Origin of the sequence: Chitinophaga filiformis (assembly GCF_900102545.1) — a bacterium.
GTDB classification, from domain to species: domain Bacteria; phylum Bacteroidota; class Bacteroidia; order Chitinophagales; family Chitinophagaceae; genus Chitinophaga; species Chitinophaga filiformis.
Window position 1 is genome coordinate 1 of sequence record NZ_FNBN01000014.1, and the last position, 57,671, is coordinate 57,671.

Consider the following 57,671-nt stretch of genomic DNA (forward strand, 5'->3'; position numbering starts at 1 on the left):
ACTATATATGTAGATGGTGCTTCCGTAGGTACAACCACTGCTAACGCCAGTGGAAATTATACCTTCACCGTACCAACAGCCCTGACTGACGGTACACATGCCTTCACAGCTACCGCTACTGATGCCGTAGGTAATGTCAGCGCACCGAGTGCAACACTGAATATCACCATCGATACGCAGAAACCGACAGTACCGACTATCACTACAGCCCAAACACTGACTAGTGATAATACGCCAACTGTAACAGGTACAGCGGAAGCTAACAGCACTGTAACTATCTATGTACACGGCAATGCAGTAGGTACAACCACAGCTACCGCTACTGGTAACTATACCTTCACCGTGCCGACGCCACTGTCTGACGGCACACACGCCTTCACCGCTACCGCTACAGATGCTGTAGGCAATGTTAGCGCTCCAAGTGCTACCCTGAATATCACTATTGATACTCAGAAGCCCACTGTGCCAACCATCACTACCGCTCAAACACTGACTAGTGACAACACGCCAACAGTAACAGGTACCGCAGAAGCTAACAGCACCGTAACTATCTATGTAGACGGCAATGCAATAGGTACAACCACAGCTAACGCTACTGGTAACTACACCTTCACCGTTCCGACGCCACTGTCTGACGGCACACATGCCTTCACTGCTACAGCTACAGATGCTGTAGGCAATGTCAGCGCACCAAGTGCAACACTGAATATTACTATTGATACTCAGAAGCCAACAGTACCAACTATCACCACGGCTCAGACCCTGACTAGTGATAATACACCGACTGTAACCGGCACAGCAGAAGCTAACAGCACCGTAACTATCTATGTAGACGGCAATGCAGTAGGTACAACCACAGCTAACGCTACTGGTAACTATACCTTCACCGTGCCAACTCCACTTTCAGACGGCACACATGCATTCACCGCTACTGCTACAGACGTAGTAGGTAATGTCAGCGCACCAAGTGCTACCCTGAATATCACTATCGATACGCAGAAGCCAACTGTACCGACTATCACTACCGCTCAAACATTGACTAGTGACAACACACCAACTGTAACCGGTACTGCGGAAGCTAATAGTACTGTTACAATATATGTAGCCGGTAACGCAGTAGGGACAACTACCGCTAATGCCAGTGGCAACTATACATTCACGGTACCAGTACCGCTGTCCGATGGTACTTATGCCTTCACAGCTACAGCTACTGATGCAATAGGTAACGTTAGCGTACCAAGCGCCACCCTGAATATCACTATTGATACACAGGCCCCGGCGCCACCAACTATCACTACTGCACAGACATTAACCAATGATAACACGCCAACTGTAACCGGTACAGCAGAAGCCAACAGCACTGTCACAATCTATGTAGATGGCAATGCAGCAGGAACCACCACAGCTGATGCCAGTGGTAAATACACCTTCACAGTGCCAGCCTCACTGTCCGATGGTACCCACGCATTCACCGCTACTGCAAAAGACGCTGTAGGTAATGTGAGTGCTCCAAGCGCTACCCTGAATATCACTATCGATACGAAGGCGCCTCAGGCACCAACCATCACTACAGACAAAACACCTACCAGTGATAACACGCCAACCGTAACCGGTACTGCGGAAGCTAACAGTACGGTGACGATCTACCTGGGTGGTAACGTCGCTGGCACCACCAAGGCAGACGCAAGCGGCAACTATACATATACGTTCAATCCGTCCCTGGCTGACGGTAACTATACTATTACCGCAACGGCAACAGATGCCGCCGGTAATACCAGCGCACACAGCCCGGCCTTAAATATCACCATTGATGCAGCTGCTCCGGCAACGCCAGCTGCGCCTCAACTGATCGGTGGCACAAATGGCATCATTAATGATGCCACGCCATCTATCAAAGGTGACGCAGAAGCCAACAGTACCGTAACCGTGTACGTAGATGGCAAACCTGTCGGCACCACAAAAACTGACGCCAGCGGTCATTACACTTATACATTTGACCCTGCATTGGCAGACGGACCACACGATATCACCGTGACAGCGACAGATGCCACCGGTAATACCAGCGGACAAAGTCCGGCGCTGCCCATCGTGATCGATACACAGGCGCCAGCTGTGCCAACAGTTACGACCGATAAATCACCTACCAACGACAATACGCCGACTATCAACGGTAAAGCAGAACCGAATAGCACCGTAACAGTCTATGTAGATGGTAAACCTGCCGGTACAACAACCGCAGACAATAACGGTAACTATAGCTATACCTTTAATCCGGCATTGGCCGACGGTAACCACGACGTTACCACAACCGCTACAGATGCTGCAGGTAATACCAGTGCACAGACACCACCGCTGAGCCTCAGTGTGGATACCAAAGCACCTGCTGCTCCGACCATCGTACTGGAAACAACCAGCAACAATGGTGTGATCACTACCACTAAACCAACGATCTCAGGTGCGGCAGAACCTAACAGCACAGTAACAATCTATGTAGATGGGGTCGTAGCTGGTACTACAACAGCAGATGCCAGCGGGCATTATACCTATACTTTCAATCCTGGTTTATCTCAGGGCGCTCATGCAATCACGGCGACAGCTACCGATGCAGCGGGCAATACCAGCTTGCCAGGCGGCCCGCTTTCCTTCTCGATCGATGCAATGGCGCCGGGTATTCCTTCAGCACCGGTATTACCTGGTATAAATATCCCGGGTCTCGTAAATACCGGCACTCCAAGGATCACCGGTAGAGGAGAGCCAGGTACGATAATCACTGTGTATACCGATGACAAGCCGGTCGGTACGGCTGAGGTAAACGCTAATGGCGACTGGTCTTACACTTATGATCCTGCGCTGACGGAAGGTGCGCACAACATCACTGTCACCGCCTCCGATAAAGAAGGAAATGAAAGTGGGCATAGTAACCAGGTCGTAATGACCGTGGATCTCACCAGACCGGATGTATCCCTGTTGACACGGGCCAAAGAACCATTGAATGCTCCTGCAGTCTTTACGTTTACCTTCTCTGAAGATGTGATAGGCTTCGAAGCAACAGATATCAATGTTAACAATGGTACCGTGAAGGAAATCAAACAACTGTCGCCTAGCATTTATGATGTGGTTATTGTACCACTCGAAAACGGGATAATGACAGTGAACGTTCCGGCGGACAAGGCAACTGACATGGCTGGTAATGGTAATGCGGTTTCCAGTACCCTGGCTCTCCGTATAAAATTCGGAATGAGTATAGAGATCGTCTATCCAATGCCGGCATCTGATGTAGTGAACGTACGCTTCAACGGCTTTGATTTCGGAGAGGTTACTTATACGATGACAAGTATGGCAGGTCAGGTATTGCTGCAGCAGGATGGTATTGTGAAGAATGGCATACTGACCTTCAATACACAGCGTGTTCCTTCCGGTACTTACGTACTGTACATCAGGATGAAAGACCACAGCTTTAACACTACGGTCGTAATAGCAAGATAACAACTGATAATCCCGGCAACCAGCCTGTGTTGCCGGGACTACATAAATCAATTGAGATGATACGTTTCTGTTTCCGTTCTGCAGCACTGGTATTTCTGATAGGAACAGTTCTGCCCGTTATATCACATGCACAGGAGAAAACTATTAATGTGGCTACATCTGCCGCACCTTTCCTGAGGATATCTCCGGATGCCCGTGCCGGTGGAATGGGAGAAATAGGCATTGCCACAAAGGCGGATGCTAACGCGCCCTTCTATAATTTGTCTAAGATTGTCTTTGCAGAAGCGCCAAATGGTGTAGCTGTTTCCTATGTACCCTGGTTGAGAGCAATCAGTAACAAGATTTACCTGGCTACTGTCAGTGGTTATCACAAACTGGATGATAACCAGGCAATAACCGGGGCACTCCGGTATTTTAACCTGGGCAATATCCAGTTTGCAGATGCTTCCGGTAATCCGCTGGGTAGTTCCAGTCCCCGGGAGTTCTCACTAGAAGGAGGCTATGCCCGTAAGCTGGGAAGCCGCTTGAGTCTTGCATTGGCGGCACGTTACATCTACTCAAAACTGGCCAGCGGCAACGCCAACAATTCTGGAGTCAATTACAAAGCCGGTAATGCATTCGGAGTGGATATCTCCATGACTTACAACGCGGTGAACGAAGAAGGAAAGGGCCTGGTAACCGGCGCTACGCTTACCAACCTGGGCTCACGAGTGAATTACAGTAACAACAGCGCTGCCAAAGAATACCTGCCCTCCAATTTTGGAGCAGGGGTAGCTTATAATCTGCCGATGCAGGAAGGCCATAAATTCACTTTCGGCCTCGATCTCAATAAGATGCTGACACCTGTCATTCCAAATGATTCGGCAGGCATTGCCTCTTATTACGACTACAGTGTCGTGAAAAGCTGGTTTAAATCCTTTAGCAGTGCCAACGGCGGCTTGAAATCCTTCCAGATATCCCTGGGCTGCGAATACAGTTATAAGGATCAATTTTTCATGCGCACTGGCTATTTCTATGAAGATAAATACCATGGCGACCGTAATTATCTGACCGCTGGCGTTGGGTATAAATATGGTTCGGCTATGATCAATATCGCCTACATAGTACCATCCGGTAGTGGCGCCACCAGGAGCCCACTGTCCAATACATTGCGTTTTGGCGCTACCGTGGACCTTCCCTGGAAATAGATTGTCTTTATCCCTGTCCTATATATCCACTACCTATGATGGCTCGTCTTCCCGGCGGGCCATTTGTTTCTTATTTAAATTATTTATATTTGTTATACCTAATCGGCATTTTCCCTAAACCTAAACCCAAAACCTATGATTTTCATTTATGGACGCAACAGTTTCAAAGTAAAGGCTGTTCAGCTGTCGGAAATCGGTATACACACTGAAGTTCCAGGGGTGGTACAATTCGAATACAGGCAACAATATGCACATCTGTACTATATCCCAATGTTTCCCATTGGGTCACAGTGGTGTGTGCGTAAGACAGACAACAAGCTCTATGAGGTAAACCATGAATTGTTGCCAACATTGAATGCTTTGCCAAGGCCTAAAAGGGGATGGCTTGCTTTTGCCGGTCCTATTATTGCTGCGCTGGTATTCATTTATTTCCGGATTTTCGTTTAAGAATTATTACAGCATATGAAATACAAAAGGGGGTATCGGGAGATACGCCCTTTTTCGTTTTCCGGGAAAGGGAATTGCGCAAAAATTAACCGTTCCTCCTATACTTTTCTTGTGGTGATTGTTTTTTTGTATTTTCATTGTCATACCGTGCCACGTTAAACACAAAAAACATGAGTTCAAGAAGACAATTTATGCAACAGGCTGGCCTGATAGCCGCCGGTGTTATGATCAACCCATCTGGTATTTTCAGCAGAGCCCGCGAAAATACAGTTAACAAAATAGGCATCCAGTTATATACCCTGCGTGACCAGCTGGCAAAAGACGTGAAAACCACCATTGAGAAGGTAGCCCAAACCGGCTATAGCCATGTTGAGACATTCTACGGTTATAAAGCGCCTGATCAGAAGGAACAGTTCTGGGGATTGGATCCTAAAGGTTTGAAGGCCCTGTTGAAAGACAACAATCTCGCCACCCACAGTGGACACTATCAGCTGAACGATTACCTGACCCGCGGAAAGGGGAGTGATGAAGCACTGAAAGTACAACTCGGCATTGCAAATGAACTGGGACAGCAATATCTTGTTGTACCGGTACCTCCGGTGGGTTTGTGGGATAAGATGACTGCTGATGACTATAAGTTCATTGCAGAACAACTGAACAAAGCAGGGGAGCTGGCTAAGAAATCTGGCCTGAAAATCGGGTATCATAATCACTACTGGGAATTCAGACAGCTGCCCGATGTAAAAGCCTCCGGATATGAGCTCATGCTGAAAGGAACCGATCCTTCTCTGGTAACTTTTGAGCTGGATCTCTTCTGGGCCATTAAAGCCGATGTGGATCCTGTAGCGTTATTCAAAAAATATCCCGGCCGTTTCTCCATGTGGCATGTGAAAGACATTGATAAATCAGCTACAGAGAAAATTGCCGGCGGTGATGCAGATCATAAAACCGCCATGGAGATCCTGCCTCATGTGAAATTCGCAGAGGTAGGCACCGGCGCTGTTGATTTCAAAGACATCTTTGCCAATGCCAGCTTAGCAGGCGTGAAATATGCTTTCGTAGAACAGGACAAGATCACTATTGATCCGTTTGAAAGTATTAAGAAGAGTTACGGATATGTGAAAAGTAATTTGCTGAAAGCTTAAGAACATATAGCATTAAGGATAAACAGGGGTAGATATGATTATCTGCCCCTGTTTGTTTCAGGATATGGCAGTCTTCTCAGGCAGATTGCTGCCACTGCGGACATTCCATTCCTTCAGCACCCCTATAACCCGCAGGATTTACGTAGTTCCTGAAAGGCCCCCGAATACGTATTTCCCGCAATGGTGGCCGATTTGAGAGTTTATAACGCCTTTTATTTTATCAGGAGTACCATTTACCTGCCAATTCTTGCCAGATAGGAATTGCCATTTTTCTTTTCTTGTGCGATGCTCTTACTTTGCCTCCATAAAAATTTTCACCCCGAAAAAATTACTAATTATGAAAATCGCAATGACAGCAGCAGCCGTACTTTTATGTATACAGGCATTTGCGCAGGACCCTCAAAAAGAAGAAAGAGAAGCACCAGAACTACTCTACAAAAGTGTTAAAAAAGCAACCATGACAGCTCCGGATGGACCGGATGGCGACGAGATCAGTAACAAGCCTGTAAGCAGCAGATTAAGGACAGTGACCCCTTCAAGAAAAATCAGTGCTGCCAAACAAGTGATATTTACAGAAGCAGATGCTCCCGGCATCGTAATGATGCGTGCCGGAAGTAGTAGCTGTGCTGCTCCCATCGTGGAAGAAGGCATGGATCCGGTATATGATGGCGTAAAAGCGCATATGCCATTGTACCTGCCTTACAAAAGCAGCAGCGTAGGTATCTGGCAGGGCTTTTACTACAATTGGGATAAAAACAACGACGGTAATAAAGATATTCACCGTGCCACTGACTATGGCAAAACTTCGGTCGACGCTAACGAAGACCCCACTTTTGGTGTGTATGCCATCGCTCCAGGTAAGGTCATTGATGTATATTGGTCAAATGGTGGTGGTAACATTATCGTTATCGAACACACCGCACTTGACGGATTTAAATATCGTAGCCGCTATCTGCATCTTCGTAACGGATACGATAATGACAGAGCGCTGGCTAAAAACTCTCCAACCGCCAAGTATAAAGCATTTGCAAAGAATGGCACTACCAGTAATTTATGCTGGGGTACCAACAGCCAGACTATTAAGGTCAAAAAGGATGACTATGTACAGGCCGGACAGTTCCTCGCTTATTCAGGTAATACCGGTTCCGGTGGTATTGGTGTAATCCTTAATGACGACGGTACGCTGACAAATCCAAATACAAAATCATTCAACGTGCACCTGCACTTTGAAACAGCTGTACTGGACACCCGCAACGGTCACAGTGGCGAATGGGTGAATGTAGATCCATATGGTACCTATAATCACAGTGGCGTTAGCTGTTATGATCTCGAATCAGTAACACCTTATGCCCGCTTATTTGCGCCGTTTTACCCCAGCTTCCATAATGTACCACTGAATATTGTAAACAAATTCTGGTCTTACTACACCGGTATGGGCATGGCATTACAGACAGTAAGCGTTGACCGCAATGGTAGCGATCTGTATGCTGCCGGTTCCTTTCAGTGGGGATTATCAGGAGAGTGGTACACACATTTTTATATGACAGGCGCGGTTTACCAAACTTATTTTAACACCTACAACGCAAAAGGTATGCGTCCCCGTCAGATATCAGTAACGAAAGATGGTAGCGGCAACCCACGTTTTTCTGTGATCTGGGAAAAGAACCCTGCCGGCCAGTCAGCTTATTCTATCCACAATGCAGATGACGCCAGCTTTAATAATGCATGGAATACATATGTTACCAGCAAGAAATGGCATGTACAGGAACATGTGGACTATACAGTTGGTGGCAAAAGATTGCATGCTGCGGTTTTTGTAAATAAACCTAACGACAATGGCTTCTATCTGTACTACGGTATGAACTCAACGGACTTCAATAATAAGTTCAACGAATTATATCCTAACTGGGAGCTAAAGAGCATCTGTGTGAATGGCAGCCAGGTAGGAGGCGTATGGCGTCCTAAAAAGAATAATTACGCTGCTTATTACGGCATGACATCCGCAGACTATCAATCCAAATTTAACCAGTTTACGTCTCAGGGATTACGTTTGGTGAAGGTGCAGAATTACGACGACAATGAACGTTTCAGCGCCGTATGGAGTAAGTAAACTCATACCGGTATAAAAATGCCGTCCTGGAGAGCCAGGACGGCGTTTCCTATTTGTTCACGTTTATGTCGTGCTTTGACCACATTGTTATTATGTCAGTCGCGACCTTTCGGTGCCTGTCTTGGAATGTTCTTCCTGGCCCCAGGTGGTTCGACATTTTTGTCAATGAGTGATTCCAATGAATAGAACCGGCTGTCCATCTGGATCTCCATTGCAGTAAACCTTTGTTCAATGTCTATCTGCCTTGATTCTATCATCGCTACTTTTTTCTCCACGACGGTTACCCTTTCTCCCATTACCTTGAATTCCTCCCTGACTTCATTTCGGAAATCATTCAGGTTAGTTTCCAGTGCATCTACTCTTTCTGTAAGCATATCCACCTTCTTCTCCAGTGCTATCACTCTATCGGTAAGTTTATCAACTTTTACCGCCAGTACCTCCACTTTTAGTGTGAGAGCATCTACCTTTGCCTCTATATTGGTCAATCTGGCCTCCATATTAATCGTTCGTTCTCCCAAATTGTCCAATGTTGTCTGCATATTAGTCAATAGTGTTACTATATGCCGGACTGCGTCAGCTCCAAATGTAAGTTCCATAACAAAAAAGATGTTTGTATAAATGATAGGTTAAAAAATGGTAACCCACTAAGCCCGATACAGATCTAGCCCCCCTTACGAGTTTCCACGTGTGGTTCAGCACTAGCTTTTGCGCCCATCATTTCCATTGCGTCAAGAACAGCAGCCATCGTCATTTCTAACTTTATCAGCAGTGCCAGTATTCGCTGCATTGTATCAGCTCCAATTCTAAATTCCATAGTAAAAAATGTTTTTGTATAAATGATTGGTTAAAAAGTGGAGTCTCACTAAACCCGATACAGGATTAGTCTTCCGTTCCCGTGTGTGGTTCAATACTGGTTTTCTGTCCCGCATTTCCAGACCCTTCTGTCATCCTGGTTAGGATTGCTTGTATATTGATCATTACGGCCTCCATATTGGTCAATAGTGCTATTACATGCTGACCTATGTCAGTCCCCGGTGTTAATTCCATAACTAAACATGTTTTTGCAAAATGATTGATTAAAAGTGATCTCTATCCTGTTACGGATTAGTCTTCCGTTCCAGTTTCCTTAGTCGGTTGCGCATCAGTCTTCTCCTCCTCCTTCTTTGTTTCTCCTTTGAATGCATCTGCTCTTATAATGAATATCTCTTCCTCCGTAGGAGTTATAATGTTAATATTTACATTATTTACTACTACCTGAACTGGTTGTGCTGGATCAGCTTTAACTGTGAATTCCATGATCATAAAAGTTGTTTTTTTTAAATAAATGATTGGTTAGAAAATAATATATCGGACAATAGACCTCCCTTCCCGCTTACCCGCGGTAAACAGAACCTCCATGCTAACAAGTCTTTAAAATGCCGTCCTCCAGTGCCAGACAACGAGGGCAATAAATCCTCATCCGTCTTACCTCGCGGTAAAACAGGCACTGTGACAATTTCAATTATTAGGGTGTGATGATGCCAGCAAAAGATTGATTGCGGCAATGCGTAGTCGGGACGTCTACAAACAAATCAATAGGTCAACGATATTAAGCAGGCTTTGATACAACCTCATTGCGTGGGTATCGCTTTCTGCTCTTTCTCTTTTTAGGATGCTGCTGCTCGGTACCCGGAAATAATATCGGTAGTTGAGCAGGTATTTTCTGCATTATCATAAAAACAGTTTTCACATGAATAATGGTTGGCTTCAATCAGAAAAGTAATAACCTTTCAAATTTTATAACCCTTCGATCAGAAAGGTATGGAACTGTGTCTATCCTAAGATAACTGTACTTATCCTGAAGATAACTGTGTCTATCCGGAAGATAAACACAGTTATCCTATGGCGGATTGATAATTTCTATCATAAACAAACAATGGTTTTTTATTACCCCTCAAAAGTATTAAACACTTTTCGGTTTTCCCTTGTTCATTTTGTTCATTCCCACATTCATCACCACACTTCCGGCCAGCAGCAATAACATTGCTATATAACTTGATACTGATAGTTTAATGCCGGTATAATAAGATGACGGCTCAAATCGGAATGTGATCGTATGTTTCCCCGCTGGTACCTGCATCCCACGCAATGCATAATCTACGCGGCAATAAGGCGCTGGCTGCTCATCAATGAACGCATGCCAGCCCTGCTCATAATACACCTCAGAAAACACTGCAAATTGCGGAGTACTTGCCATACTGTTATAACTAATCTCATTCAGATTGTTTGCAATAAGACTGATAGTCGCAGTAGAATCAAAAGACGGATTGTCTTTAATCAACGCCTTATATCGCTGGTCTATCACCACGGAATCCTTTGTATCCAGATGATCAAGCGCTTTCATCTCTGCGTCCGCATCCTTCGCCCACAGGATGTGCTTTACAAACCAGGCATTACCCAATGCATCAGGGTTTCTCTGCGCAACAGGATGCCCGTCATTTCCAGGTACGATCACATATTTTGTATTGAGCATGTTAAGCACGCTGATATTATTACGACTGATCTGCCGCTCAATCAGATCAGCATACAATTGTAGTTTAGCCGCATGATAACCGCCTATACTCTTATGAAAATAAGACGTCATTGCATCCTCAAATGGGGAAGCCGTGAGATTCAACACTCTGTAGTAAGGGTCTTTATCCTGCAATATCTGCTGATCTGCTTCTGACGCCTGGAACGGTTGACTGTAGCTGTTTTCGTCTATAAAGCTCTCTGCATTCAGATAGCGGTTGTCGACCTGCAGAAGATCAACCACAATTAACAGCGAAATGCCTGCCAGCAACCAGGTGGCATTAAAACGGTTCTTAAGGAATAACCATAACAGCAGAAAAGCGAGGCCTGTGAAAATTACAGTCCGCAATACATCATTATGATACAGGTCTTGTCTATCCACATACAGGGCTGTCATCAGCTCATCTGCTGCCTGCGTGTTACCCGCAAACATTTGCGTCAACCTTGAACGGAATACATCATCTCCACCGGGATTCCCAGCATCGTTGGTGGCATTTGTAAACCTGGCCCCAAAGGATGCTGCATAGATCACCAACAGCATGCCTGCAATGATCATTCCTGTCCATTTCAACTTCCGCTGCAGCTCTTCACGCGACAACTTTCCACTGATCAGCTCCTGCAATGTGAGCGCCGCCAATGCGGCAAATGAAAGCTGGGTAATGATCAATGCCTGTGATGGTGCACGGAACTTGTTATACATCGGGAAATGATCGAACATAAAATAGTTGAACACTGAAAAATTGCTGCCCCAGGCCAGTAAAATACCCAAAACACTGATGGCAATCAGCCACCATTTATGCCATGACCGGATAACAAAAAGCCCCAGTAATGCCAGCAGGCAAATAACGGCGCCCATATATACAGGTCCGGAAGTACCCAGAACAGATTGATCGCCCCAATAAAGATTCCAGTGTTTGGTCGCCTCCTGCGCACTGGGTTCCGGTACGCCCATCGATACCAGTTTCTTATATGTCTCTGAGCTGTTACTCAATGCTCCGGAAGAGCTGCCGCCATATATATCTGGCACCAGCATAGTAAAGGTTTCAAATTTGCCATAACTCCAGCGGAAAGCGTACTCCCTGTCTAATCCCCCCTTGCTTTTATCTGCTGATGTTCCCGGTAGCGGCGTCAGTTCCGAGGTGCCGCCACGGGTACTCTCTTTGGAATATTCATAGGTCGTCCATAAGGTGAGTGCATTGGATCCCAGTGCAAGCACCAGTGCTAGTATGGTCAGCAGTCCGCTGATAATAAGATGTTTATATTGTTTTTGAACAATGCAGTATACTGTATAAACGATAGCAACCACTGCCAGCACCAGGAAGAAATAATAGGTGATCTGCAGGTGATTGGCGCCTACCAGGTAAGTAAGGAACAGCGCCATAATACCCGTTCCCAATAGATATTTTTTACGTACGATCAGCACAAAGCCTGCTATTACCCCCGGCAGATAGGCCAGTGCCAGCATCTTGGTTTCATGCCCCGTCACGATAATAATAGGCGAATAACTGGCATAGGTATACGCTACCGCTCCCACAAACCCTACCCAGGAATTAGTGCCCAGCACAATACATAACAGGTAAAAGCATAGCGCAGAGAGGAACAAGACATCTATCGGTTTGGGTAATCCGAAGGTCAGGATTGCCGGAATGTAACCGGTAAAAGTATACGGCGTTTCCATCGCTATCTGGTAGGTAGGCATCCCGCCGAATGCACTGGTCGTCCACAATGGGGTTACACCATGCGTCTGCTTAAATTGCATGGCTTCCCTGGACATTGCCTGCCATTGCGCATTGTCACTCTGGCTGAGTATTTTGCCATTCAGGGCCGGCTTACAATAGATAACAGAAAGCACCAACAGCCCTAGTATAGCAAGTGCATGTGGCAACAAAGTATTCAAACGGGTGATCATAACGATGTGATGTAAATGAATAGTGAATATAGAAATAGTTTAAATAAAAAAGGAGCCCTGTTTATTACAGCGCTCCTTTTTACTATCTGCTACAGGAAAGAGTTATTTCTCTTCTTCCTTTTCCTTATCTTTTTCTTTCTGCACATTACAGATGTGCACCTTTGCAATACGGTGCTGGTCCATTTTAATCACTTCCAGCTTCAGGTTCCTCCAGCTGATACTATCACCGGTAGTTGGAATTTTACCCATCCTGTCTAATATAAATCCGCCCAGCGTTACGAAATTGGCAATATTTACTTTCTGCGGATCAGCGTCTATACCCATCAACTCCAGGAACTCTACGAATGGCAACTGACCATCTACCAGCAGACTGCCATCTTCATTGCGGATCACCTCATACTCAAATTCATTTGTTTCAGAGATATCTCCTACAAGCGCATCCACGATATCGTTGATGGTAACCAGACCTTTGATAGACCCGAATTCATCCACTACCATTGCCTGGTAGATACGTTCTCTTTTGAACAGCTCCAGCAGCTGATAAGCCCTGTTATGAACAGTCACTACCAGCAGTTTCCGGCTGATACTGTCCAGGTTATTGATCACCTCATTGAAATTCTCACTGAGAAGGTCCTTGGAATACACAAAACCTGTCGTATGATCCAAGTCCTCTTTTGCAAGAGGATAAACCGTATGTTTCTGTGAAAGGATCTTGGCTTTATTTACTTCAGGATCGTCCGTAATGTCCAGCCATACCACCTCATTACGGGGTGTCATCAGGGCAGATACCTGGCGGTCGCCCAGGTTGAACACGTTCTGTATCAGTGCTTTCTCGGTTTCTTCAATCACGCCTCCCTGGTGACTTTCAGCGATAATCACGCGGAGCTCTTCTTCCGTGTGGATGTCTTCATGCTCATGCACCGGGCGGATACCCACCATGCGCAGTATCACGTTGGCAAGACCGTTGAGTATCCAGATGAAAGGTCTGAACACCACGTAGAACAATTTCAGCGGCAGCGCAACGGTAAAGGTCGTAGGCACCGGTTTGCGTATGGCCAGTGATTTAGGCGCCAGTTCCCCGAATACGATATGCAGTATGGTAATGCTCAGGAAGGCAAAGGGAATGGCTATTTTATGCGCGGTTGCTTCTTCCAGGTTGAGATGTAATGCCTGAAAAAGTTGGATGATCAGTGTTGTAGTCACTTTTTCGCCTACCCAGCCCAATCCAAGTGAGGCAAGGGTGATTCCCAGCTGGGTGGCTGCAAGATAACCGTCCAGGTTATTAACAATACTTTTGGCCATCTGCGAAACCGTCTTACTACGGCCGGAATTGACTTCTATCTGCGAGGACCGGACTTTCACAATCGCAAATTCTGCTGCCACAAAAAATCCGTTCAGCAGTACCAGGAAGATGGTGAAAAATATGTCTAATGTCATGTATGATGTGTCTTAATTTATACTAAGGATTCTTAAGATAGTACTAATTTGCCTGTTTAGGTCTATGCAGGTCACCCCAATCAGAAATGATCTGCAACATATGTCTCATAGACTGACCGTCGCTTGTAAGCTCATATTCCACTCTTGGCGGCACTTCCGCATATACCAGCCGTTTAATCAGCCCGTCCTTTTCCAGCTCCCGTAACTGCAATACAAGAATGCGCTCGGATACATCAGGAATGTTCTTTTTTAGTTCGCTATACCGTAATTTACCTCCCAGGAGCGCCCAGAGTATCGTTGGCTTCCACCTTCCTCCAATCAGATCGAGCGTATAAGCCATCCCGCAATTTACGTGTATCTTATTCCTGTTCAATGTATTAGTTGAGCTTTCCTTTCTCATTACTTACATTTTTGTCAGTACTTAATAATCTTGTCAGTACCTGTAAAATTAACGCTACCGCTTTACTTTTACAAACAATTAAGAAAAATAGTTATTATGAAACATCTTGAAAACAAGGTCGCATTAGTGACTGGTGGCAGCCGTGGCATGGGCGCCGCCATCGTAAAACAACTGGCTGAAGAAGGCGCAAATGTAGCATTTACCTATGTCCGTTCTGCTGAAAAGGCCCGGCAGCTGGCTGCTGAGGTTTCGAAATCAACTGGTCAAATGGTACTTGCCCTGGCGGCAGACAATGCCTCCGATACCGCGGTAACAGCTGCTGTGGAAGAAGTAGCCAGTAAACTCGGAGGAATAGACATCCTGGTGAACAATGCCGGTATCTACGAAAAGAAACCACTGGAAGAGCAAACGGCGGCGGATTATGATGAAATGATGGATATCAATGTGAAGGCTGTATATATGGCTTCGATTACCGCCATGAAACACATGAAAGCAGGAGGGAGGATTATCAGTATCGGCAGCAATATGGCCGACCGTGTAGCTGGTCCCGGCGCCACGCTTTATGCAACAAGCAAGGCTGCACTGAAAGGCTTTACAAAAGGACTGGCCAGGGAACTCGGTCCCAAAGGCATTACGGTGAACCTCGTGCAGCCCGGTCCGATAGATACTGATATGAACCCGGCTAACAGCGCGCATGCCGACATGGTCCGCTCTATGATGGCATTGCAACACTATGGCCATGTATCAGACATCGCCGGCATCGTAAGCTTCCTGGCAAGCCCGAAAAGCGGATTTATCACGGGCGCCTTCCTGACAATAGACGGTGGCTTTAGCATCTGATAAAAGGATACGGCCTTCAATGTGGTATTAACCCAATGATACAGAATAGAGTGACGTCCCTATTCTGTTCATTACAGACGGTCTCTGACATTCATTCCTGAAAATTGTAATCTTTCAAAAAAAAATTATAGCTTATGAGCCAATATTAACCATTCAACGTTATGATCAAACAGATCGCGATCGCTTTTGTCGCCACACTGGCCCTGCAACCCGCCAGTGCCCAGATGAAGAAAATCTCCTTAACTACAGACCATACCGAGCTAGTCTTCTCTGTTGACCCGAAAGGAAAGTTATTCCAGAGTTACCTGGGAAGCAGGTTGACAGGAAATAATGACCTGCCACAAGGGAATCATGAAGCCTATATTCCTGCCGGTATCAACAACCTGTTCGAACCTGCTGTCAGCGTGACCCATGCTGACGGAAATCCCTCACTGGAACTCTTATATTCCTCTTTATCAGTAGATTCAGCTGTTTCAGGTGTAACTGCGTATACGATTACGCTGAAAGATCCGCAGTACCCTTTTGAGGTATTGCTGCATGTTGACTGTTACAGGAAAGATGATATTTTCAGGAGCTGGACCGAGATCCGCCATAAGGAGAAAGGTCCCGTTACACTGAATAATTTTGCCTCTTCCATGCTGCACTTCGATGCACGCAGATACTGGCTGACCAACTTCCACGGCGACTGGGCGGAAGAAGCTAAAATGAAGGATAATGAACTGACCAGCGGTACAAAGATCCTTGATACCAAACTGGGTACCAGGGCCGATATGTACCAGTCTCCATTCTTTTTCATGTCCCTGAATGAGCCTTCCACAGAAACACATGGTGAACTGATTGCGGGTACCCTCGCATGGACAGGCAATTTCCGCTTCGCCTTTGAAGTAGATGAACATAACTCCCTACGCATGGTGACAGGCATGAACACCTACGCATCGCAGTATAAACTACAGCCTGATCAATCATTTATAACACCAGGTTTTCTCTTTACCTATTCTAATACCGGAAGAGGAACTGCCAGCCGTAATTTCCATCACTGGGCCAATAAATGGGGTGTATTAAACGGGGATGTTCCCAGAACGATACTATTGAACAACTGGGAAGCAACAGGTTTCGATTTTAATGAAGAGAAACTGACAAACCTGCTTGATGATACAAAGAAACTAGGGGCAGATCTTTTCCTCCTGGATGATGGATGGTTTGCCAATAAATATCCCCGTAATGACGATAAAACTTCCTTAGGTGACTGGGAGGAAAACAGGACAAAACTGCCTCATGGCCTTGGCTACCTGGTGAAAACAGCTGCTGCCAAAGGTGTGAAATTCGGTATCTGGGTAGAGCCTGAAATGGTCAACCCTAAAAGCGAACTGTATGAAAAACATCCTGACTGGATACTGAAACTGCCTAACCGTGAGGAAGATTATTTCCGTAATCAGCTGGTGCTGGACCTGTTGAACCCTAAAGTGCAGGATTTTGTATTTGGAGTACTGGACAATATGCTGACGGCTAACCCCGGCATTGCTTATATCAAATGGGATTGTAACCGTATGATCACCAATGCGTGGTCGCCTTACCTGAAAGATAATCAGTCAGCCCTGTACATTGACTATGTACGCAGTCTGTATAAAGTACTGGGCCGCCTGAGAGCTAAATATAAAGATATTCCCATCATGCTTTGCTCCGGTGGCGGCGGCCGTGTGGATTATGGCGCATTGCCCTATTTCACCGAATTCTGGCCCAGCGATAATACTGACGCATTTGAAAGGGTATTCATTCAATGGGGTTACTCTTATTTCTTTCCGTCTTTTACGATTGCCTGTCACGTGACTTCCTGGGGGAAACAGTCCCTGAAGTACCGTACCGATGTAGCTATGATGGGCCGCCTGGGATATGATATCAACGTCGATAAATTCACACCGGAGGAACTGGCTTTCAGTCAGCAGGCGGTGAACAATTACAGGCGTTTATACCCTGTTATCAGTCATGGAGACCTATACCGCCTCATATCACCATATGAGGAAAACAGGGCCGTGCTGATGTATGTAAATGATGTAAAGGATAAAGCTGTGGTATTCTCCTACAACCTGCACACCCGTTATGGAGAGAGCTTCCCGAACGTACGGTTTGAAGGCCTGAATGCCACAAAACAGTACAAGGTAGAAGAGATTAATACCGCTGATGGAAAAGCCAGCAACTGGAAAGAGAACGGAAAAGTGTTTACGGGAGATTATCTGATGAAGGTGGGCTTACCGGTATCCGGAAGAAGAGAATTATCCAGTATGGTGCTTGAACTGACTGGCATATAACATTTACAGCCAGATATTTAAGAGCGCCCTTTATGTAGCGGGCGCTCTCAATATTTATCATACCTGTTATTCACTGCTGTAAGGTATCATATCAGCGCATGAAACCCATAGCACTGCTCGTTTTCGTAAATGAAGCAGAATATTCTCAGAGGAACAGCATCAGGGCGAGGGTAATAAGCGCCGGCAATGCCTGTACGAAGAAGATACGCTTGCCTGCGGTCAATGCACCATAAATGCCTGCTATCGCTATACAGATCAGGAAGAAAGCGGCGACCTTCAATGACCATTCTGCATCTTCTATAAAGAATGACCAGATCAGTCCTGCGGCAAGGAAGCCGTTATAAAGTCCCTGATTACCGGCCAGTGTTTTAGTGGGTTCAAAGAGGTGTGCCGGCAGCTGTTTAAAGACCTTTGGTGCACGTGTGGTCCAGGCAAACATCTCCAGCCATAGGATATAGAGGTGCTCCAGGGCGCAAAAGCCAATGAGAAATTTAATTAAGAGCAACATAAGTAGTAATTTAGTGTAGGTTTTCGATGGACTAAGATATAACTAATTCCACGTGCATGCTGGCCTATGTTAGAAAAAGTATCGGAATGATACTCATTTGCTGGTGCTGTACAACACGCACGATGGCCCAGAACCTGGTGCTGAATGCCTCTTTCGAAGATGTAAATATCTGTACGGAATATACAGCGCCCTGTGCCCCATCTGCCTGGCTCTCTGTGGCCCCGGAGGTTGCCAGAATGAAATATCTGTGTAACGGCTCCGCCCTTCAGGGGCAGCACCATGTTTCTTTATTGCAGGAAGGTCGTGATAACCCCGATACCAGGGTATATATCCAGACACGCCTGTTATGTCCCCTGGAAAAAGGCCGGGCATATAGGATACGCCTGTATATGAACACCGACAACTACCCCTTACGCGCCGGCATCCGCTTTGATACCGCCTTCATTTTTACCGAAAATGCCATCTGCCTGACTGCTCCGGCCAGCACAGAACTGACTGAAAATGACGTAGAGAAGAAGCTGTTCCGCCTCAATCATCCCTGGTATATACTGGAAAAGACCTACGTGGCAACAAGCGCATCCACGCATTTGATTATAGGCAACTTCAGACCTCCCGAGAAGAAAGGTGGTTATAAAAACGCACAACTATTTATCGATAGTGTCAGTATTACACCTGTAGATGGCCAGGTAGCCTGCTCCGGACAGGACAATATCTTCGTGGATCTCTATTCTGAACGTCACCGGCATACTATTCCCGAAAAATTCATCGCAGCCGGTAGCCTTATTCGTCGCCTGGATAGCCCCACAGGTTGTGATACCATTATCCTGAAGGATGATTTGTTTACCGCAGATAGAAGTAGCCTGAATATCCGTTACAAAGAACAGATAGATGAAGCATTGAAAAATTACCGGACTGGCGGTCGTACCCATATACTGCTGATCGGTCATGCATGGCAGACTGCTTCAGATGAATTCAATAAGATCATTTCTGCGGATAAAGCCAAAGCCGTTGCCAATTACCTTGTCTATAACGAAGGATATAGCTTTGAGGACTTCGAAGTGCAGGGTGTCGGCAAGCAACATCCCCGTTATGATACAACAGGCAACGCTGCAGGCGACAATAACCGTGTGGAGATGATTATTTGTCGTCCGCCTGTCGCAAAAGATACCAGCCGTCCCCATAAGGTGGCCCAACGCCCTGATACCCTTATCATTCCTGATATCCTCTTCAAATTCAACAGCAGCGAGCTGAATACGGAGTTCTACAGCTCACTGGACAGCCTCATGAAAAAGATACCCCGTGATGGTAGTATACAGTTGCAGGTAAGCGGTCATACGGATAATGCGGGCACTACCGCATATAACAACACGCTCTCCGTCAAACGTGCAAATGCAGTAGCCCACTACATGCAGGAACATGGTCTTGGAAATGATATCAGACAGATCAATGGCGCAGGTGAAAGTCAACCGGTTGCTACCAATCAGTCTGCTGAAGGAAGAAGAAGGAATCGCAGGGTAGAGATCATCATTTTTTATAGTCCTGATTAATCTTTTCCTTTGAATGCCCGGTTGATGTGTTGACCCACGCTTTCCGCTTCAGTACTCACATTTGCCGACAATCAGATTATAATTAAAATGATATATGAAATTCTTGTAAAAGAATGATTGTTTTTATATTTTGTCCAATATAGGAATATAACACTGCTTGTTTTAACCAAAATCTGATAAGGAAGAATTGCTTATGTCGATGAGACTCTATGGTTCGTAACCTGTTAACGGATGTAACTTATTGCACTATCGGACAAAACCATGCTGTTCCAACAAGGACAGCCTGAATTTTCATGCTTTTTTCACATCACTTATTCTAAACTTACAGCTTATGAAATTTTTTACAGGGCTGACGCTGGTCATGCTATTAGCTGTCTGTTCTACCGCATTTGCCCAGAAAGGGAGGGTAGTGCGTGGACAGGTAGTTGCCGGAGAAAACAGGCAGCCACTTGAAAGAGTGGCCGTACTGGAAAAAGGCACACAAAACCATGTATTTACTGGAGCAGCCGGCGACTATGCAATAACCCTCACCGGCGACAATGCTACATTGGTATTCTCTTACGTGGGCTATGGCACACAACAACTGCCTGTTGGAAATGGTGAAACGCTCAACGTCACCATGCAGTCTTCCCAGAAAGATCTGAGCGAAGTAGTCGTGACTGCCTTTGGCGTAAAGAAAGAAAAACGCGCACTGGGCTACACGATTCAACAGGTAGAAAGCAAAGATCTCAACGTGAATCATCAATCTAACGTGGTGAACGCACTACAGGGAAAGGTGGCCGGGGTACAGATCTCCAGCGCCGGAGGTGGCCCGGGTCAGGGCTCCCGCATCATTATCAGGGGGATTAATTCCATTGCGAGCGACAGAAGCAGTCAGCCGCTGTTTATTGTAGATGGCGTGGAAATAGATAACAGCACTTACACTACCGGTGATGCTGAAACCAGGGGGATGAGTAACCGTGCCAGTGATATCAATCCGGACGACATTGAAAGTGTATCCGTTCTCAGAGGCGGAGCGGCAACAGCGTTGTACGGTATCCGCGCCGCGAATGGAGCAATTCTGATTACTACCAAATCCGGTAAAGCCGGCAAGCTGCAGGTGAGCTACAGCGGTATGTACGGCCTGGACAAAGTAAATAAAACACCGGATGTGCAATCAAGATTTTCGCAGGGCTACCTTGGTGTATATGACCCTGCCAGCTTCTGGCCTACCTTTGGTCCTACTGTAGATGAGGCGAGAAAGCTGGATAATACTCATCCGGCACAACTGTATAACAATTACAAGCAGGCCTTCGAAACCGGTACACAAACGCGTCACACGGTGAACCTGACCGGTGGTTCTGAAAGAGCACAGTTAATGGGATCTATGTCCTATTTCAACCAGGATGGTGTAATCCCTTTCAGTGATTACAAAAGCTATAATGCACGCCTGAATACACAGTTTAAGATCAGCGATAAGATCAGTGCAGGGGCCTCGCTCAACTATATCAACTCAGGTGGTAACAGGATAAATTCCGATCGTTATGGTGAGCAGATCATTTACTGGTCGCCCCGCTGGAACATGAAAGACTATGTGAAACCCGATGGTACACAACAGACTTACAGCACTGGTACGAACAATCCTATCTATACCTTATCAACCAACAAGTTCAGGGATAATGTGAACCGTACTATCACCAGTGCGTTCATTAGCTATAAGCCTGTACAATGGCTTAATTTTTCTTATCGCATCGGGAACGATTTCTATACGGATGGCAGAACACATCAGGCGCCCGGTCCAATGGGACTGGTGGGAGAAGCGCCGAACCTTGATGACAATGAATACGGCTTCATTTATGAGTATAACCTGCGTAGCCGTAACCTGACATCTACTTTATTGGCCAACATCACGCATACCTTCAATAAAAAGTATTCCATCGACCTGAAACTGGGCCATGACCTGCGGGATCAGCGGGTAAGAAGGAACAGCGTTATGGGAGATACACTGGTCGTACCTGATCTCTTCCTCTTAGGTAATGCCAAACGTGTCACTGCTGATTCCTACATCATGGACTACAGGAACTATGGTTACTTTGCCGACCTGACCCTGGGACTGAACAACTACCTGTTCCTGGAAGTGACCGGCAGAAATGATCTGACTTCCACTTTATCACTGAGCAACCGTAGCTACTTTTATCCTTCTGTGAGCCTGGCTTATATCTTCAGCGATCAGTTTAAACTGCCCGGCTGGTGGAGCTATGGTAAGGCAAAGGTGTCTTATGCGAAGATCGGTAAAGACGGAGATGCCTACGCGATCACGAACGGATTCGAAACAGGACTTTCCCTGGGTTCAACCATTCCGTTCTACCAGAGCAGGACTTTAGGCAACCCTAATCTTCGCCCTGAATTTACCCAGACGCTGGAAGCAGGTACTGAGCTGAGATTCCTGGAAAACAGGCTGGGCATGGAAGTGACCGTTTATCAGCAGAAGAGTAAAGACCTGCTGGTACCTGTAGACGTTTCTCCTACCACAGGTTTTGACAAGGCTTATGTCAATGCCGGTGAGATCAATAACAAAGGACTGGAAGTGACATTGTCTGCTATGCCGGTACACACAAAAGATTTCAGCTGGGATTTCAGGGTGAACTTTTCAACCAACAGGAACAGGGTAGAAAAGCTGAATGATAACCTGGGACAGATCGTTATCTCTACACAATTTGGTTACCTCAGTTCCAGTGTGACGACCAAGCTGGTTCCGGGGCAGTCTTACGGGGCACTGTACGGCAGGACTTACAAACGCTATTATGGTAACGAAGTGGATGATAAGATCACGCTTCGTAAAGATCTTCCAATGCTGATCGGAGCCAATGGTTTCCCTGTGTTGGATGATGCATCCAATCAGCGCTACCTGGGTAATAGCTTGCCTAAGTGGATCGGTAGTACAACACAGACTTTACGCTACAAACAACTGTCGCTCTCATTGTTGCTGGATGTACGCCATGGCAATTACAAATACAATCAGCTGTCCAACTTCCTGGCTGCGTTTGGCGAATCGAAGGTGACGGAGAACCGCGATCAGACGATCGTGTTCAATGGTGTACTGGCCGACGGAACACCTAATACCAAACCTGTGTACCTCGGCCAGGCCAAAGGTCCTGATGGGGTAGATTACGGCGCTGGTTTTTACAGGAACTATTACAGGGGCGCGAGTGAAAACTTTATCGAAGATGCCTCCTGGGTAAGATTGCGATCTGCATCATTATCTTATACCTTGCCAGCGCAGTGGCTGAGTGGTACCAGGACGATCAGCGGAGCTACGGTATCATTCACAGGTAATAATCTCTGGCTGCATACAAAGTATACCGGCTTCGATCCTGAAACAAGTTCCTCCTCGGCAGGTAATAACGCATCGGATGCATTTTCTGGATTTACTTATCCGGCTACACGCAGTTTCCTTTTCAGCGTAAACCTTCAATTCTAAAACAGCCTATCAATGAAACGCACACATCGCAAAATATATACAATGGCGCTGGCTGCAGGACTGTTGTTCTCGCTGGCAGCCTGTGAAAAAGGATACCTGGATGTAAACCAGACCAATCCCAATCTGACAGAAAAGCCGCCTATTAATGGTTTGCTTGCAGGAGTGACTTATCAATCGGCAGTGGATGTTTTTTCTGTAGGAAATATCACTTCCTATTATGTACAGCAACTCGCATCTCCCAATGCCGGTAGTGGTTCCGATATCTACGACGACGTAGACAGAAGTACTACCTGGAGATATATCTACCTGAATGTCACTGATATCCGCCAGATGAAGAAACTGGCCCTTGAACGTAACGCTTATGAACATCTTGGGGTGGCCGACATCCTGGAGGCGTTCAACATGAGCATGCTGGTAGATCTCTTTGGTGATGCACCCTACCGCGAGGCATGGAGTCAGGGCGAAAACCTGAAGCCGGGATACGACTCAGCAAGGGCCATTTATGACAGCTGCCTGTCGCTGATAGACCAGGGAGTAGCAGCATTCAACCTGCCGGACCCTCAGGTAACCCTTGAAGCCAGCAATGACCTCATACACGGGGGGAATAAAGCTGCCTGGATCAAAACAGCCTATGCCCTCAAAGCCCGTCTGCTGAACCGGATGAGCAAACAGGCGAACTATGCCCCGGCGGCTATTCTTGCAGCGCTGGGGAATGCCTACGCCAGCAATGCCGATGATGCCCAGGTAACCCGGTTTGAAAGCCTGAGCCTCTGGAACGGGGTGGCTAAGAATAACGCCAGCGGTACCCTGGACGGATGGTTGAGCGCTAACTTTGTAAATGCCCTCAATGGGACCACTTACGGCGTTTTTGATCCCCGCCTTCCCCTTATTACCGACACGACCCGTTTCGGCGATTATAGGGGCACTGTGAACGGTGTGGGACGTACCGGCTCTGGTACCGACAACTCAGCATGCGCATTATCGCCAAATGGGTACTATTCCCGGGGCGGAGCCCCATTATTGATGCTCACCTATGCCGAGATGAAATTCATCGAAGCAGAGGCCTCTTTTGGCTCAGATAAGGCCAGGTCTTACCAGGCATACCTGGATGGTATTGCTGCCAATATGGATAAGGTCGGGGTCGCTGCTGCGGCTAAACAGGCTTATTTGAGCAATCCGGTAGTTGCAGTGGGTGTTGCATCATTTACTAAAGAGCTGATCTTCAAAGAGAAATACGTCGCAACCTTCCTGCAGCCGGAAACCTGGACAGATGCCCGCCGGTTTGATTATAAGTACAAGGACTTCAAGTTGCCCACGAATGCCCAATTGAACACTTTCATCAGAAGAGTCGGGTATCCTACATCAGAAACCAGTCGCAACGGGGAGAATGTGCCGGCAGTTGGTTCACTGGCGGATCATCTTTGGTGGGATAAGTAAGGTTGAAATAACGCCCCCCTGGCTTCTCTGGTATATATTCGGTACCTATTCGGTGCGATCTATAACCTATAGGCTCCGTACTATAGCATTATAAGCACTGTTGTATAGCGATGGCTATAGAACGGTAGGCCTAATGTAGGACTACAGAGCCTATAGATTAAGGATCGTAGTATAGTCGTATACTATTGGTACTATGGATGATCTGATCCGGAATTGTCACAGGTCCAACTTAAAGGCATGTTAAAGGCATATCAAAGGCATAGTAAAGGCATGGATAAAGCATGATATCGTGGGTCATTTTTGGACCTTATAACGGGAGGGTATCCGGATCCATATTTCGAGGATATTACCAGCATCAAACTTGCATATAACTTGTATCGTCTTCCGATAATCCTCCGATTCGATCGGAAGATGATACAAGTTATATGCAAGTTACATACAAGTCATAAGGAGATATTGACTTTGCATTAGAAGGACGAACAGCCCAATGTATAATCAGGAAAAAACAGGAATTAACGTTGGAAATATCTCAGGCGGGGCAATTTAATTAGCGTTGCTGTTCACCTGGCTAAGCGGAAAACTGGCGTAAAAAGTAGTACCCTTACCCAAAACGCTCTCAAACCACAATTCTCCCTGCTGCAAAGCCAGCAGTTCTTTACAGAGTACAAGCCCCAGGCCGATTCCCTTTTCATTATTGGTACCGAAAGTAGACTGGCTTTTAAGAGAGAAAATCTCTTGCTGCTGGCTAGGGTCAATGCCAATCCCATTGTCAGCGATCATGAGATGACAGGTACCGCCATTTATCTGCAGATCGATGCTGACCTGTCCGCCGGTAGGGGTGAACTTAATAGCGTTATTGATCAGGTTGCGGACTACCAGTTCCAACATATTATGATCAGCCGTGATATAGATGGTTGGATCTACGTGGGAAGTAATGTTGACAGACTTTTTATCTGCCAGCATACGTTGTATAGATAAAGCTCTTTCCACAGCTTCATGGACATTCTCTGATGACAACCTGACACCTTTGCCATCCATCTGCAGTTTTGACCATGTGAGCAGGTTGGTCAGCAGGTTGGAGGTATTCTTCGTCAGGGTCAGCAGTTCATCTCCCAGCATTTTCTTCTCTTCCTCCTCCAGGTCATATTCTGCGATGAGGTGGAGGGTGGTAATGATGGAATTAAGAGGACTCTGAAGATCGTGAGCAATAATGGAGAACAGCTTGTCCTTTTTCTGGTTCAGCTGTTCAAGATTGATATTCTGGGTATCTATTTTGTTGGCACGTTCTTCGGCAGTCTGTTTTTCCCTTTCGTAGTTCTTTCTCAGGTAATTGGTTATCAGGTAAATACAAGTCAGGGTGACAATATAACTCGAAAGAATGTCAATATACCTGTTTGAAGCGTCCCTGTAACTATCTGCTATCCATGCCGGATCAAAGTATTCTTTGGTCAGCAGCACCACTGGGATCAACAGGTGCAGGAGGGCCCAGAGCCAGTGTCTGCGGCGGGGACTGAATGCGATCAGGAGGTTAAAAGTCAGGAAGAATAGTAGCAGGGCAGGGCCATGGCTACCGGAATTGAGGTAAAAAGTGGCAGTCAGCGTGATATAACTGACTATCACATAAGCCAGCATACTGGCATAATAAATACGCCTGTAACGGGAAAGGTAAAAAAAGAAGATCTGTAATGCCAGCAGGGTGGCAACCATCACCCATACAGCCGTGAGGCCTAGTAGCATATTAAAGGGCAGTAAGACTGTCAGCAGCACCATTGTCACAACGCTGATGGAATTAAAGGCCCGGTTCTCAAATGAGAATGATGCAGGGTCTCCTACCAGTTCTTCCCATACGTCGGCTAGTTTACGTACAATTTTATGCAAATGCTGGCTTTTATAGTCTAAATGCTGATAATAGATAAGTTACGCAAAGTTCATAGTTTAAAAGCGAATATTTATAACACATAGATGTTATAACTTTTATATAACAAAATATGGAATGATCTTAGCATATTCTACAATAAACTACTTTTTTATGAGAAGTGTACAATGTAAGGGTATAGCAGTAATAACATTACTCATAGCGTTGTTTTCCAATCAATTATATGCACAGAAGCAACAGGACAATAAGGAACAGGCAATAGAAAAGATGGTCACAGCCCGTAATTATGTGTTTAAGGCCCAAACGGTGCTGCCAACCAGTCCGACAGCTAACAGGCAGCTGACCTCAGATTATGACGTGAGGATCTCTCCCGACACGGTTATCACCTATTTGCCTTATTTCGGCCGAGCCTATAATGCGCCAATGGACCCGACAAAGGGAGGTATCCAGTTTACTTCTACAAAATTTGATTATACACAGACTGCCAGAAAGAAAGGAGGATGGGATATTGTAATTAAACCGCACGATACACAGGATACGAGGTTAATGTCTTTCAGTATTTCAGAGAGTGGATATGCTTCATTACAGGTTATCAGCAACAACAGGCAGCCTATTACTTTCAACGGCTATATCACCGAAAAGAAAACTAAAAGATAAGTTAAAGTTCCGCTAACGTTTTCCAATTCTGGCATAGAGGAATAGTTCTTGTTTTATATCAGGTGAACCAAAAATTTTAACTATGTCAAAGAACAGTAGAGAAGGCGTTAAGCATGCAATCCAGGAGTTGGCGATGGGTAACTACAGAAGCTACCCGGAAGAGTATGGGGTCCAGATAGAGGATACAGCTGCCAATGTGCAGTCTTTGGCCAAAGGATATTGGGATAGCCGTGAGGTCAAGGAAATACAGCGCGATGAAAAACTGGGCATTCGCCTGGATGATTACAAGCAATGGACACAGGAAGCGTTTGTAGCATTTATGAAGAATAATGAGTATTCTTTAAGTTAACGGATAGCACTCTTAAACAGGAAACATTTTACTGACTGCGGATAATACTATTACAGATAGTTTTATCCGCAGTTTTTTTTATTATCTTTAGAAAAACCGCTAGATCCACCCGTTATGAAAGCAAATACCGCCAGTCGTACAGCCCAATATATGGCGCTGTTCCGGGCACTGGAGACGAACCGTCCGTCCGGAAAAAGACTGTTTACTGACCCTTATGCTGTTTCTTTTCTTACTGCAGGATTTAAATTCGTTACCCAATTATCTGTTATCCCTTTTATCCGCAACCTGGTTTATGGCATTATCCGGAAGAGAATTCCGGGAGCGCTGTCGTCGGGTGTGGCACGTACCCGCTATATTGATGAACTGCTGCAACAGGCCGTGCGTAATGGCGTCAGACAGGTCATCATATTAGGGGCAGGATACGATACCCGCGCCCTGCGATTGGGTTTCCTGCGCGCATTGCCCGTGATTGAAATAGACCATCCCGATACCGCCAGATTAAAACAGGAGCGTGTCAGGAGGAGCCTGGGAAGAATGCCGGAAAATGTACGATACATCCAGACCGACTTCAATGACCGCAGCCTTGATCAGCTGGCCAATGATCAGCAGATTGACCGCACATTGCCAACCGTTTTTATTTGGGAAGGTGTCACGAATTATCTTACTGCAGATGCCGTTGCTGCTACCTTTGCCTTCATGCAACAGTTTGCCCGTGGCAGTTATGTGATCTTCACCTACGTGGATGAAAAGATTATCCGATATCCCGCCGCTTTCTTCGGCGGTGAAAAACTACTGGAAGACCTGAAGCAGATCGAAGAACACTGGACCTTTGGACTGGAACCTTTCCTTACAAGGCGTTACCTGGACAATTTTGATATGGACCTGCTGGAAGATTACAGTGCCGGAGAATACCGTAATCACTATCTACCCGAACGTTCTGAAAAAGGATATGAATTCTACCGTGTCGCCTTTGCCGTAAAACGATAATAAAGCCCGTATTTAAATTTCTATTCTATATTTTTATTGTATAACTGACGTGTATGAAAATTTACTCCATACTACTAGCATTTTGCATGATGTCAACAATTTCCTTTGCACAGTCAAAAGAAGAAAAGGCCGTCGCCTCACAGGTGGAACTATTAAGAAAAGCCATGGTAGATGCAGACAAGGCTTCACTGGAAAAAGTAGCTAATGAGAAATTATCTTACGGACACTCTGGTGGTAAAATAGAAGACAAAACCGCTTTTGTTTCCAATATCGTGAGCGGAAAATCTGATTTCGTTTCCATAGATCTCTCTGATCAGACGATTGCTATAAGCGGCAATACTGCAATTGTAAGACATACGCTTACTGCAGAAACTAATGACAATGGTGTGGCTGGACATGTAAAGCTATATGTATTACTCGTGTGGAGTAAAGAAGGCAGTCAGTGGAAACTGCTTGCCAGGCAGGCAGTCAAAGTTCCCGCCTGAGGCCGTCCTTAAATTTACCCATAATGATGAGAACATTACTCCAACTTCTACGGGAATATAAGCCTGTGAGGAGGGAAATCTCTGTGGCATAATTTTTTGAGATTTATTGCGTAATACAGAGGCAATGAACAGCCTTATCTGTTAACCAATAAAACTTATTATTATGCAAGCTACAGTTGAAACTATTGAGGTACTGAATGATCTTATCCAGATCAATAATGACCGTATAGAAGGATATGAAAAAGCGTTGAGGGAGTTAAAACAGGAAGATTCAGATCTGAAGGCATTGTTCTCTTCCATGATCAGCGAAAGTCATGAGATCCGTCTTGCATTGGGAACAGAAGTAAATGTACTGGGTGGTGATATGGATAACTCTACAACTACAAGTGGTAAGATATATCGCGCCTGGATGGATGTGAAAGCCGTGTTTACAGGGCATGATCGCCATACAGTACTCGCTAATTGTGAAGCCGGTGAAGATGCAGCACAACGTGCGTACAGAACAGCGCTGGAAGATGAAGATCTGCCTGCTTACCTGCGTGAAATGATCACCGAACAACAGGCTACTCTGAAAGCTTCTCATGATCAGATCAAGGCGCTGCGGGATGCCAATAAAGACAGATAAACAGTATATAGGGCGAATAAATGCGGAAGGCTGCTCAATTATCGGGCAGCCTTCTGCGTTTTAATTTTATCCTTCTTCAGTATTTAACAAGGTAAGGTCTTTTTCCATCAACGGTTTGATAGCAGCAAATATCTCGCTTAACTGGCTGACACGGCGATCGGTGTCATTACTCCAGGAGGTTGTACTATTAAGTGACTTAATAATCTCCGCTGCTCCTTTTACCTCCAGGTTCATCACACTGGGCTTCATTTTATGGATCACTTTTTTAAGTTCGGGAAGATTTTTCTGCTGTTGCAGCGTGGCCAGCTCAATAATATATTCATCCAGTGAAGAGATGAAAAGCATGATCATTTTCTGAATGAAAGCCGTACTGGTATTACTTATCTTGTATAAATAAGTATAAGTATACAATTGATGTTCCGGTCGCATAATGGGTTGATACTATCGTCAGGCGCCCTCTATTTCACCTGTCTGTAACATTTTATAAATGGTGGATTTGCCAATATCCAGTTTCTCCGCCACAAGCAGCACATTATCATCGTACCTTTTCAGGTAATTGCGGATGATGAGCCTTGTATATTCTCTTAAGGTGAGTTCCGTATTCAACACAGTATCCACGTCATGATTATTACCTGAGAGGAAGGTAATATCTTCAGGTTCCACGAGATTATTCTCTGACATGACCGCTGCCAGTTCCACTACTGACTTTAGTTCGCGCACGTTTCCCGGATAGGTGTAACCCAACAGCTTTTCTCTCGCGCTGGGAGACACTTTTATTTCAGGTACTTTATTTTCCTTACAGTAAGCGGTCAGGAAATGCTGTGTCAGCAGCAGGATATCTTCTTTGCGCTCACGCAGGGGAGGGAGCGTAATAGGAAGACCAATGATACGGTAATAAAGGTCTTCACGGAAATTACCCTTTTTTACTTCCTCCGCAAGGTTCTTGTGAGTGGCAACTACCAGCCTGAAGTCCAGTTTGATCTTGCTGGTGCCTCCGAGGCGGGTCAATTCCTTCTCCTGCAATACGCGCAGCAGCTTGCTTTGTATATTCAGATCCATTTCCCCGATCTCATCCAGGAAAAGGGTACCGCCATTCGCTTCTTCAAAACGGCCGGTCTTCTTATTCAGTGCACCGGTAAAGGCGCCTTTTTCATAACCGAACAATTCGCTTTCCACCAGTTCCTTCGGAATAGCGGCCATATTTACAGGCACAAAAGGATGACTGCTTCTGGCAGAATTATAATGGACAGCCCGCGCCACCAATTCCTTACCGGTACCGGTTTCGCCTGATACGGAGACATTGATAAGTGAGCCGGCAGCTTTATCTATTAATTTGAAAACGCTTTGCAGGGCAGGACTATTACCAATAATAGACCGGGAATAGTCGTATTTGGTCTTGAGTTCGGCCTTGAGCTCGGAAATCTCATTCTTGAGAGAAAGCTTTTCCCTTAAGCGGATGATTGCCTTCCACAACAGTTGTTGGGTATTATCATCTTTTACCAGGTAATCTTCTGCCCCCATTTTTAGCAGATCCACTGCAGTAGTGATCCTCTCCTGAGCGCTGATAATGATAACAGGGAGATTTGGCTGGGCCTGTTTAATTTTTTTGTAAAGTTCTTCCCCGTTCATATCAGGAAGCCCAAAGTCGATGGTCACAAGATCTGGTTTCCGGTGCAACTGCGCCAGGCATTCCTTGCCTGAGCCAATCAAGGTTATTTCGTAGTCGGGGTTTTGACTAAGGTAATGCTGTAATAATCCTCCGTACCACTTATCATCCTCTACAATAAAAATCTTAAAATCGAGCATTCATGGAATTTTCTGTTAATTTAGGAAAATTTCCCATCATCAAAAAAGGCCTCACGTAGCTACCTTTTTAAAGATAACGCCGGAGGCCCGATAGGGATTATGTAGGCAAGCAAAAAAACAAGGTAATTGTTCACTGTTCCTGTGGTTTCATCAACAGGCCCCTCTGCCTCACAAATCCATTTGCATCGGGGCCCTGATGAAGCACTCTTAAAGCTGGTAAGGGATCACACTCTAATAACATCATTGTACGATCATCGCCTGGCCCCTCCAACTCACACTAACAGCAACCACACGAGGGGCCGGGATGACAGTCCACATACTCAACACAATATTTTTAAAGATCTTTTTACTGTTTATCATCGCCTGGCCCCTCTGCGACACATTTCCATTTTCACCGGGGCCGGGATGACGCATTCTCAAAGCTGGCAAAGCATCACATCCACATCCTTAATCTGTTTCAATTTCTTCTGATTCATCGCCTGGCCCCACTGTTTCACTTGCTGCGCCTGCACCGGGGCCGGGATGAACGTCCACAAACAACACAAAATGTCAACTGGAATCCTGAATACTCCTGAACTAGTCTCAGTCTACATTTGCACCATATCCATTGTTAATTCCTCGAATTGTCAATATATTCCTGTAAAGCAGCGGGGTAGAGCAGCACTTCTGCCAGTTGTTCCTTCTTGCGGGTGGCGGTAAAGTAATTTCCTTCCAGGAAGATGTCTCCCACCTGCTGCTTGAAAAATTCTGATTTAAACTGAGAGGCTACCAGTTGTGCAGCGCAGCTCATGTCCGCATATAAAGGCTTGTTCTGGAACAGCTGCTCTACATGTTTGCGTACCTTGTCGATATAATGGCCGCTGATACGGTAACCGTTCCATCCGTGCGCTACCAGTTCATTTGCTCCTCCACTCAGTGGTACGATCACTGGTCTGCCGTAACTCATCGCCTGCAGAATGCTGATATCAAACGTATCATGATGGTGCTCAACATGAGAGAGATTCAGTACCACAGCCGCACGCTGGTAGAAAGGATGCAGGTTCATCTGTGTGCCGTATATCATCAGATTGTCGGGCATCTGGCAGTGTTCAAAGTACGCGTCAATATGTTTCTTGTGGGCATTGATCACCAGTTCAAACTTTGTCGCTGGCATGAGTGTAGCTAGTTCTAGCAGTTCACGCAGGCCGCTTTCTTCATCGAGAGAAGCCACCATCAATACCGTTTTACGGGAACCATGATTGGAATGCAGCACTGCTTCCTGTACGAACGACTGAGGCAGACAACTGTGTACAACATGTTTCTCTGCTTTCGGGAAAGTCATCTGTGACTGTAAGTAGCGAGAGCCGAACACCACCTGTGTGGCCAGTTTTTTCGCAGATTCATACAGTAGCCCGCGAAGAAATGGTACGTGTACGGCCATTTCATGAATGTGATAAGTGATCGGCGCGTTCTTCAGCCTGCCAGCCCATGCTGCTCCCAAAGGCAGTAAGGTATTAATATACACTTTCGCTTCCGGTTCATACAAACTCAATACCTTCCTGAAAATCAGCACTTGCGCCAGCAGGAAGCTGAAGAATAGACGCCATTTGTTCCCCCGTTCAGAATAATTTATGTAGTGGTACTGTATACCCGGGACACCTGTAAGGAACCCTGGCATTTCACCAGTACGGTTTGTGATAAGATGCACTTCCAGACCTTTCTCTATCAAGGTTTCCAGTGACTGGCGAAATACCAGTGTGCTACCGCTCCTGTCGTTTTGCAGATGTACTGCTATGATCTTTTTCATGATATGCGTTGTTAAAGTTGTGGTGATAAAAGGTATAGGGATAAACAGGACACTTCTTTAACAGTTGTGGGCCTATAGCAGGCGGCGTAGATTATGAAGATCTCAGAACGTCGTATAAATAGCTGAACAGTGAACAGGATGCCAGTACCAATCCTACGAAAAAGAAGAACCTGTTGTTTCTGCGTTTTTTCTTCAGATAATCCTGTACCACAAAAAGTTTGTTAAGCGTGGCTGTTATATGTTCCAATACACTGTCGTCTTTAATAATGTAGTCAAACGCACCGTTCTTGAGTGATTCTGTTGCGATTTCCGGTTGCTGACGGGAGCTGGCGAAGATCACGAAGATGTCGGAGTTGAATCGTTTGATATCCTTTAACAAGTCCAGTCCGGTCATATCTCCCAGGTCATGGTCCAACAGTACAATATCCGGCTCGTCTGACAGTTGCAACAGAAAGTCTGTACCCGATAAGAAGCAAGTCACATTTTCATATCCCTGTGCCCTGAGGTGCTTATCGTATGCGGCGAGACAGAATGGATCATCATCTACCACGTATATCTTACTGTCGAATTTGTTAGCCATTGTTTCGTTGTTTGATATAGTAGAATCCATTTGGATGCCAGATTGCGGAATCGTGCCAAAGCCGCTATGGTGGCTGACTTCAGAATTGGCACAGGACGAGAAACGTCCATTTGCAGGAAAAAATTCCAAAAAATGGAAAAATGGGGCAGGCTCATAAAAAAAACGTTCCGCGACAGGCAGAACGTTTCAGATAATATGGATATGTATTTACTTTTCGGCGTCAGAAGTGGGGATGCACTGCTATGGCTTAGGCTGATTATTACCGCTATGCTGGCTGTTGCCGCTCTTACTGCGGTGTTGCTGCGGATGTCCGCCACCGCCCCGGTTATTATGACCGGATGGTTTGTGATTACGGTTACCACTACCACCAGGGCGCTTTTTACCGTGAGGGCGACCTCCACCGGAACGGCCGGACTTAGGCGTGTATTCCGGTACCGGGCCCAAATCTGGGGGAACGGTAGCCTTGACTACAGGTTTTCCCAGTACTTCTTCGATCCGGGCAAATTTCCTTTGTTCCTTTTCACTTACAACGGTGTATGCGGTACCATCTGTGGCCGCCCGGGCAGTACGTCCGATACGGTGAATATAATCCTCCGCATCGTTTGGCACGTCGTAGTTGATCACCAGGTCGATATCCTCAATGTCGATACCACGGCTCAGAATATCCGTGGCTACCAGCATTTTCAGTTTCTTGTTTTTAAAGTCCATGAGTACCTGTTCCCTTTTTTCCTGCTCCAGGTCGGAGTGGATCTCTTCCACGGAAAAACGGGCTCTTTTGAGCTCATGGCAGAGCTGTTTTACGTTCTGCTTACGGGAACAGAAGATAATGATGCTGCCGAACTGTTTCTGTGACAGAACATGTTTCATCAACGCGATCTTCTGGTCTTCGAAAACTACGAAAGCCTCCTGTACGATCTTGTCAGGCGGTTTGGAGATCGCGATATTGATCTCTTCCGGCTGATGCAGGATCTTGAGGGCCAGTTTACGGATCTTGTCGGGCATGGTAGCCGAAAACAGGAGGTTCTGCCTTTGCTTGGGCAGAAAGGACGTAATCTTGATGATATCGTCATTAAAACCCATGTCCAGCATACGGTCTGCCTCGTCCAGTACCAGGTACTTCACAGCATCCAGTTTTACATAGCCCATATTCAGATGTGCGATCATACGCCCAGGCGTACAGATCACGATATCCACCCCTGAAGTCAGTGCTTTCTTTTCTGCAGAGAATAATGCTCCGTTGCTACCGCCGTATACGGCAATAGAGCTGACAGAAGTAAAGTAGGACATACCTTCCAGTGTCTGGGCAATCTGTACTGCCAGTTCACGGGTCGGTACTATTATCAGTGAGTTGATCTTATGCGTCTCGTGGGACTCGGTGATTAAACGGTGCAATATAGGCAACAGGAACGCCGCGGTTTTACCAGTACCTGTCTGTGCGCAGGCCAGAATGTCCTTCCCGGCAATAATCGGGGGGATAACTTTTTCCTGAACAGGCGTCGCGGTGGTATATCCCATTGCATCTATTCCGTCCAAAACCCGATCATCCAGGTCAAATTCGTCGAAATACAAATGTTAGATGGTTTTGATTCAAAAAAAATATTAGTTAAAGATACGGAATTGTACTCAGACACATACGGTATGTTCTTTGCAGCAAAGCCGGATACCAATAACCCGTCTGATATGATCGAAAATTTGCAGCGCGATCTCCATCTTCCGCCATTTTTATGGAACATTTTACTCGGATGTGCAGCCCTGATCAGTGGCCTGATCATCAAATATCTTGTGTCCATCTTTCTTAAATACACCTCCAGGAAGGTGACAGATTATTCATTTGTCAGGTCTGTATTGAATCGCCTGGGAATGCCGCTCAGCTATTTTCTGCCCATGCTCATCCTGGATATCGTACTGCCCTTTATGGAGCTCCACAGAAAGCCGATGGCACTATTAAGTAAGATAGTAGAAATAGGCCTGATGGTTTCTTTTGGCTTTATGCTGATAGGATTGGTCAAGTTTTTTGAGGACTATATATCGCATACCTACGATCTCAAAAAAGAGGACAATCTGCGGGAGCGGAAAATGCGTACCCAGCTGCAGTTTGTACGTAAACTGGCCATCAGTATGATCATGATACTGACGTTTTGTGCTGTACTGCTCAGTTTTGATAATCTGCGTAAGATTGGCGCGGGATTGCTGACTGGCGTCGGGGTTGGCGGTATCATTGTTGGTTTCGCCGCACAGCGTTCCCTGTCCAATTTTCTGGCAGGGATGCAAATTGCTTTTACGCAGCCCATCCGTATTGACGATGTGCTGGTAGTGGAAGGAGAGTGGGGCCGAGTGGAAGAGATCACGCTCACTTATGTGGTGGTCGGCATCTGGGACCAGCGCAAGCTGATCCTGCCCATCAATTATTTCATAGAAAAGCCTTTCCAGAACTGGACAAGGACCGGTTCTGCGATACTGGGCACCGCGTTCCTTTACCTGGATTATACGGCGCCAATTGATGCTTTACGGTCAGAATTTGAGCGTTTGCTGAAGGATCAGCCGCTATGGGACAAGCGGGTACAGGTAATGCAGGTCACCAACATTACAGAGCAGACCATAGAAGTTCGTATGCTGGTCAGCGCCAACAGTTCGGGTAAGGCTTTTGACCTGCGTTGTTATCTCAGGGAGAAAATGCTTGCTTTTATCCAGGAGCATCATGCATACTGTCTACCAAAAAAGCGCGCTATTCTTGAAGATGGTGGGGAGCGTTTGCTGACCAATGATCAGATCAGGTATGATCATCGTTGATCTCTACCCAGTAACCGTCAGGATCGGTGAAATAGATCTGTTTCACACCGTCCACACGGAGGGTAGGCTTGTCTGCTTCTCCTTTCCAGCTTTCAAAAGGAATGTGATGCTGGCGCAGACGGGTCATAAATTCTTCTACTGAGGGAACACTGAAGCAGAGGTGCGAGTTTTTGTCGTGGGTTACAATTTCCTTTGCTCCGGATATAATGTGCAGATGGCTGTGTTCAGCTACTTTGAACCATGTGTGGCGGCCATCGTGGAAAGGCTCGGGGATGGTATCTATCTGGATAATGTCCCTGTAAAAAGCCGTGCTTTTTTCAAGGTTATAAACATAAAGCGCTATATGATTTAACATAGCGCTTTTCCGCTGTGCGAAAGTGGGTATACCGGAGATGATCATAACAGCCACCAGTAAAAGGCATTGTGGAATCCGTTTTTTCATGCTCCAATATAATCAATGCGAATCGAATTTTATGAATTTTCTACTCACTTTAATACCAGTATTCAGGATCAGTGTTACTACGTAGACCCCTGGATTAAAACGGCTCACATCTACCTGGCGCTCAAACCTGGTACCTTGAGCGTTATTAGGAACGATCCCTTGTTCCGCGTACACCATGTTTCCACCAATGCTGATAATACGGATATCAATCTTATTCACGGAAACGGTATCCTCCCTCATGTAAACGATGGTCAGTTTTGGCGTCGTAGCGATGGGGTTCGGATACAGGACCATGTCATTATCTTTCAGGATCAGGAGATTTTGCAGTGGGGGTTGCAGAAAGCCCTGCGTGAGAATAGCCACATCCGGATACTTAATGGTGGTTACAGCGATATCACCTACTGACCAATCCAGGTCAAGTCCTGCTTCAAACGTGTCACTAACTTCATAAGTGACGTTCTTACTGGTGCTGGTGATTACCTGTCTTTCAATATATTGCGCGTGCGCCGCTCCTGAAACCAGGAGGGACGCACACACTATATTGGTAGTTAATATTTTTCTGATGACGGTCATTATCAAGGTTTTTCTTCAGTAAGGATTTCCATTTCCACTCTTCTGTTCTTTCCTTTGGCAGCTTTGCTGTCGTTGGCAGCGAGAGGTTTCGTTTGTCCGTACCCTTTGGTAGTGATCCTGTTTGCGGTAACACCCTTGCTAACCAGGTATTGTTTTACAGCCTCACTTCTTTTTTCTGATAAAGCCTGGTTAAATGCTTCTGTTCCTTCATTGTCAGTGTGGCCGCTCAACATTAACTGCCATTCCGGGTGCGCCTGCAGCAGGCTGGCCATTTTATCCAGGGAAGGTAGTGACGTTGTTGCGATATCTGCTTTTGCACTGGCAAACTGAAGGTTGGAAAATGCTTTATTGATAACCTCTTTTTCTGTTGTTTTCAGATCTACTGTTTTGAGGACTGGTTTAGCGCTAGCCGCAGGAGCATCAGGAGTTGCAGCTGTAGAAGCTTCCTGTACCGGTAATGGGCCAGGACCTACAGGGAAACGTCTGTCTGAATAAGGGAGCACTGTTCCATCAGGCAGTACTTCATCCGCACGGGATGCAACGATCTGCCAGGTGAAAGGAACATTTGATTTACCACCCTGTAATTCTTTTACATCAAATCCTTTAGCTGATTTATTGGTCACATACACACCATTACATTCGCCTTCCAGCTGAATGAACACCTTCATCGGGTGTTTGGCGTCTACGCGGATCACTTTTGTAAGCAGGCCTTCCAGATCAATGTGAGCAGCACCATTCTGAAGTTCACCGGTTCCGAAGTCCTGAAACAGCACCTCAGGCGCTTCTGTACAGAAAAGGAGACGGTTTTCACCAGCATTGTCTTTTACAACAGTTGATTTGGTACCGTTGGAAATGAGACCATAGATACCGGAGGAATTGGCGCCTGCCAGGTAAGCGTATACATGAACGGAGCTGATACCAGTACCAAACTGGAAAACACCACCCCAACGGTCAATATCAGTTGCGTTACCTTTTGCAAATCCATGTACACCTACACCGGTGTTCAATCCGCCTGCGGAACCAGCTACGCCGGCGCCACCAATCGGATATACCACTACCTCATTATTACCACCACCTACTACACCCATACCGTTGGTAGCTGTTGTTCCAAAACCAACCACGCCTGCGCGGGTACCAATACCCATCATACCACCACCGATGGTAGGCGGATTGGTGAACAGGTCAGGTTTCAGGTTGTTACCGATACCTACCACACCGTAACCGGAAGCATGCGTGGATGAACCCATTACACCAGCGGATCTTACTTCTGTAGTAGGTTTATAAGGAGAGTTCGTGGTACCTTCCACACCCAGACCACCGTTGGTGGAAGAGTTAGTACCTTTTACACCCTGTATATAGCGGGAAGTACCAGTACCGAGAACCGCAGGTCCGAAAGCAGTAGCACCTCTGATACCAGGGCCGCTACCAAAGTTATAACCTGCAACACCAGCACCTGTACTGCTGTTAGCATACCCTACGATACCATTGGAGTAATTAGGGTCGCCATTAATAATACCAGTAGGCACTTCACTGGAAAATACGGTTAATACTGCTTTACCTACCTGCGCACCCGCATCGTCAGTCCCATTCAGGATGGTCATTGGTTTATCAGGGAAGGTGCGGAGCCTTTCAAAGTTAGGAGCAGTACCACCTGCTTTTATAATAAATGGATTATCATCTACTGTACCGATAAAATCGAGCGCGGGGTTAGTGTCTTTGTTACCTCTGACCAGCCATGCCCTGTTTGCTGATTTTACTGTATCGGTATTGGCCGTTGTAGTCAGACCGATGGATCCGTTATCCTGGAATTCCAGGTTTGACAGGTTCCATCCTGTACCGTCCTGCGCCAGTATCTGCCAGGTGCCGGTGGTATCGTAGATATAAGCTTTTCTGTCGGTGCTGTTGTAATATGCCTGGTTTGTTATCGCGCTGGCAGGAGGTGCAGCTAAAGTACCGAGCCAGCTGATAGAAATACCGGTAGAACCATCCTGTGCCAGCACATTCCAGCTACCGGCGCCGGTAGTATCGTAGATATAAGATTTTCTGTCTGCTGTATTGTAATAGGCCTGGTTTAATGTAGGACTGGCAGGAGGAGTTGCCAGAGAGCCCAGCCAGCTGATAGAGGTACCGGAGAGACCGGATACACCATCTTGTGTCAGGATCTGCCAGCTACCAGCGCCAGTAGTATCATAGATATAAGATTTCTTGTCTACTGTGTTGTAATAGGCCTGATTCAGTAGCGGACTGACGGGTGGTGTTGTCAGAGAACCGAGCCAGCTCACACCTGTACCAACACCATTCTGGCCGCTTTCAGAGAAAACCTGCCAGGCAGAACCATCATATATATATGCTTTCCGGTCGGTCAGGTCGTAATAGGCCTGGTTTAATCCCGGACTGGAAGGCGCAGACGTAAATGAGCCAAGCCAGCTGAGGGAGGTACCCGGCAAACCGTCCTGGGCCATGATGTTCCAGTTGGCAGTACCACCAGTAGTATCGTAAATATAGGAGCGTTTGTCTGTACTGTTATAATAAGCCTGTCCTGCTGAAGGTGTTGCCGGTGGAGTGGCGAGTGTACCGAGCCATACGATGCTTACATTGGTGCTACCATTTCCTCCGCCGCCAGAGCCACCGTTCGCAGCATAGAGTGCATAAGGCACTGCCATGAACGGCATTACACCCATAGGCACGAAGGCACTTTGTCCACCCATGGCCATATCCACTCTCAGGTACTGATTACCCTTGCTCCAGGGAATGTTTTTGAAGTCCCCGATCTCAGGAGTACCGCCACCTATCACCGCGGTGAAGAGGCCTTGACTGTTGGTAAGGACGTCATGTATTTCCGTGTATATCGGATTGGCGTCAGGACCACCGTCAAGGATGCTGAATTTTATACGTACTGTTTGTAACGCAATTACAGCTCCTTTTGGGTTTTCCCTGGCAATAGCCTGGTAGTTGATACCCCATAAACCACTTTGCTGTGCTTTCGCGAAGAAGCTCAAACAGACGAAAATGGGAATAAATACAATGAGTAAAATTGCTTTCATCTCATACAAGTTATAACAGTAATAAGGCTATAAGTATATAATATTACATTATATATTATATTATAAATAAAGTAAAGATATGATTAATATTCTATTTATTCTTATTTTAATGTATTGTTTACACAAACCTGCTACACGTTGGATGTAGAAATGAAGGGGTTATACTCATTTCTACTCATATTTTTACAACTTTCGTGGTATATGAACTGAAAGAACACTTGAAGTAAGAGTGGGTTATTACTTGATTATCAATGTAAAGCAGTTTGATGCTTTTTCGGTGCTTATACTCAATTCTGCCTGCTTCCCCAAAACGTGTTACCATATTTAAAAAGATAGTCTTATAGAACATAATTTCGCCAGTTACAGGAGATAATTCATTGCAAATTATTTTCATGGGTATGAGATCTTCAAGCCCGTCTTTCGTTTTCTCCGTTCCCCTCCGTATATTGCCTGTCTAAAGGAATATTGAGATATGCAATTGGGACTTAAGCATTATCCTATGCTGGCTGCTTCACTATTATTAGCGGGCATGCAGGTAAAGGGACAAGAGAAAAAAACAGCTTTCACCGCAGCAAAAGACTTTAAGCCGGTAGAATATGTAGATCCCTACATTGGTTCGGGTGGTCATGGTCACGTATTTGTGGGAGCGAGTGTACCATTCGGTGCTGTACAGGTAGGACCTACTAACATTGTTAAAGGGTGGGACTGGTGCTCCGGATACCATTATTCGGACAGTGTGGTGATCGGTTTTCCGCAGACGCACCTGAGCGGCACCGGTATCGGCGACCTGGGAGATGTACTGATCATGCCTTATACCGGTAAGATCAGAACGAACCACGGCAGCCAGGAGGACCCTACCAGTGGATATGGTTCCCATTATACGCATGCGCACGAAACAGCTAAACCAGGGTATTACGCTGTACAGTTGGAAGATTATAATATTAAAGTAGAGCTAACCGCTTCCGAAAGGGTTGGTTTTCATAAATATACTTTCCCGCAAGGCGAAGAAGGTCATATCATTATAGACCTGAAAGAAGGCATCGGCTGGGATGCTCCGGTTGAAACCTTTATCCAGAAGAAAGATGATTATACCCTAGTTGGTTACCGTCTTTCCAAAGGCTGGGCAGAAGACCAGCGCCTCTGGTTTGCTATCCGCAGCAGTGTACCCCTGAAAGATTTCCAGGTGTTCAATGGCGATGAGAAACTGGTGGGTACCGAGGGTAAAGGCAAGAATATCAAGGGGGTGATCTCCTTTGATAAAGCGCCGGCGCAGGCAATGCTGAAAGTGGGTATTTCCCCGGTTAGCAGTGAGAATGCCCTGGCAAATATCAACAGCGAGATCCCGTCCTGGGATTTTGCAGGTACCGTGAAAGCTGCCAGCGCAAAGTGGAATAAGGAACTGTCCAAAATACAGCTGGATACCAAAGATGTAACCAACAGGAGTATCTTCTATACAGCTTTGTATCATACCATGATAGGACCTGCGCTCTTCAACGATCATAACCGCGCTTACCGTGGTACTGATAAGAAGGTGTACAGCAATCCGGGTTTTGACAACTATACCGTTTTCTCCCTCTGGGATATTTATCGTTCCTGCGCTCCTTTGTATACACTGACACAGCCTGAAAGGGTAAACAGCTTTGTAAACTCTATGGTGACCATCTACAAACAGCAGGGCAAACTGCCTATCTGGCCACTCATGGGTAGCGAGACAAACTGTATGGTGGGTTATCACGCAGTACCGGTGATAGCAGACGCTTATCTGAAAGGATACAAAGGTTTCGATATCAATGCTGCCTTTGAAGCCATGAAAGCATCTTCTATGAGAGATGATCTGGGTATGAAAGATATCAAGGCAAAAGGATACATTCCGGCTGATAAGGAATATGAGTCTGTATCCAAAGCGATGGAATACGCAATAGACGACTGGTGTATTGCTGCCGTAGCAAAGAAACTGGGCCGTACCGCCGATTTTGAATATTATTCAAAAAGAGCAGGTTATTATAAGAACTACTTCGACAGCACCATTAAGTTCGTTCGCCCGAGAATGGACGATGGCAGCTTCAAAACGCCTTATGATCCTTTCAACTCTATCCACGAGAAAGGCGACTTCACTGAAGGTAACGGCTGGCAGTATACCTGGCTGGTACCACAGGATGTAGAAGGTTTGATCAGCCTGATGGGCGGTGATGACGCTTTCACAAAGAAACTGGATAGCCTGTTCGTAGCAAAAGGCGATATGGGCGCCCAGGCTTCTAATGATATCTCAGGTCTGATTGGTATGTATGCACACGGTAATGAGCCAAGCCATCACGTGACCTACATGTATGCTTATTCCGGCAATCAATGGAAGACAGCTGAAAAGGTGAGACAGGTAATGAAGGACTTCTATACCAAAACGCCTGAAGGCCTGGCTGGTAACGAGGATGTTGGTGCGATGTCTTCCTGGTATGTATTCTCTTCCCTGGGCTTCTATCCGGTAAATCCAGCCAAAGGCATTTACGTGTTTGGTAGTCCGCTGTTCGAAAAAGCCAGCCTGAAATTACAGGGTGGTAAGACGTTCACCGTAGAAACTGTCAATAACAGCGCTGAGAATATCTACATTCAGCAGGTAACCCTGAATGGCAAACCGTATAACAACAGTTATATCCGTCACGCTGATATCCTGAAAGGAGGAGCACTGAAGATCACAATGGGCAACAAGCCTTCTGACTTCGGAAAACTGGCGGCTAACCGTCCGGATTCAAAGTATTGATCATATAAAGATATGAGGCAAATGGCTGCTCTGTAAAGTACGGAGCAGCCATTTTTCTTTATATTATAGTCTGTTTACAGATGCATAAAAAATCTAATGGGCTGCGGCGCCGTTTCCTGCGCAATCGTTTACCCTCACGCCCTCATAACAATTTGTTAGCAAATGCGTTAACTGGCAATTAACAGTTTTAATGAACGGATGTGCGTAGCTTCATGCAATAGATTGCAGTGAATGAACCTGCATTGCCCACGTGCGGAGCCATCTATCATAAAAAATGAACAGTTAAGAATGATGAGTGAAAATCACGAACACATTTACCAGTTGTTGCTGAAGAAGCGTAATGGCACGATTAACGAATCTGACGATCAGTATGTATCAGCGTTAATTAACGGTCATGAGGATGTTGAATTAATGTGGAGGGCATTGAAGCATAGTTTTTCATTGCCGGGGGAAGAGAAATTCTGGCAGCAGATAGATGTAACGAACGCCTGGAGCGCTGTAAGGAGTGAATTGACCGTTAAACATACCGGGATCCTCAGTATCAGGAAATGGCTGTTTGCTGCTGCAGTAGTAATTGTTGCCATGGTGGGCATCAGCCTGATATGGAAAAATATACACCGCAAGGCGGAGCAAGCGCCGACAGTAGTAACAACCCCTCCAGCTCCGATTAACGGTCTGCAGTTACAGCTGGCAGGAGGAGAGACTATTGCGCTGCCTTATAACCAGGAAAAACAGGATATCAAGGCTGGCGATGTACAGCTCAGCGCTGGCGCAAAGAAACTGCAATTTACGGGTGGTACTGCCATGGGAAATGGCTTTAATACGCTCACAGTACCCCCAAAAATGGATTATAAACTGTTGTTGTCAGACGGTACGGAAGTATGGCTGAACGCTACTTCCAGATTGCGTTTCCCATTTAGTTTCTCAGGCGATAAGCGGGAGGTATACCTGGATGGAGAGGCCTATTTCCAGGTAACAAAAAATGAGTCCAAACCATTTATTGTACATACCGAGCAAACGGATATCGAGGTACTGGGTACGTCTTTTAACGTTAACGCTTATAACGATGGTCTTACGAGAACCTCGCTGGTGAGCGGCTCGGTTGTTGCCAGGGCGGATGGCAAAGAAGTACATCTGCGGGCAGGGCAGGAGGCCGTTTACAAGACAGACCGGGGCTATGATGTACACTCATTCGATGAGAGTGAAGTGCTGGCCTGGATGAAAGGGGTATATGTATTCCATAACACCTCTCTGATGGAGATTGCCGAAGTGCTGGAACGCTGGTATGGTGTGAAGGTTATTTTTGACAATAAGGCGCTGGCCGGTAAAAAGTTTACCGGAGGACTTGAAAAGCTGCAACGCCTGGATTACTTCCTGGAAACCCTGGAACTGATCGGCGACATCCATTACAGCTACGACCAGAGCGGTGCCCTGCATCTGAAATGAATTACCTATATCAAAACACCATTAACTAACGATAACAGGACTCCGTCAGCAGTCCATATGTTTGTGGCCTCGGGACGACAACCCGGGGAACGTCTACGATAATATTTTGTATTGCTGCGTAAGGTGTTTGATAGCATATTTTATCAATGAATTATGCCCTGTAAGATTCAGCTTTTTGGAGATATTATGCCTGTGATTCTCGACAGTTTTAATACTGATATTAAGCGTCTGTGCAATCTCTTTCGTGCTCATCCCTTCTGCAATCATCTGCATCACCCTGAATTCCGTTTTACTTAGTTTATGATGGACCTCAGGAGGAATAACGGGCATAGAAACAATGGTCGTATGCTTTTTCTCTCTCTGCTGTACATTAAAGATCGTAAACCGGGTCAGCCGGGATTTAACACTCAGCAACAATTCCTTACTCTTAAAAGGCTTTGAAAGGAAGTCGTCCGCGCCGAGATTCATCCCCATGCGCATGTCTTCTTTTCCTTCCTTGCCGCTGATGAAGATAAGGGGAATATGCTGAAGGGATGGGTCGTTCCGCAGTTCCATCAGAAAATGATACCCGCTTCCGCCACGCAGTCTTACACCGCATACAACAAGATCGGGTTTGTACTGCCGACAGATATAAATGCCCTCTTCCGGAGTAGTGGAAGTGTAGACGTCGTAATGCTGCAGGGTTAATAACTGTTGAATCTTTTTTATTAAAGCAGCATCCTCTTCAATAACGAGTATTCTATAAATTGGCTCTTTCATTGGCTAACTAGTTTGAGGTAGTTTGTTCGTCCCCGTTAGTGCTTTCGTTTTTACACCTGTTTGCCGGACATTCGGATGATTGTTTTCTATTAAACGTATAACCGCCGCTGAAATTGGCAGTAGGCAAAGATTCTATCCGCATAGTTATAGGTCGCGTATTAATTTTTCTCTTCAAATAAGTCTTTTTAATTAATCGATGAACAATTCACATCCGTACAGTCAGCAGCAATGTAAACCGGACAATACAGGATTACTTTTAATGAGGTTTTCCAGGGAAGATTGGCGGGTAAAAACAGTCAGGCAGCGAGCTGGGCGTAAATATGCGTCAAATATTGGGGCCTTTTACTGCCAGGACCGCTGTGCTTCTTTAAAATAAGTGTTAGCACCTAGAAATATGTGTGTCCTTACTCATTTTCTATATTGGCTCCTGAAATTTACGAAATTGGCAGCAACAATTGTACATCTTTACATAAGAAATGCATAAATCATTTAGCTTTAACTGCATTTGAAGTAAAAATTAATATCAATAGGTTATAATATTTATATGTTTAATCGACATATCTGATCATATTTATTCTGCCATATCCATATCCATAATAAAGCCACATGGTTTCGCAAGCCTGGTATGCTGATTATGAGATTGTATACCAGGCAAATGCGAAAGATTTTTTAAACACAGGTTTTCATAGGATAGATAACTAAATTGCCGCTCATTCCTGGGCGGCATCTTTCTTTTATTCCCATAATTCATTAGCTTTATTCCCTTACAGGTTTCGCCATTTGCGTGGTATAACCGCAACGTGCATACTTAACTATCATAATTCCATGGAACAACAACCTAATTCTAACCGGAGAAATTTTATCCGGAACCTATCACTTGGCAGTCTGGCCGCTATTAGTCTTCCCAATATCGTAACGGCAGCTACAGGTGAAATGAAAGCCAAAAAAGTAACATTGAAAAAGGATGCAGTAATCCTCTTTCAGGGAGACTCTATCACAGATGCAGGACGTAAACGGGACCAGAGTGAAGCGAACAACACCAGCGCATTAGGCAACGGTTATGCTTATCTCGCCGCTGCGGCTTTGCTGAGAGAATTTCCCGACAAAAATCTGAAGATCTATAACAAGGGGATCAGCGGTAATAAGGTATACCAGCTGGCTGAAAGATGGGATACAGACTGTCTGCAGATAAAACCAGATGTGCTGAGCATCCTCATCGGTGTAAATGACTTCTGGCATACCCTGAACGGTAATTATAAAGGTACTATCAAAACTTACCGTGATGATTTTAATGCTTTGCTGGATCGTACCAAACAGCAATTGCCAGAGGTGCAACTGATCATTGGTGAACCCTTTGCCGTAAATGGTGTGAAAGCGGTGGATGATAAATGGTTTCCTGCATTCAATGAATATCGTGTGGCAGCCCGTGAAATTGCAACGAAATTTGATGCGGTCTTCATTCCATACCAGGCTATTTACGATAAGGCGCAGCAGTCTGCACCAGGCTCTTACTGGACAGGAGACGGGGTACATCCTGCTATAGCCGGAGCTTCGCTGATGGCAGCTTCCTGGATGGATACGATCAAGAAGTAATCAGTTTGGGTTAGTATAAAAAAGCCGCGGGGATGATCCGCGGCTTTTGCGTATTAATGAGTCTCCACCTTCGGTGGGATCAGTTTATAGATAATGGGAGTTACAATCCTCGACAGCAGGGTTGAGCTGATCAACCCGCCAATGAGCACTATCGCCAATGGCGCTATCAATGGGTTGGTAGAAATTGCGATCGGGATCAATCCTCCGATAGCGGTCAGTGATGTCAGTACAATCGGCAGGAAACGTATTTCTCCGGCCTCCCTGATCGCTTCATCGAGCGACTTCCCCTGTTCTCTGAGCTGGTTTGTGAAATCGACCAGCAGGATGGTATTCTTCACCTCAATTCCCGCCAGGGCTATCATACCAATAATGGCAACGAACGACAGGGAGTTACCTGTTAACCACAGTCCCACGGCAGCGCCCACTACACCCAGTGGTATTACCGACAATACGATCAGCGTGCTTTTGAAAGTCTTGAATTCCAGTACGAGCACTGCTATGAACAGGAACATAGTAACAATGATAATGCTCATAAAGCCTCCGAAAGAGTCCTGCCTTGTTTCCACTTCACCACCCATTTCATAGCTGTAACCAGCAGGCAGCGGAAAGGCATTCATTTTCTCAATAGTACTGTTGATCACACGGTCAGTCAGGAAACCTTCCTGTATGGAAGCTGTAATAGACACTACGCGTCTTTTCTCCTGGTGATTGATGCGCAGGGGAGAAGCCTCCATCCGGAGACTGGCTACCTGCGACAGCGGATAGGGTTTGTCGTCCTGGTTGTTTACGTAGAGGTTGTTGAAGACATCCATCGTAGGACGACCATCCTTGTTACGCGTCAGCAGCACATCGTAGTCATTGTCATTCTTATCGGCATAATGTCCCAGGTTGAGTCCTGCTACTGCCAGTCTCACCGTCCTGTCGATATTGATACTTGGAATACCCAGCAACTGTGCCTTCTCTTTGTCAATGTCTACCCGGATATCTGTTTTCAGCAGCTTCACGGGATTGTTCACATAAATAGCGCCTGGCACTTTCTGCAGCATCGTTTCTATCCGGCCTGCCAGGCTACGGAGGGTATCGAGATTATCGCCAAAGAGACGTACTTCCACTGGGGCCGGGGCAGGTGGTCCCTGCTCGAAGTTGACCACCTCCACTTTAGCCCCGGGATATGGTGTCCACTGTCTACGCAATTTCTCAATCAGCTTTAGCTTGTCATAAGGACTGGTGTGATTGTCCAGCTGTATGAATATCTGCGCGAAGTCGCTTCTCTCATTTTCCTGAATAACATTATAGTAGATACGGGGATTTCCCTTGCCGACATTGGTTGCGAAGTAGGTAACGGCCCTTTCTTTCTTTAAAGCCTGTTCCACCTGCCTGGCAATGCTCTTGGTATAAGCAAGACTTGACTGCGGTGGTGTCGTAATATTCACCAGGAACTGTGGTTTTTCTGAAGCGGGGAAAAGACTGAAACCCACTACCTGGAACAATACGATGGATCCACTGAAGATGATCAGGGTGATCACTATTGACAACACCGGTCTTTTCAGCGCTTTATCCAATACACGTGAATAGCTGCCGTGGATCAGTCTTTTGAGGGCGCGCATGAAGATATTTCCTTCAGGATTACCTGCATGTTCAGGCAACAGTTTGCTGGCCAGGAAAGGAATGATCGTCAGGGACACAAACATGGATGCAAATACGCTGAGAATAACGGCCATTGGCAGTCCCCGGATAAAGTCCCCGGCACCTTCAGGCAGGAATACCAGTGGCATGAATGCAATGATCAACGCGGCCGTACATCCCACAACAGCGAGACCGATCTGTTTGGTCGCTTTCAGTGTGGCATCCATTCTCGAATGGCCTTCCAGTATCCAGCGCTCGATATTCTCTATTACTACGATGCTATCGTCCACTAATAATCCCAGCGCTACCACCAGTCCAACGATGCTCAGCTGGTTCAGATTATAACCGAATATATTCAGTAAGACAACGCCAATAGCGAGAGACAGAGGAATAGAGATCATTACGATCAATGCAGGACGGAATCCCAGTGGAAGCAGGGTGATAGCCACCAGCAGGATAGCGATTATGAAGTCTTTTCCCAGACCGCCCAGACGTCTGTTCACGTTGTCTGCCTGATCAAAATGCTGCACCATGTCAATGTTCGACGGCAGTGTTTTCTTAAACTGGGTCAATATAGGAAGGTAGCGTTCTTTGGTCTTACTGATGTTCTCGCCTTCCTTTTGTGCCGCCACTACAAAGGCGCACCTGCGACCGTTCAGCCTTGTTTCATATTGCTCATCTGCCAGGCCGTAATAGATAACAGCTACATCTTTCAGAAAGATATTCTTTCCTTTGCTGTTAAAGACAACGGTATTCTTTATTTCATCAAGCCGCTGATAACTACCACTGCTTTTAATGTTATAAGTGCGATTACCGGCTTCAATACTTCCGCCGGGGATATTGCTGATTTCATTCTGTATACTGGAGATAACCTTGTATACGGGAAGCCCCATCTGCGCGATCTTTTCGAGGTTCAGCTCAATTCTTACCTGCCTGTCGGGTAGGCCATGTATCTCTACATTCTTCAACTCTTTGATGGTTTCCAGGTCGTCCTGCAACTTCTCTGCATAGTACTGCAGTTTGTCTTTGGAGGCTGTTTCAGATACCAGCGCTATCTGCATAATATTTACATCACTGGGCTGCTGGCGCATTACGTCAATGCTGATATTCTCCGGTAGCTCGTCGCGTTTGCCATTCACCACGCGCAGTACTTCCTGGTATTTATCATCTACATTGCTGCGGTATTTGTATTCCACGCGTATTACAGCCAGACCATCGCCTATACTGGTGCGAACGCGTTTGATATTTTCCTGTGACGACAATTCTTTTTCCAGTGGGTCTACCACAAGGTCTTCCATGTCTTTCGGACTGGTACCCGGATATACGACTACTACATTAAAGAAAGGAGATTTTACTTCGGGATCTTCGGACCGGGGCATCGTGAGGATGGTGGTAATACCCAGTACGATGATCATAATAAAGATCACCAGTGTAAACTGATAGTTCTTTACCGCGTATGAAGAGATTTTCATGATTCGTTGATTTATTAGAGGAGTTCCGTTGCGGTATTATTTTACGGTGATGATGCTGCCTTCTGTGAGATAAGCGCTACCTGAAGTGATCAGGGATGCTGCTTCCTGCAGCCCTTTGCTTATGATCACTTTATCGGCTTCCATGCCTGCAATGGTAACAGCTACTTTGTGAGCGGTTTTATTATCGTTGGTGACGTATACATAACCTGTGCTACCGTCACCTTCCAATAAGGCGTCGTAAGGAATAGCCCAGGGACCCTGACCATTGGCTGAAGCGACTATTACAGGCTTGATGACTGCTTTACCGAACATGCCGAAGGCAATAGCTGAAGGCTTTTCTCCTGTTAGTTTAATATCCGCAGTAAAAGATCCGCTTTGTGGTTGTACACCTTCCGACTTGCGGGAAACAACGCCCTGGAAGACTTTGCCGGGAACAGCTTCTACTTCGACCGTTGCTTTGTCCTGGAGATTAATAGCAGCCCACTCTTTATTACTGACATTCACGCGCAGCATCCAGTTGCCTGATTGGGCGCCATTGGTTTCCAGTACAGGAGTGCCGGGTTGCACCAATTGTCCTTCACTGGCCAGTTTACGCAGTATATAACCACTTTCTGTAGCCTGGATCTGTGAATGACTACGGTTGAACTGTGCAGTCTTCAGTTGCTCAGCAGCCATATCCAGCGCGGTCTTTGCATTCTGTAACTGCTCGAGGGTAGCAACGCTGTCTTTATAAAGATTCTCTACACGTCTATGATCACGTTGCGCCTTTTCAAATCCCAATTGCGCCTGTTGCACCTGCGCATTGATCTCTGTAGGATTCAATACTGCGAGGAGCTGCCCTTTCTTAACAGCATCGCCTTCCTTCACCAGGATGCGCTGGATGATACCGCCGGTCTTAAAGGAGAGCAATACTTCATCGTCGGTGGTAAACTGACCTGATACAGCAATCGCCGGATTAGCGTTCATCTGACCATTCAGCGGAAGGAGTTTCACTGGTATTTCGGCGGACTGGCTATTGTTGTTTTCTGCTGCACTGGGTGCTCCGCAGGAAATAACCAGGCAGGAAAAAGATGCCAGCAGTGAAAAAGAGAGACTAGATTTCATGTTGAATATTTTTAGAGAAGTAGATTAAAGTTTATAGGAAGCCTGTGTGCGTTCAATGTCGGCGATAGCGGTTTGTACTGCGGCGAAATCCACGGACAGTTGCAGCTTTGCATTAGTCAGCTGGGTTTGTGCGTCCAGCAATTCGATATACAGCAACTGTCCTGCCTTGTATACCTTCGATTGATCCGTATAGTATTTTTCAGATAATTGTAGCTGTTCTCTGGCGCTCTTGAAATTGGCCACCGCGGTGCGGTAGTTGTTCTCAGCTACCTGTTGTTCCAGCTGAAACGAGATACTTGTTTCATTGTAAGCCGCCTGCAGATTACTGATGTCGATAGCTGCCTGTTGTGCCTTGTATTTGCGCTGACCAGCAGCAAAGAGATCCCATTGGAGACTTACACCCCACATATAGTAGCGGGATTTATTGTCGACATTCCATTTGAAGCCCTGTGAGCCAAGATCCAGAAAGGTGCTCAGTTTAGGCACCAGGTAAGACTTTGACTGACGGTAAAAGAGTGAAGCGATCTTTTGTTGTTGAGATAATTGCAGCAATTCATCTCTTGTATTGCCGGTAGGAGCAGGAGGGGGCAATACTTCTTCCGGCATAAAAATGCTGCTATCGATATTAATGGCGGTGTTCAGATCCCGGTTTAGCAGGAAGTTGAAATATGCCTGGGCATTTTTCTGTTTGTTCTCTGCTTCTGTTATAGATGCGGCGATCTTTTGCTGCTCTGCTTTGGCACGGGTCAGCGCAGTGCTGTTGGTAACCCCATTAGCCAGGAAGCTGGTGTTGACCCTTATGTTCTCCTGCACCTGCAGCAGGGCCGTATTGTAAATCTCCACTGCTTTCCCTGCCTGATAATATTGATAGTAGGCCGTTTTGATGTCTTTTACCAGTTTACGTTTATACACGTTCACTGCTGCCTGTTGCAGGGAAATGCTTTCCTTGCGGATCTTGTTGGCGTACCATATTTCCGTATTCACCAAAGGGAGGGAAGTGCGAACGTGTACGTCATAAAAATCATTAGGGTTCAGCAGGAACGACTGATTTTCCACCTGGGGGAATTTCTGGCTGTTGGTCAGTTGATTGAGGGTGCTGTATGCAGGATTCAACAGATCTCCGATAGGAAGATCGATAGTACGGCCGCCATGGGTCCTGGTATAACTCCCGGTCAGTCCCACCTGTGGATAGAAAAGGCTTTTGGCCTCTTTTAGGGCATAGAGTGACTTATCCAGCTGGAAGTTCTGCTGTTTCAGTCCCTGGTTCTGTGAAAAGGCGCTCTGGATATACTCGTCCAGGATCTTCCCCTGTCCATAGCCATACCGGACGGCGATTCCGGATAAAGTTAGCATCAGTATGAACATTTTTCTTTTCATGATCGTAGTTGAAATTATAAACAGTGTTTAGTAATAGAGGATAAAAAAAGACACATGAAGTGTCGTAGTACCTGTGTATATCAGGCAGATATCTGTATTATATTGACAAGGTCAAATAACGGGGACAGATATCTGCATGATACGCACCTCTGGTAGTTGATAGCGTCAATTATCTGACGCGAACACTTTATTTCCTTATCAGCCGCAGATGTTCATTTACAGTGGCTGTAATTACATTACGGACCTGATCGTCAGGTAGTTGCATGACCTTGATGCGTTCCCTGATAAACAGGGAGATCAAGCCATGACCAAGTGACCAGACAGAAAGCGCTGCAATCCCGGCATTTTCGTAACGTAGCTGGTCGATACACTTTTCCAATGTGTCAGTCAGGAAATGATAAGCTTCATCGCAATTTGGCCAATCATTATTATCGTCTACCGCATTCATGGGAGCGCGGAGAACGAACATCAGGTCATACAGGTCCGGATGTTCGAAGCCAAAGTTGATGTAAGAGTGGAGTAGCTGTTCCAGCCTTTCCAGCGGATCAGTAGCTGTTACATCCTTCACAAAGGTGTTATAGAGTTCCAGGAACGCTTGTCCCTGTACCTCATACAACAACTCGTCCTTGTCCTTATAGTAGAGATAAATGGTAGCGGGACTGTATTCTATCTTATCAGCTATGTTGCGTATTGACGTTCTGTCAAAGCCCTCTTTAATAAACATCTCCATGGCGGCGGTGATGATCAGTTTCCTCATTTCCTGCTTTTCCCGCTCTTTTCTGTCTGTAATGCCCATATTAATAACTTTACGCCACAAACTTACTGAACAGTGTTCATAAAATGAAATATTTCTTTTAGCTTTACGTCATTAATTATTAAAAAGCCCACCCTATTATGACCAAGACACAAGTAAATCTAACAGAATCAGGAGTTTACACAATTTTAGGAGCAGGAGGGAGTATTGCGCGGGAGTTGACAACCGTTTTACTGGAGCAGGGAAAACACGTGAGACTGGTAAGCAGGCAGGTTAAGCCGGTAAATGGGGTAACAGATATTATAGCGGCAGACATTACAGACCCTCTGCAGACACGCAGGGCTATCAGCGGTTCGTCTATCGTGTTTTTATGTGTTGGATTGGTCTATGACCATAAGGTCTGGCAGGACAAATGGCCGAAGATCATTCAGAACGTGATTGAAGCTTGCGGTGAAAGCGGTATTCCTTTCATCTTTTTTGACAATGTTTATATGTATGGGCTGGTAGACGGCGCTATGACCGAGGATACGCCTCACAATCCCAGGAGTAAAAAGGGGGAGATCAGAGCGATGATTGCCGATAAGATCATGCAGCAGGTGAAACAGGGAAATATTACAGCCAGTATTGCCCGCTCAGCAGATTTTTATGGTCCTGCGGCAGACAGCACCAGTGTTCTCAATATTATGGTCGTTAATAAACTGGCACAGGGACAAGCAGCCAACTGGATGGGAAATGACCAGGTGCCCCACAGCTATACTTTTATACCTGATGCAGGAAAGGCCTTGTATTTAATGGCGTCTGATCCATCTTCCTTCAACCAGGTATGGCATCTGCCTACGACCAACCCGGCGCCTAACGGAAAAGAATATGTGGAAATGATAGCAGCAGCTTTAAACGTGAAGCCTCGTTATTCAAAGCTCAATGGCTTTATGATCCGCCTGGCAGGGCTCTTCAACAAAACGGTTGGAGAAATGCATGAGATGATGTACCAGAGTACACATCCCTACATTTTTGACAGCTCAAAATTTGAAAAGCATTTCAATTTTAAACCAACTTCATACAAAGACGGAATTGCCCTAACGGTAAAAAGTATAGCGGATAATAAAAAATAAATTTGGCGATTTAAATTGTTCTCCTATATCTTTGCATCAGTTCTTTAAGTTTCTTATCAAGAAAGGCAGAGGGAAATGGCCCTGCGAAGCCTTAGCAACCACCCGGTTCCACCAGACCGGAAAGGTGCTACATCCAGCCCGCTAATAGCGGGAAAGATAAGTCAGTAGGTTTGATCTATTTTACTTGAAATATAAAAAACTCACCTGGCTCCCAGGTGAGTTTTTTTATTTTAATTACTTCCTGCCACTATCTGCCATCTCTTTGATAAGTTCCTCATAAGGACCTGTTTAATCAACAATTATCATCAAACTCAAAAACAAAAAAGAGATGAGCACAATCACACAACTGATCCATTCTATTCCCGTAGATCCACAGACAGGCGCAATTGCTGTACCTATTTACCAGACCTCTACTTTCGTACAGGACGCACCGGGTGTAAACAAGGGCTATGACTATGCAAGGACCAACAATCCTACGCGCGAAACACTGGAGAAAATAGCTGCAGGACTGGAAGGCGGCGCTACCGGTATTGCTTTCTCCAGCGGACTGGCAGCCATTGACGCTATTATAAAACTGCTGCAGTATGGTGATGAAATTGTTGCAGTAGATGATATCTACGGAGGGGCTTTCCGGTTATTCAACAAAGTGTATGATAAATTCGGCATCAAGGTGACTTATGTAGATACCTCAGATGTGCAGGCTGTCTTCAACGCTATTACGCCAGCCACTAAACTGATATGGCTGGAAACACCCACTAATCCTACACTAAAGATATCCGATATTGCTGCCATTGCGAAGATCGCTGCCGCCAGCAAATGCCTGTTTTGTGTGGATAATACTTTCGCATCTCCGGTGTTGCAACAGCCCCTGGCGCTTGGTGCGGATATAGTGGTACATAGCGCTACCAAATACCTGGGAGGTCATAGCGACCTTATTGCTGGTCTGGTAGTGACAAAAACGCCTGAACTGGGAGCAGCCATCAAATTCTATCAGAATGCCTGTGGTGCAGTTCTCTCACCATTCGATAGTTTCCTGCTGATCCGTGGTATAGAGACAGTGCACCTGCGTGTACGGCAACACTGCGCCAATGCCCAGGCAATTGCAGAATACCTGGAACAGCATCCGCTGGTGGATAAGGTATATTATCCCGGTCTGGCCAGTCACCCGGGTCATGACATCGCGAAAAAACAATCCAAAGGGTTCGGCGGCATTGTTTCCTTCACTTTCAAGGACGATACCGAGGCAACAGCGCAGGCTTTTGTGACTGGCACCCAATATTTTAAGCTGGCGGAAAGCCTGGGAGGTGTTAAAAGTTTGTTATGTCATCCGGCCAGCATGACCCATAAATCCATCCCTGATGAAAAGCGGAGAGCCGCCGGGGTGGCGGATAGTCTGGTCCGTTTGTCGGTAGGACTGGAGGAGCCGGAAGACCTCCTTTCAGACCTCGATCTTGCCTTTCATAAAATTCAACAGGCGACCGGGTCCGTTTTAAGTTTATAGTTTCGTAGTTTGCAGTTTCTGGATCGATAAACTGCAAATTGCGTAACTATGCTAAAACGTGTATTTTTCAGTGTTTGCCTTTCCGCTATATGTTACTACACTTATGCCCAGGACAACACTTCCTTTATACTCAAAGATATTACCCTGATTGACGGGAGCGGGGCTGAACCCCGTTCTCATGTCAGTCTGGTGGTCACCGAAGACACCATTGCTGCGATATTACCCGCAGGCACAAACTATCCCGTCAAAGGTGCTGAAGAAATAGATGGTCAGGGTATGACAGTGATGCCACTATTGGTGAACGCCCATGCCCATGTTGGACTACTAAAAGGTACCACTATTGCCGCCGCCAATTATACCCCGGAAAATGTGAACCGCCATCTGATGCAATATCTGGAGTATGGTGTGGGAACAATATTGAGCCTGGGTACCGATCAGGCATCCGCCTTCATTTTTCAGGATGCGTCCCGCATAGGCATGCTCCCCGGCGCTTCTTTTTATACTGCCGGATATGGTTTTGGTGCTCCCAAAGGAGTACCTCCTGTTGCATTCGGTCCGAGTATACTGCGCCCTGTAAATGCAGATCAGGCCTTACAGGATATGCGCCGCCTCGCTACATTGAAACCAGACTTTGTCAAGATCTGGGTAGATGGAGAACCCCGTATGCTTCCTGAGATCTACCATGCTATTATTACAGAAGCACATGCGCATAATATAAAAGTAGCCGCACATGTATACTACCTCGAAGATGCCCGTAAACTGGTAGATGCAGGTGTCGATGTGCTGGCCCATAGTATCAGGGACCAGGAAGTAGATGATTCCCTGATCATAGCCATGAAACAGAAGAATGTCTGTTATATTCCCACCCTTTGCATTGAAGAATTCGGTTTTGCTTATGCCACTTTGCCGGGATGGTTTGCCGATCCTTTTTTTCTCCGTTCCCTGGAGCCAGGCGTAGAAGATATGCTGAAAAGCGATGATTACCGTAAACAACAGGAGAGTGAAAGGGAGCGTAAAATAAAGTCTCTCCAGATTGCTTCCCGGAATCTCCATAAAATGGATAGCGCAGGCATTAAGATCGTTATGGGCACAGACTCAGGTGCACAGCCTGTAAGAGCTATCGGCTTTTCTGAACATATGGAACTGCAGCTGATGACAGAAGCCGGCATCCCACCTTTAAAAGTGATCAAATATGCTACGTATAACGGAGCCGCTATGTTGGGAATAGAAGGCCGGACAGGTAGCCTGCTGCCTGGTAAAAAGGCCGACTTTATGGTGCTTGACGCGGATCCTTTGCAGGATATCAGGGCCACACGCAGTATCAAAGCTATTTATAAGAACGGGAAACAGATACAGTAATCTAAACTAAGGTGCAGCCAACGCGCCGGGGGAAAAAATATGAG

Annotated in this window: 45 protein-coding genes and 1 riboswitch (1 of these 46 running past the window's edge); of the genes, 23 read left to right on the top strand and 22 right to left on the bottom strand. The window is 46.0% G+C overall.

Going from position 1 to position 57,671, the window contains the following annotated elements; genetic code table 11:
• From BLR32_RS32070 to BLR32_RS32090, 5 genes are all read left to right on the top strand, one after another.
• Positions 1–3,486, top strand: a 3,486-nt coding sequence (locus tag BLR32_RS32070; RefSeq protein ID WP_143011667.1) for an Ig-like domain-containing protein, incomplete at its 5' end; no start/stop codon positions are given.
• Between the two features lie 56 nt (positions 3,487–3,542).
• On the top strand, positions 3,543–4,673 hold the full coding sequence (gene porV / locus BLR32_RS32075; RefSeq protein ID WP_089838483.1) for a type IX secretion system outer membrane channel protein PorV: 1,131 nt from the start codon (positions 3,543–3,545) through the stop codon (positions 4,671–4,673).
• Between the two features lie 135 nt (positions 4,674–4,808).
• Positions 4,809–5,120: a hypothetical protein gene (locus BLR32_RS32080; RefSeq protein ID WP_089838485.1), complete on the top strand. Its 312-nt coding sequence runs from the start codon at positions 4,809–4,811 to the stop codon at positions 5,118–5,120.
• A 170-nt stretch (positions 5,121–5,290) separates the two neighbouring features.
• Entirely contained in the window at positions 5,291–6,265 is a 975-nt protein-coding gene (locus BLR32_RS32085) for a sugar phosphate isomerase/epimerase family protein (protein WP_089838487.1), read from the top strand.
• 337 nt (positions 6,266–6,602) lie between these two features.
• On the top strand, positions 6,603–8,375 hold the full coding sequence (locus BLR32_RS32090) for a M23 family metallopeptidase (protein WP_089838489.1): 1,773 nt from the start codon (positions 6,603–6,605) through the stop codon (positions 8,373–8,375).
• 95 nt (positions 8,376–8,470) lie between these two features.
• Here BLR32_RS32090 and BLR32_RS32095 read toward each other — a convergent pair whose 3' ends face one another.
• From BLR32_RS32095 to BLR32_RS32115, 7 genes are all read right to left on the bottom strand, one after another.
• Positions 8,471–8,971, bottom strand: coding sequence for a coiled-coil domain-containing protein (locus BLR32_RS32095; RefSeq protein WP_089838491.1), 501 nt, complete (start codon positions 8,969–8,971; stop codon positions 8,471–8,473).
• 65 nt (positions 8,972–9,036) lie between these two features.
• Positions 9,037–9,189 (bottom strand): hypothetical protein, encoded by a 153-nt coding sequence (locus BLR32_RS34195; protein WP_176842502.1) that lies wholly within the window; start codon positions 9,187–9,189, stop codon positions 9,037–9,039.
• A gap of 65 nt (positions 9,190–9,254) precedes the next feature.
• On the bottom strand, positions 9,255–9,422 hold the full coding sequence (locus BLR32_RS34200) for a hypothetical protein (protein WP_176842503.1): 168 nt from the start codon (positions 9,420–9,422) through the stop codon (positions 9,255–9,257).
• Positions 9,423–9,479: 57 nt separating this feature from the next.
• Positions 9,480–9,677 carry a hypothetical protein gene (locus tag BLR32_RS32100; protein WP_089838493.1) on the bottom strand — a complete coding sequence of 66 codons (198 nt, stop codon included), beginning with the start codon at positions 9,675–9,677 and terminating at the stop codon, positions 9,480–9,482.
• Positions 9,678–10,317: 640 nt separating this feature from the next.
• Positions 10,318–12,834, bottom strand: a complete 2,517-nt coding sequence (locus BLR32_RS32105; protein WP_089838495.1) for a YfhO family protein — start codon at positions 12,832–12,834, stop codon at positions 10,318–10,320.
• 102 nt (positions 12,835–12,936) lie between these two features.
• Entirely contained in the window at positions 12,937–14,271 is a 1,335-nt protein-coding gene (locus BLR32_RS32110) for a hemolysin family protein (protein WP_089838498.1), read from the bottom strand.
• Between the two features lie 43 nt (positions 14,272–14,314).
• The gene (locus BLR32_RS32115; RefSeq protein ID WP_089838500.1) at positions 14,315–14,671 is read right to left on the bottom strand and encodes a winged helix-turn-helix transcriptional regulator; all 357 of its coding nucleotides are present in this window, start codon (positions 14,669–14,671) and stop codon (positions 14,315–14,317) included.
• 96 nt (positions 14,672–14,767) lie between these two features.
• On the opposite strand from BLR32_RS32115, the gene BLR32_RS32120 reads away from it, so the two are divergent.
• Complete coding sequence (locus BLR32_RS32120) at positions 14,768–15,511, top strand: SDR family NAD(P)-dependent oxidoreductase (protein WP_089838502.1); 744 nt, start codon at positions 14,768–14,770, stop codon at positions 15,509–15,511.
• A 161-nt stretch (positions 15,512–15,672) separates the two neighbouring features.
• A complete protein-coding gene (locus BLR32_RS32125; RefSeq protein WP_089838505.1) occupies positions 15,673–17,817 on the top strand; it encodes an alpha-galactosidase in 2,145 nt (714 codons plus the stop codon).
• A 145-nt stretch (positions 17,818–17,962) separates the two neighbouring features.
• Here the strand turns inward: BLR32_RS32125 and BLR32_RS32130 are convergent, their stop codons facing one another.
• Entirely contained in the window at positions 17,963–18,325 is a 363-nt protein-coding gene (locus BLR32_RS32130; protein WP_089838507.1) for a DUF1304 domain-containing protein, read from the bottom strand.
• Positions 18,326–18,411: 86 nt separating this feature from the next.
• On the opposite strand from BLR32_RS32130, the gene BLR32_RS32135 reads away from it, so the two are divergent.
• From BLR32_RS32135 to BLR32_RS32145, 3 genes are all read left to right on the top strand, one after another.
• Positions 18,412–19,872 (top strand): OmpA family protein, encoded by a 1,461-nt coding sequence (locus tag BLR32_RS32135; protein ID WP_176842504.1) that lies wholly within the window; start codon positions 18,412–18,414, stop codon positions 19,870–19,872.
• Positions 19,873–20,203: 331 nt separating this feature from the next.
• Complete coding sequence (locus BLR32_RS32140; RefSeq protein WP_089838511.1) at positions 20,204–23,332, top strand: SusC/RagA family TonB-linked outer membrane protein; 3,129 nt, start codon at positions 20,204–20,206, stop codon at positions 23,330–23,332.
• 12 nt (positions 23,333–23,344) lie between these two features.
• Positions 23,345–24,769, top strand: a complete 1,425-nt coding sequence (locus BLR32_RS32145; RefSeq protein ID WP_089838513.1) for a SusD/RagB family nutrient-binding outer membrane lipoprotein — start codon at positions 23,345–23,347, stop codon at positions 24,767–24,769.
• 543 nt (positions 24,770–25,312) lie between these two features.
• Here BLR32_RS32145 and BLR32_RS32150 read toward each other — a convergent pair.
• Positions 25,313–26,647, bottom strand: a complete 1,335-nt coding sequence (locus BLR32_RS32150) for a sensor histidine kinase (RefSeq protein WP_089838514.1) — start codon at positions 26,645–26,647, stop codon at positions 25,313–25,315.
• Between the two features lie 151 nt (positions 26,648–26,798).
• On the opposite strand from BLR32_RS32150, the gene BLR32_RS32155 reads away from it, so the two are divergent.
• The 5 genes from BLR32_RS32155 (at position 26,799) to BLR32_RS32175 (ending at position 29,748) form a co-directional block, all read left to right on the top strand.
• Positions 26,799–27,302 (top strand): DUF4251 domain-containing protein, encoded by a 504-nt coding sequence (locus BLR32_RS32155; RefSeq protein WP_089838643.1) that lies wholly within the window; start codon positions 26,799–26,801, stop codon positions 27,300–27,302.
• A gap of 82 nt (positions 27,303–27,384) precedes the next feature.
• On the top strand, positions 27,385–27,651 hold the full coding sequence (locus BLR32_RS32160; RefSeq protein ID WP_089838516.1) for a hypothetical protein: 267 nt from the start codon (positions 27,385–27,387) through the stop codon (positions 27,649–27,651).
• A gap of 114 nt (positions 27,652–27,765) precedes the next feature.
• Complete coding sequence (locus BLR32_RS32165; RefSeq protein ID WP_089838518.1) at positions 27,766–28,638, top strand: class I SAM-dependent methyltransferase; 873 nt, start codon at positions 27,766–27,768, stop codon at positions 28,636–28,638.
• An 86-nt stretch (positions 28,639–28,724) separates the two neighbouring features.
• Positions 28,725–29,123 (top strand): nuclear transport factor 2 family protein, encoded by a 399-nt coding sequence (locus BLR32_RS32170; RefSeq protein WP_245705577.1) that lies wholly within the window; start codon positions 28,725–28,727, stop codon positions 29,121–29,123.
• 163 nt (positions 29,124–29,286) lie between these two features.
• On the top strand, positions 29,287–29,748 hold the full coding sequence (locus BLR32_RS32175) for a PA2169 family four-helix-bundle protein (RefSeq protein WP_089838520.1): 462 nt from the start codon (positions 29,287–29,289) through the stop codon (positions 29,746–29,748).
• Between the two features lie 66 nt (positions 29,749–29,814).
• Here BLR32_RS32175 and BLR32_RS32180 read toward each other — a convergent pair whose 3' ends face one another.
• From BLR32_RS32180 to BLR32_RS32200, 5 genes are all read right to left on the bottom strand, one after another.
• Entirely contained in the window at positions 29,815–30,177 is a 363-nt protein-coding gene (locus BLR32_RS32180; RefSeq protein WP_143011668.1) for a hypothetical protein, read from the bottom strand.
• 18 nt (positions 30,178–30,195) lie between these two features.
• Complete coding sequence (locus BLR32_RS32185; RefSeq protein WP_089838525.1) at positions 30,196–31,554, bottom strand: sigma-54-dependent transcriptional regulator; 1,359 nt, start codon at positions 31,552–31,554, stop codon at positions 30,196–30,198.
• 610 nt (positions 31,555–32,164) lie between these two features.
• The gene (locus BLR32_RS32190) at positions 32,165–33,340 is read right to left on the bottom strand and encodes a glycosyltransferase (protein WP_089838526.1); all 1,176 of its coding nucleotides are present in this window, start codon (positions 33,338–33,340) and stop codon (positions 32,165–32,167) included.
• A 91-nt stretch (positions 33,341–33,431) separates the two neighbouring features.
• Positions 33,432–33,920 (bottom strand): response regulator, encoded by a 489-nt coding sequence (locus BLR32_RS32195; RefSeq protein WP_176842506.1) that lies wholly within the window; start codon positions 33,918–33,920, stop codon positions 33,432–33,434.
• Between the two features lie 240 nt (positions 33,921–34,160).
• Positions 34,161–35,489 (bottom strand): DEAD/DEAH box helicase, encoded by a 1,329-nt coding sequence (locus BLR32_RS32200; protein WP_089838530.1) that lies wholly within the window; start codon positions 35,487–35,489, stop codon positions 34,161–34,163.
• 111 nt (positions 35,490–35,600) lie between these two features.
• Between BLR32_RS32200 and BLR32_RS32205 the strand changes: the two genes are divergently transcribed.
• On the top strand, positions 35,601–36,710 hold the full coding sequence (locus BLR32_RS32205) for a mechanosensitive ion channel family protein (protein WP_089838647.1): 1,110 nt from the start codon (positions 35,601–35,603) through the stop codon (positions 36,708–36,710).
• Here the strand turns inward: BLR32_RS32205 and BLR32_RS32210 are convergent.
• Genes BLR32_RS32210 through BLR32_RS32220 form a run of 3 tightly spaced genes read right to left on the bottom strand, consistent with a single transcriptional unit; the run spans position 36,691 to position 40,769 of the window.
• Entirely contained in the window at positions 36,691–37,152 is a 462-nt protein-coding gene (locus tag BLR32_RS32210; protein ID WP_245705578.1) for a VOC family protein, read from the bottom strand. The genes BLR32_RS32205 and BLR32_RS32210 overlap by 20 nt on opposite strands.
• Before the next feature lie 12 nt (positions 37,153–37,164).
• The gene (locus tag BLR32_RS32215; protein ID WP_089838533.1) at positions 37,165–37,725 is read right to left on the bottom strand and encodes a T9SS type A sorting domain-containing protein; all 561 of its coding nucleotides are present in this window, start codon (positions 37,723–37,725) and stop codon (positions 37,165–37,167) included.
• A 2-nt stretch (positions 37,726–37,727) separates the two neighbouring features.
• Complete coding sequence (locus BLR32_RS32220; protein ID WP_089838535.1) at positions 37,728–40,769, bottom strand: OmpA family protein; 3,042 nt, start codon at positions 40,767–40,769, stop codon at positions 37,728–37,730.
• Between the two features lie 472 nt (positions 40,770–41,241).
• Between BLR32_RS32220 and BLR32_RS32225 the strand changes: the two genes are divergently transcribed.
• Together BLR32_RS32225 and BLR32_RS32230 are read left to right on the top strand one after the other, a co-directional pair.
• Positions 41,242–43,524, top strand: coding sequence for a GH92 family glycosyl hydrolase (locus BLR32_RS32225; RefSeq protein WP_089838537.1), 2,283 nt, complete (start codon positions 41,242–41,244; stop codon positions 43,522–43,524).
• A gap of 231 nt (positions 43,525–43,755) precedes the next feature.
• Complete coding sequence (locus tag BLR32_RS32230; protein ID WP_089838539.1) at positions 43,756–44,970, top strand: FecR family protein; 1,215 nt, start codon at positions 43,756–43,758, stop codon at positions 44,968–44,970.
• 93 nt (positions 44,971–45,063) lie between these two features.
• Here the strand turns inward: BLR32_RS32230 and BLR32_RS32235 are convergent, their stop codons facing one another.
• Entirely contained in the window at positions 45,064–45,729 is a 666-nt protein-coding gene (locus BLR32_RS32235) for a response regulator transcription factor (protein ID WP_089838541.1), read from the bottom strand.
• Between the two features lie 825 nt (positions 45,730–46,554).
• Between BLR32_RS32235 and BLR32_RS32240 the strand changes: the two genes are divergently transcribed.
• Positions 46,555–47,322, top strand: coding sequence for an SGNH/GDSL hydrolase family protein (locus BLR32_RS32240; protein WP_089838543.1), 768 nt, complete (start codon positions 46,555–46,557; stop codon positions 47,320–47,322).
• Between the two features lie 53 nt (positions 47,323–47,375).
• On the opposite strand, the gene BLR32_RS32245 is transcribed toward BLR32_RS32240, so the two are convergent.
• From BLR32_RS32245 to BLR32_RS32260, 4 genes are all read right to left on the bottom strand, one after another.
• Positions 47,376–50,420: an efflux RND transporter permease subunit gene (locus BLR32_RS32245; RefSeq protein ID WP_089838544.1), complete on the bottom strand. Its 3,045-nt coding sequence runs from the start codon at positions 50,418–50,420 to the stop codon at positions 47,376–47,378.
• Positions 50,421–50,456: 36 nt separating this feature from the next.
• Positions 50,457–51,524 carry an efflux RND transporter periplasmic adaptor subunit gene (locus BLR32_RS32250; RefSeq protein WP_089838546.1) on the bottom strand — a complete coding sequence of 356 codons (1,068 nt, stop codon included), beginning with the start codon at positions 51,522–51,524 and terminating at the stop codon, positions 50,457–50,459.
• Positions 51,525–51,548: 24 nt separating this feature from the next.
• The gene (locus BLR32_RS32255; RefSeq protein WP_218124291.1) at positions 51,549–52,877 is read right to left on the bottom strand and encodes a TolC family protein; all 1,329 of its coding nucleotides are present in this window, start codon (positions 52,875–52,877) and stop codon (positions 51,549–51,551) included.
• A gap of 211 nt (positions 52,878–53,088) precedes the next feature.
• Positions 53,089–53,697, bottom strand: coding sequence for a TetR/AcrR family transcriptional regulator (locus BLR32_RS32260; RefSeq protein ID WP_089838550.1), 609 nt, complete (start codon positions 53,695–53,697; stop codon positions 53,089–53,091).
• A 98-nt stretch (positions 53,698–53,795) separates the two neighbouring features.
• Between BLR32_RS32260 and BLR32_RS32265 the strand changes: the two genes are divergently transcribed.
• From BLR32_RS32265 to BLR32_RS32280, 4 genes are all read left to right on the top strand, one after another.
• Positions 53,796–54,767: an NAD-dependent epimerase/dehydratase family protein gene (locus tag BLR32_RS32265; RefSeq protein ID WP_089838553.1), complete on the top strand. Its 972-nt coding sequence runs from the start codon at positions 53,796–53,798 to the stop codon at positions 54,765–54,767.
• A gap of 50 nt (positions 54,768–54,817) precedes the next feature.
• Positions 54,818–54,930, top strand: a riboswitch (SAM riboswitch).
• 165 nt (positions 54,931–55,095) lie between these two features.
• Positions 55,096–56,268: a trans-sulfuration enzyme family protein gene (locus tag BLR32_RS32270; RefSeq protein WP_089838555.1), complete on the top strand. Its 1,173-nt coding sequence runs from the start codon at positions 55,096–55,098 to the stop codon at positions 56,266–56,268.
• Positions 56,269–56,316: 48 nt separating this feature from the next.
• Entirely contained in the window at positions 56,317–57,627 is a 1,311-nt protein-coding gene (locus BLR32_RS32275) for an amidohydrolase family protein (protein WP_089838557.1), read from the top strand.
• A 39-nt stretch (positions 57,628–57,666) separates the two neighbouring features.
• Positions 57,667–57,671, top strand: the 5' portion of a protein-coding gene (locus BLR32_RS32280) for a YdcF family protein (RefSeq protein ID WP_089838559.1). Its footprint extends 1,300 nt past the window's final position; the window shows 5 of its 1,305 coding nt (coding positions 1–5); it begins with the start codon at positions 57,667–57,669; its stop codon lies beyond the right edge, outside the window.

What these genes read in the sequence shown, in the direction of transcription:
- BLR32_RS32235 (WP_089838541.1), bottom strand. Translation starts at nt 45,729, where the DNA reads ATGAAAGAGCCAATTTATAGAATACTCGTTATTGAAGAGGATGCTGCT.
- BLR32_RS32105 (WP_089838495.1), bottom strand. Translation starts at nt 12,834, where the DNA reads ATGATCACCCGTTTGAATACTTTGTTGCCACATGCACTTGCTATACTA.
- BLR32_RS32100 (WP_089838493.1), bottom strand. Translation starts at nt 9,677, where the DNA reads ATGATCATGGAATTCACAGTTAAAGCTGATCCAGCACAACCAGTTCAG.
- BLR32_RS32245 (WP_089838544.1), bottom strand. Translation starts at nt 50,420, where the DNA reads ATGAAAATCTCTTCATACGCGGTAAAGAACTATCAGTTTACACTGGTG.
- BLR32_RS32165 (WP_089838518.1), top strand. Translation starts at nt 27,766, where the DNA reads ATGAAAGCAAATACCGCCAGTCGTACAGCCCAATATATGGCGCTGTTC.
- BLR32_RS34200 (WP_176842503.1), bottom strand. Translation starts at nt 9,422, where the DNA reads ATGGAATTAACACCGGGGACTGACATAGGTCAGCATGTAATAGCACTA.
- BLR32_RS32185 (WP_089838525.1), bottom strand. Translation starts at nt 31,554, where the DNA reads ATGCTCGATTTTAAGATTTTTATTGTAGAGGATGATAAGTGGTACGGA.
- BLR32_RS32115 (WP_089838500.1), bottom strand. Translation starts at nt 14,671, where the DNA reads ATGAGAAAGGAAAGCTCAACTAATACATTGAACAGGAATAAGATACAC.
- BLR32_RS32225 (WP_089838537.1), top strand. Translation starts at nt 41,242, where the DNA reads ATGCAATTGGGACTTAAGCATTATCCTATGCTGGCTGCTTCACTATTA.
- BLR32_RS32170 (WP_245705577.1), top strand. Translation starts at nt 28,725, where the DNA reads ATGATGTCAACAATTTCCTTTGCACAGTCAAAAGAAGAAAAGGCCGTC.
- BLR32_RS32125 (WP_089838505.1), top strand. Translation starts at nt 15,673, where the DNA reads ATGATCAAACAGATCGCGATCGCTTTTGTCGCCACACTGGCCCTGCAA.
- BLR32_RS32180 (WP_143011668.1), bottom strand. Translation starts at nt 30,177, where the DNA reads ATGCGACCGGAACATCAATTGTATACTTATACTTATTTATACAAGATA.
- BLR32_RS32130 (WP_089838507.1), bottom strand. Translation starts at nt 18,325, where the DNA reads ATGTTGCTCTTAATTAAATTTCTCATTGGCTTTTGCGCCCTGGAGCAC.
- BLR32_RS32095 (WP_089838491.1), bottom strand. Translation starts at nt 8,971, where the DNA reads ATGGAACTTACATTTGGAGCTGACGCAGTCCGGCATATAGTAACACTA.
- BLR32_RS32210 (WP_245705578.1), bottom strand. Translation starts at nt 37,152, where the DNA reads ATGAAAAAACGGATTCCACAATGCCTTTTACTGGTGGCTGTTATGATC.
- BLR32_RS32195 (WP_176842506.1), bottom strand. Translation starts at nt 33,920, where the DNA reads ATGGCTAACAAATTCGACAGTAAGATATACGTGGTAGATGATGATCCA.
- BLR32_RS32145 (WP_089838513.1), top strand. Translation starts at nt 23,345, where the DNA reads ATGAAACGCACACATCGCAAAATATATACAATGGCGCTGGCTGCAGGA.
- BLR32_RS32205 (WP_089838647.1), top strand. Translation starts at nt 35,601, where the DNA reads ATGATCGAAAATTTGCAGCGCGATCTCCATCTTCCGCCATTTTTATGG.
- BLR32_RS32160 (WP_089838516.1), top strand. Translation starts at nt 27,385, where the DNA reads ATGTCAAAGAACAGTAGAGAAGGCGTTAAGCATGCAATCCAGGAGTTG.
- porV (WP_089838483.1), top strand. Translation starts at nt 3,543, where the DNA reads ATGATACGTTTCTGTTTCCGTTCTGCAGCACTGGTATTTCTGATAGGA.
- BLR32_RS32155 (WP_089838643.1), top strand. Translation starts at nt 26,799, where the DNA reads ATGAGAAGTGTACAATGTAAGGGTATAGCAGTAATAACATTACTCATA.
- BLR32_RS32085 (WP_089838487.1), top strand. Translation starts at nt 5,291, where the DNA reads ATGAGTTCAAGAAGACAATTTATGCAACAGGCTGGCCTGATAGCCGCC.
- BLR32_RS32230 (WP_089838539.1), top strand. Translation starts at nt 43,756, where the DNA reads ATGAACCTGCATTGCCCACGTGCGGAGCCATCTATCATAAAAAATGAA.
- BLR32_RS32135 (WP_176842504.1), top strand. Translation starts at nt 18,412, where the DNA reads ATGATACTCATTTGCTGGTGCTGTACAACACGCACGATGGCCCAGAAC.
- BLR32_RS32215 (WP_089838533.1), bottom strand. Translation starts at nt 37,725, where the DNA reads ATGACCGTCATCAGAAAAATATTAACTACCAATATAGTGTGTGCGTCC.
- BLR32_RS32140 (WP_089838511.1), top strand. Translation starts at nt 20,204, where the DNA reads ATGAAATTTTTTACAGGGCTGACGCTGGTCATGCTATTAGCTGTCTGT.
- BLR32_RS32240 (WP_089838543.1), top strand. Translation starts at nt 46,555, where the DNA reads ATGGAACAACAACCTAATTCTAACCGGAGAAATTTTATCCGGAACCTA.
- BLR32_RS32220 (WP_089838535.1), bottom strand. Translation starts at nt 40,769, where the DNA reads ATGAAAGCAATTTTACTCATTGTATTTATTCCCATTTTCGTCTGTTTG.
- BLR32_RS32190 (WP_089838526.1), bottom strand. Translation starts at nt 33,340, where the DNA reads ATGAAAAAGATCATAGCAGTACATCTGCAAAACGACAGGAGCGGTAGC.
- BLR32_RS32175 (WP_089838520.1), top strand. Translation starts at nt 29,287, where the DNA reads ATGCAAGCTACAGTTGAAACTATTGAGGTACTGAATGATCTTATCCAG.
- BLR32_RS32120 (WP_089838502.1), top strand. Translation starts at nt 14,768, where the DNA reads ATGAAACATCTTGAAAACAAGGTCGCATTAGTGACTGGTGGCAGCCGT.
- BLR32_RS32250 (WP_089838546.1), bottom strand. Translation starts at nt 51,524, where the DNA reads ATGAAATCTAGTCTCTCTTTTTCACTGCTGGCATCTTTTTCCTGCCTG.
- BLR32_RS34195 (WP_176842502.1), bottom strand. Translation starts at nt 9,189, where the DNA reads ATGGAATTTAGAATTGGAGCTGATACAATGCAGCGAATACTGGCACTG.
- BLR32_RS32275 (WP_089838557.1), top strand. Translation starts at nt 56,317, where the DNA reads ATGCTAAAACGTGTATTTTTCAGTGTTTGCCTTTCCGCTATATGTTAC.
- BLR32_RS32265 (WP_089838553.1), top strand. Translation starts at nt 53,796, where the DNA reads ATGACCAAGACACAAGTAAATCTAACAGAATCAGGAGTTTACACAATT.
- BLR32_RS32255 (WP_218124291.1), bottom strand. Translation starts at nt 52,877, where the DNA reads ATGCTAACTTTATCCGGAATCGCCGTCCGGTATGGCTATGGACAGGGG.
- BLR32_RS32270 (WP_089838555.1), top strand. Translation starts at nt 55,096, where the DNA reads ATGAGCACAATCACACAACTGATCCATTCTATTCCCGTAGATCCACAG.
- BLR32_RS32090 (WP_089838489.1), top strand. Translation starts at nt 6,603, where the DNA reads ATGAAAATCGCAATGACAGCAGCAGCCGTACTTTTATGTATACAGGCA.
- BLR32_RS32110 (WP_089838498.1), bottom strand. Translation starts at nt 14,271, where the DNA reads ATGACATTAGACATATTTTTCACCATCTTCCTGGTACTGCTGAACGGA.
- BLR32_RS32080 (WP_089838485.1), top strand. Translation starts at nt 4,809, where the DNA reads ATGATTTTCATTTATGGACGCAACAGTTTCAAAGTAAAGGCTGTTCAG.
- BLR32_RS32260 (WP_089838550.1), bottom strand. Translation starts at nt 53,697, where the DNA reads ATGGGCATTACAGACAGAAAAGAGCGGGAAAAGCAGGAAATGAGGAAA.